Origin of the sequence: Polaromonas sp. CT11-55, assembly GCF_047303325.1 — a bacterium.
In the GTDB taxonomy this organism is placed as follows: domain Bacteria; phylum Pseudomonadota; class Gammaproteobacteria; order Burkholderiales; family Burkholderiaceae_C; genus Polaromonas.
Map to the genome: position 1 here is coordinate 57,429 of NZ_JBKBEX010000018.1, position 47,846 is coordinate 105,274.

General features: G+C 63.6%; 43 protein-coding genes and 2 riboswitches (1 of these 45 only partly in view). Of the genes, 14 read left to right on the forward strand and 29 right to left on the reverse strand.

All coding sequences use genetic code 11. The features are described 5' to 3' along the window. From ACEN8I_RS16420 to ACEN8I_RS16430, 3 genes are all read right to left on the reverse strand, one after another. Positions 1 to 255: the 5' portion of a tetratricopeptide repeat protein gene (locus ACEN8I_RS16420; RefSeq protein WP_413329585.1), read on the reverse strand. The gene continues 99 nt to the left of window position 1, outside the view; 255 of the gene's 354 nt are visible here — the first part of the coding sequence; its start codon is at positions 253 to 255; its stop codon lies beyond the left edge, outside the window. Between the two features lie 319 nt (positions 256 to 574). Then, positions 575 to 3,022, reverse strand: coding sequence for an Ig-like domain repeat protein (locus ACEN8I_RS16425; protein WP_413329633.1), 2,448 nt, complete (start codon positions 3,020 to 3,022; stop codon positions 575 to 577). Between the two features lie 74 nt (positions 3,023 to 3,096). Beyond that, positions 3,097 to 5,901 (reverse strand): LamG-like jellyroll fold domain-containing protein, encoded by a 2,805-nt coding sequence (locus ACEN8I_RS16430; protein ID WP_413329586.1) that lies wholly within the window; start codon positions 5,899 to 5,901, stop codon positions 3,097 to 3,099. Positions 5,902 to 6,928: 1,027 nt separating this feature from the next. Here ACEN8I_RS16430 and denD point away from each other — a divergent pair. The 10 genes from denD to ACEN8I_RS16480 all read left to right on the forward strand — a co-directional run bounded on the left by denD (position 6,929) and on the right by ACEN8I_RS16480 (position 20,122). Continuing rightward, a complete protein-coding gene (gene denD, locus ACEN8I_RS16435) occupies positions 6,929 to 7,951 on the forward strand; it encodes a D-erythronate dehydrogenase (protein WP_413329587.1) in 1,023 nt (340 codons plus the stop codon). A 71-nt stretch (positions 7,952 to 8,022) separates the two neighbouring features. Then, on the forward strand, positions 8,023 to 8,994 hold the full coding sequence (locus ACEN8I_RS16440; RefSeq protein ID WP_413329588.1) for a TRAP transporter substrate-binding protein: 972 nt from the start codon (positions 8,023 to 8,025) through the stop codon (positions 8,992 to 8,994). Between the two features lie 118 nt (positions 8,995 to 9,112). After that, a complete protein-coding gene (locus ACEN8I_RS16445) occupies positions 9,113 to 9,607 on the forward strand; it encodes a TRAP transporter small permease (RefSeq protein WP_413329590.1) in 495 nt (164 codons plus the stop codon). Positions 9,608 to 9,731: 124 nt separating this feature from the next. Then, positions 9,732 to 11,009 (forward strand): TRAP transporter large permease, encoded by a 1,278-nt coding sequence (locus ACEN8I_RS16450; RefSeq protein WP_413329591.1) that lies wholly within the window; start codon positions 9,732 to 9,734, stop codon positions 11,007 to 11,009. A 76-nt stretch (positions 11,010 to 11,085) separates the two neighbouring features. Further along, positions 11,086 to 11,640: a hypothetical protein gene (locus tag ACEN8I_RS16455; RefSeq protein ID WP_413329592.1), complete on the forward strand. Its 555-nt coding sequence runs from the start codon at positions 11,086 to 11,088 to the stop codon at positions 11,638 to 11,640. A 6-nt stretch (positions 11,641 to 11,646) separates the two neighbouring features. Beyond that, positions 11,647 to 11,761, forward strand: a riboswitch (glycine riboswitch). 21 nt (positions 11,762 to 11,782) lie between these two features. Continuing rightward, positions 11,783 to 11,884, forward strand: a riboswitch (glycine riboswitch). Positions 11,885 to 11,923: 39 nt separating this feature from the next. Continuing rightward, the gene (gene gcvT / locus ACEN8I_RS16460) at positions 11,924 to 13,084 is read left to right on the forward strand and encodes a glycine cleavage system aminomethyltransferase GcvT (protein ID WP_413329593.1); all 1,161 of its coding nucleotides are present in this window, start codon (positions 11,924 to 11,926) and stop codon (positions 13,082 to 13,084) included. A 62-nt stretch (positions 13,085 to 13,146) separates the two neighbouring features. Beyond that, complete coding sequence (gene gcvH / locus ACEN8I_RS16465) at positions 13,147 to 13,512, forward strand: glycine cleavage system protein GcvH (protein WP_413329594.1); 366 nt, start codon at positions 13,147 to 13,149, stop codon at positions 13,510 to 13,512. 56 nt (positions 13,513 to 13,568) lie between these two features. Next, positions 13,569 to 16,463 carry an aminomethyl-transferring glycine dehydrogenase gene (gcvP, locus tag ACEN8I_RS16470; protein ID WP_413329595.1) on the forward strand — a complete coding sequence of 965 codons (2,895 nt, stop codon included), beginning with the start codon at positions 13,569 to 13,571 and terminating at the stop codon, positions 16,461 to 16,463. A gap of 1 nt (position 16,464) precedes the next feature. Next, positions 16,465 to 17,205 (forward strand): sulfite exporter TauE/SafE family protein, encoded by a 741-nt coding sequence (locus ACEN8I_RS16475; protein WP_413329596.1) that lies wholly within the window; start codon positions 16,465 to 16,467, stop codon positions 17,203 to 17,205. Between the two features lie 1,015 nt (positions 17,206 to 18,220). Then, complete coding sequence (locus ACEN8I_RS16480) at positions 18,221 to 20,122, forward strand: hypothetical protein (RefSeq protein ID WP_413329597.1); 1,902 nt, start codon at positions 18,221 to 18,223, stop codon at positions 20,120 to 20,122. 233 nt (positions 20,123 to 20,355) lie between these two features. Here the strand turns inward: ACEN8I_RS16480 and ACEN8I_RS16485 are convergent, their stop codons facing one another. From ACEN8I_RS16485 to ACEN8I_RS16535, 11 genes are all read right to left on the reverse strand, one after another. Further along, positions 20,356 to 21,126 carry a transglutaminase-like domain-containing protein gene (locus ACEN8I_RS16485; protein WP_413329598.1) on the reverse strand — a complete coding sequence of 257 codons (771 nt, stop codon included), beginning with the start codon at positions 21,124 to 21,126 and terminating at the stop codon, positions 20,356 to 20,358. A 188-nt stretch (positions 21,127 to 21,314) separates the two neighbouring features. Next, positions 21,315 to 22,454 carry a mannitol dehydrogenase family protein gene (locus ACEN8I_RS16490; RefSeq protein ID WP_413329599.1) on the reverse strand — a complete coding sequence of 380 codons (1,140 nt, stop codon included), beginning with the start codon at positions 22,452 to 22,454 and terminating at the stop codon, positions 21,315 to 21,317. A gap of 13 nt (positions 22,455 to 22,467) precedes the next feature. Beyond that, positions 22,468 to 23,478, reverse strand: coding sequence for a zinc-binding alcohol dehydrogenase family protein (locus tag ACEN8I_RS16495; protein ID WP_413329600.1), 1,011 nt, complete (start codon positions 23,476 to 23,478; stop codon positions 22,468 to 22,470). 28 nt (positions 23,479 to 23,506) lie between these two features. Next, positions 23,507 to 23,836 (reverse strand): L-rhamnose mutarotase, encoded by a 330-nt coding sequence (locus ACEN8I_RS16500; protein ID WP_413329601.1) that lies wholly within the window; start codon positions 23,834 to 23,836, stop codon positions 23,507 to 23,509. Positions 23,837 to 23,854: 18 nt separating this feature from the next. Beyond that, complete coding sequence (locus ACEN8I_RS16505; protein WP_413329602.1) at positions 23,855 to 24,691, reverse strand: amidohydrolase family protein; 837 nt, start codon at positions 24,689 to 24,691, stop codon at positions 23,855 to 23,857. A 102-nt stretch (positions 24,692 to 24,793) separates the two neighbouring features. After that, complete coding sequence (locus tag ACEN8I_RS16510; protein ID WP_413329603.1) at positions 24,794 to 25,738, reverse strand: ABC transporter substrate-binding protein; 945 nt, start codon at positions 25,736 to 25,738, stop codon at positions 24,794 to 24,796. A gap of 65 nt (positions 25,739 to 25,803) precedes the next feature. Continuing rightward, positions 25,804 to 26,787, reverse strand: coding sequence for an ABC transporter permease (locus ACEN8I_RS16515; protein WP_413329605.1), 984 nt, complete (start codon positions 26,785 to 26,787; stop codon positions 25,804 to 25,806). Positions 26,788 to 26,826: 39 nt separating this feature from the next. Continuing rightward, positions 26,827 to 28,374 carry a sugar ABC transporter ATP-binding protein gene (locus ACEN8I_RS16520; RefSeq protein WP_413329607.1) on the reverse strand — a complete coding sequence of 516 codons (1,548 nt, stop codon included), beginning with the start codon at positions 28,372 to 28,374 and terminating at the stop codon, positions 26,827 to 26,829. A 237-nt stretch (positions 28,375 to 28,611) separates the two neighbouring features. After that, a complete protein-coding gene (locus ACEN8I_RS16525; RefSeq protein WP_413329608.1) occupies positions 28,612 to 29,319 on the reverse strand; it encodes a FadR/GntR family transcriptional regulator in 708 nt (235 codons plus the stop codon). Positions 29,320 to 29,458: 139 nt separating this feature from the next. Next, a complete protein-coding gene (locus tag ACEN8I_RS16530; RefSeq protein ID WP_413329610.1) occupies positions 29,459 to 30,112 on the reverse strand; it encodes a c-type cytochrome in 654 nt (217 codons plus the stop codon). Between the two features lie 9 nt (positions 30,113 to 30,121). After that, a complete protein-coding gene (locus tag ACEN8I_RS16535; protein WP_413329611.1) occupies positions 30,122 to 31,348 on the reverse strand; it encodes a molybdopterin-dependent oxidoreductase in 1,227 nt (408 codons plus the stop codon). 143 nt (positions 31,349 to 31,491) lie between these two features. Between ACEN8I_RS16535 and ACEN8I_RS16540 the strand changes: the two genes are divergently transcribed. Further along, complete coding sequence (locus ACEN8I_RS16540) at positions 31,492 to 31,902, forward strand: FKBP-type peptidyl-prolyl cis-trans isomerase (protein ID WP_036839335.1); 411 nt, start codon at positions 31,492 to 31,494, stop codon at positions 31,900 to 31,902. Here the strand turns inward: ACEN8I_RS16540 and ACEN8I_RS16545 are convergent, their stop codons facing one another. Then, positions 31,903 to 32,772, reverse strand: coding sequence for an alpha/beta fold hydrolase (locus ACEN8I_RS16545; protein WP_413329613.1), 870 nt, complete (start codon positions 32,770 to 32,772; stop codon positions 31,903 to 31,905). 93 nt (positions 32,773 to 32,865) lie between these two features. Here ACEN8I_RS16545 and ACEN8I_RS16550 point away from each other — a divergent pair, with 93 nt between their 5' ends. Continuing rightward, positions 32,866 to 33,855 (forward strand): LLM class flavin-dependent oxidoreductase, encoded by a 990-nt coding sequence (locus ACEN8I_RS16550; protein WP_413329614.1) that lies wholly within the window; start codon positions 32,866 to 32,868, stop codon positions 33,853 to 33,855. A gap of 210 nt (positions 33,856 to 34,065) precedes the next feature. Beyond that, positions 34,066 to 34,677 (forward strand): YitT family protein, encoded by a 612-nt coding sequence (locus ACEN8I_RS16555; RefSeq protein ID WP_413329615.1) that lies wholly within the window; start codon positions 34,066 to 34,068, stop codon positions 34,675 to 34,677. Between the two features lie 5 nt (positions 34,678 to 34,682). Here ACEN8I_RS16555 and arfB read toward each other — a convergent pair whose 3' ends face one another. The 14 genes from arfB to ACEN8I_RS16625 form a co-directional block, all read right to left on the reverse strand. Continuing rightward, positions 34,683 to 35,099 carry an alternative ribosome rescue aminoacyl-tRNA hydrolase ArfB gene (arfB, locus tag ACEN8I_RS16560; protein ID WP_413329617.1) on the reverse strand — a complete coding sequence of 139 codons (417 nt, stop codon included), beginning with the start codon at positions 35,097 to 35,099 and terminating at the stop codon, positions 34,683 to 34,685. Between the two features lie 22 nt (positions 35,100 to 35,121). After that, entirely contained in the window at positions 35,122 to 35,571 is a 450-nt protein-coding gene (gene aroQ, locus ACEN8I_RS16565) for a type II 3-dehydroquinate dehydratase (RefSeq protein WP_413329618.1), read from the reverse strand. 21 nt (positions 35,572 to 35,592) lie between these two features. Further along, a complete protein-coding gene (locus ACEN8I_RS16570) occupies positions 35,593 to 36,696 on the reverse strand; it encodes a Gfo/Idh/MocA family protein (RefSeq protein WP_413329619.1) in 1,104 nt (367 codons plus the stop codon). A gap of 1 nt (position 36,697) precedes the next feature. Continuing rightward, a complete protein-coding gene (locus ACEN8I_RS16575; protein ID WP_413329620.1) occupies positions 36,698 to 37,480 on the reverse strand; it encodes an alpha/beta fold hydrolase in 783 nt (260 codons plus the stop codon). Then, positions 37,477 to 37,890, reverse strand: coding sequence for a carboxymuconolactone decarboxylase family protein (locus tag ACEN8I_RS16580; protein WP_413329621.1), 414 nt, complete (start codon positions 37,888 to 37,890; stop codon positions 37,477 to 37,479). Before ACEN8I_RS16580 ends, ACEN8I_RS16575 begins: the two co-directional genes overlap by 4 nt. Next, positions 37,887 to 39,119: a 3-carboxy-cis,cis-muconate cycloisomerase gene (gene pcaB / locus ACEN8I_RS16585; RefSeq protein ID WP_413329622.1), complete on the reverse strand. Its 1,233-nt coding sequence runs from the start codon at positions 39,117 to 39,119 to the stop codon at positions 37,887 to 37,889. The genes ACEN8I_RS16580 and pcaB overlap by 4 nt, the downstream gene beginning before the upstream one ends. A gap of 61 nt (positions 39,120 to 39,180) precedes the next feature. Then, positions 39,181 to 40,074, reverse strand: coding sequence for a sugar phosphate isomerase/epimerase family protein (locus tag ACEN8I_RS16590; RefSeq protein WP_413329623.1), 894 nt, complete (start codon positions 40,072 to 40,074; stop codon positions 39,181 to 39,183). 16 nt (positions 40,075 to 40,090) lie between these two features. Then, complete coding sequence (locus ACEN8I_RS16595) at positions 40,091 to 40,990, reverse strand: 4-hydroxyphenylpyruvate dioxygenase (RefSeq protein ID WP_413329624.1); 900 nt, start codon at positions 40,988 to 40,990, stop codon at positions 40,091 to 40,093. 31 nt (positions 40,991 to 41,021) lie between these two features. Continuing rightward, a complete protein-coding gene (locus ACEN8I_RS16600) occupies positions 41,022 to 41,771 on the reverse strand; it encodes an ABC transporter ATP-binding protein (protein WP_413329625.1) in 750 nt (249 codons plus the stop codon). Between the two features lies 1 nt (position 41,772). Next, the gene (locus tag ACEN8I_RS16605) at positions 41,773 to 42,531 is read right to left on the reverse strand and encodes an ABC transporter ATP-binding protein (RefSeq protein WP_074575522.1); all 759 of its coding nucleotides are present in this window, start codon (positions 42,529 to 42,531) and stop codon (positions 41,773 to 41,775) included. Continuing rightward, the gene (locus tag ACEN8I_RS16610; protein ID WP_413329626.1) at positions 42,528 to 43,535 is read right to left on the reverse strand and encodes a branched-chain amino acid ABC transporter permease; all 1,008 of its coding nucleotides are present in this window, start codon (positions 43,533 to 43,535) and stop codon (positions 42,528 to 42,530) included. Before ACEN8I_RS16610 ends, ACEN8I_RS16605 begins: the two co-directional genes overlap by 4 nt. Further along, positions 43,532 to 44,407, reverse strand: a complete 876-nt coding sequence (locus ACEN8I_RS16615; RefSeq protein WP_074575524.1) for a branched-chain amino acid ABC transporter permease — start codon at positions 44,405 to 44,407, stop codon at positions 43,532 to 43,534. Before ACEN8I_RS16615 ends, ACEN8I_RS16610 begins: the two co-directional genes overlap by 4 nt. Before the next feature lie 113 nt (positions 44,408 to 44,520). Continuing rightward, positions 44,521 to 45,753 carry an ABC transporter substrate-binding protein gene (locus tag ACEN8I_RS16620; RefSeq protein ID WP_413329627.1) on the reverse strand — a complete coding sequence of 411 codons (1,233 nt, stop codon included), beginning with the start codon at positions 45,751 to 45,753 and terminating at the stop codon, positions 44,521 to 44,523. Positions 45,754 to 45,798: 45 nt separating this feature from the next. Next, positions 45,799 to 46,761 (reverse strand): shikimate dehydrogenase family protein, encoded by a 963-nt coding sequence (locus tag ACEN8I_RS16625; protein WP_413329628.1) that lies wholly within the window; start codon positions 46,759 to 46,761, stop codon positions 45,799 to 45,801. 167 nt (positions 46,762 to 46,928) lie between these two features. On the opposite strand from ACEN8I_RS16625, the gene ACEN8I_RS16630 reads away from it, so the two are divergent. Then, entirely contained in the window at positions 46,929 to 47,741 is an 813-nt protein-coding gene (locus ACEN8I_RS16630) for an IclR family transcriptional regulator C-terminal domain-containing protein (protein WP_413329629.1), read from the forward strand. Positions 47,742 to 47,846 lie beyond the last annotated feature (105 nt).

Here is a 47,846-nt window from a genome sequence, read left to right on the forward strand (position 1 = left end):
CGTGACGTCGCCGCCCTCGGCTGCTTTGAGCACCCAACGAACGCCTGCCTGCCGGGTTGATTCGTTCGTGTTCTCAACCAGTTGCATTCCTAAAAGACACTGCGCGTAAGAATTCCCCGCTTGAGCCGGAACTGACAAGAGATCGATTGCTTCTTGCGAGTTCTGCTTGACCTGATCGACATAGCCCGACAGCTTGAGCAACGCCATTGACACCATAGCAGTAAGATGACCCTTCGAGATAAGGTCTTCAAGCATGGCAATTCCCAATGGGACATCTCGATAATCCCCTTTCGCCGAGATTCTGTGCCCTGCAAGCGCGCACTGGGCGTCTAGATTCCCTGACGCGGCAGCAGCACTGCACCAGCGTATGGCTTCAGCTTCGTTGTGAGCGCCAGCGAAGCCGTACCGTAAGATGGTCGAGGCAACACATTGGGCCTCCACGGATCCCCCGCGAGCCTCGGCCAAACACCAATCCAGTGAACTTTGCGGATTCTCCCGCAAGCTGAATCCGTTGACTTGTAAGAATTGAGCCGCGTACTCAAGTGACATAAGGTCTAGCACACTACCACCTCCATTAGAGGGTTTTCGGACCAAGCGGCAGAGATTTCACCTGGAAACCGGGGCATCTGCTGTTGTGGGCCTCTACCTCTTTGTTAAATTCCAGAACACGGGCTCGATAGTCCGCGATATGCAGGTTCCCCACGAGCAACATTCCATAGATCAAGTAGCGCTTGTTCTCCAATGTATTCTGCGCCTTCCTGCACCCATCGTCTGGATCACAGAATTTCTTCCAAATTTCGACGACGTTGTTATAGAGAGCGTCGTTAGCAGCCCTGCCGCTAGGTGTCGTTGAATTTACCGTCAACACTGTCGCAGCGATTAGAAGTGCCCCGGCCACTCCAATGGCGATCGACTTTCCCTGCGGATCGCTGTAACTGAGTGGATTTCCCTCCACGTAGCCAAATGTATTTATACCACCCCGAAGCCCAATGGGGTCGGACTGAATATAGCGCCCAATACGCGGGTTGTACTCCCGATTCCAATTCTGGAATAGGCCACTTTCAGCATCAAACACTTGGCCAGGAAGGCGCTGGTTAAAGCTGAAGGTCCCCAGGCCGCTGGGGTTTGGATCCGGCGCCGTCGCACCAAAGGGTTCTGCCATATCCCAACGCCAGGCAATCGCTTCGTCGCTCTGGCGAGTAATGATGCGCGGCGCACCGAGCTGGTCGGTCGATACGTTGTACAAGCTGATAGCAATATTGCCGGCGCCCGCATTGCCCGTCTGCTTGACCACCCCAATCGGGACACCCATCAGGTAGATGGTTTCATAAAGAAGAGCACCGTTGACGTCGTATTCGCCAAGCAACTTACCTTCTTCGTCATAGACGTAATAAGTTGCCCCCATCGGTACCAGGGTCGTCGGACCCGTCTTGCCAACCCGCAGCTCCAAGGCGTTGTAGCTGTAGCTGACCGTGCCCCCCGCATTCGTCATCGTTGCCATCCGGCCCCGGTCACTATGAGTATAGGTATTGATCCCATCACTCGTGATATTGCCCGCCGCGTCATGCACCACGGTGGCCGTGCCACCCACATCCTGCGTCTGCGTCAGCTTGTTGCTGGTGGCCGAGATGGTGTTGGCATAACTGATTCCGCCAATCACCTTGGCCGTGCGGTTGCCGGTGGCGTCGTAGCTGTACTGGATGGCCGTACTGCCCAGCGTGGCGCTGATGAGGCGGTTCAGGTTGTCATAGCCAAAACTCTGGTCAAGTGCGGGAACGGAGGCTCCGTTGCTAACATGCGTGTAACCGGTGATGCGACCCGCACTATCGCGAAGAACAGTACGGCGAATGCCGGTTGTTGTCGGGTCACCCAGGTTGTAAGCGCTGATCTGGCCGTTGGCGTCGTAACTAATCGCCTGAGTCTTGGTGCTGGCCCAGGTCCAGCCGGTCAGCTTGCTTTCGGCGTTTTGGGTGATGCCCGAGAGCATCGGCAAGGTGGATGCCGTGTTGGTGCCCACACCATTGGCATTCGGCGGATTGACCGTGATACCGGAAACATCGCCATAGGCGTTGTAGCTGTAGTTGACACGGGTGCCACTCGGATAGGTGATGGCGGTCAGCTTGTCCAGCGCGCTGCCACTATCACCCCAGGTGTAGCCGACCATAAACGTCCTGGCGCCCGTGGTCTGGACCTTGGAGGTTTTGCGGCTCATGCTGTCGTAGGTGTAGACAGCCTGGCCGGATGCATCGGTGATCTTGGTGAGCTGGCCGATGGCGCCCGGGATCGGGGTGGTGCCGCCGTCATACTCAAAAACACTGTCGGTCCCTGTGGCGTACTGCACACGGGTCAGACGGTCCCCGTTGTCATAGGTGTACTGGGTCAGCTTGCCTCTGGCATCGGTCTTGGTGAGCAGGTTGCCGACAGCGTCATAGGTGTACTGGCTCGCACCCGTGTCCGGGCTGGTCTGCGCCGTGACGTCACCGAGGCCGTTGGGGCTGTAGGTGGTATTGAGGTTGCGCGGGTCGGTGACCTGGGTCAGACCGTCAGCGGCGTTGTAGGCAAAGCCGATGGTGGTCGGGCTGGTGCTGCCAATATTGGCCGGCTGCTGGGTCTGGATGGGACGACCCAAGCTGTCGTAATAGGTGTAGCTGGGCAAGCCGTTGGGATCCAGAACCGTGGTGGGCCTGCCCACGGCGTCGTAACCGTACTGCCAAGTCAGGGTGCCGGCATTGACGATGACGCTGATGCCACCAGAGATGGATGGATCGTTGTTCGCATCGCCTGCGTATTCGGCGCTTAGGCTATGGTTGCCCACGGCCAGCGAACTGATGGCTAGCGTGGCCACGCCGCTGCTCAAGGCGCTGCTACCTACGGTGGTGGCTCCGTCCTTGAAGGTGACAGTGCCCGTAGGGCTAGCGCCCGTGACGGCAGCGGTCAACGTGATGCTTTGCCCGACCGGAGCGATGCTGGCGCTGCTGCTCAGGCCTGTCGTGGTGAGGGTGGCTGCGTGAGCAGGCACCATGGGGGCTAGCAGCGACAGACTGCACAGCCATACGGTGAAGGTTTTGCCGATTCGGCTTGTTATTTGTTGTGTTTTCAATTGCTCGCTCCCGTGACTTGCTGCACTCGGCTTAGGGTGTCGTAGACGCGCGTGATATTTCTTTGCAGGGTGTTCGACGAGTCTTTCACCTGCTCGCCGACCTTGTTACCCATGTTGTCCAGGGTGTAGGTCACCGAGTTGCCTTTGGCATCGGTGACGCTGGTCAACCTGTGCGCGGCGTCATAACCATAGCTCAGCGTTGTGCCATCTGGCATGGTTGCAACTGCGAGCTGGCCTACATCGTCATAGGTATAGGTAGTCGTTCTGGCCGTACCACCTGGCGGAGTGGCCGCCACACTGTTCACCCAACCTCTTGGTGTGTAAGTCATGTTGGTCACAACGCCGTTGGGGTCGGTCATCTGGCGCACGCGCCCGGCCCTGTCATACAGCGTGAACTGCGTGACGTGGCCTGCCGCGTTGGTGATGCTTTGCAGATCGCCAGCCACGTGGCCTATGGCATTCGGGTCATTGACGGGCGCCGTGGGTGGCGTGAAGCTGGCCGTGTAACGGGCCACACCTTTGGTGATGCGGACATCGTCTATATAACCATGCCATGTCTGGCCGCTCGGGTAGGAGACGTAGGCTTGCGTGACGGAGGTGATGTTGCTGGTGTCCGCCCAGGAAGTCACCGGGCTGCCTCCGAAGTTGTTGTTGCGCACGGTCAGCAAATTGCCGTCCAGGAAAGCCCGGGCGACGCCGCTGTTGCGCGTGAGGGCCACATGGTGCCAGGCGCCGACAAGCGTCTCTTGCGAGTGGTCCGCGCTATACAGCGTGGGGAATGTCGAAGAATCGATCCCATACAAAAGCCTGCCGCCAAATCCGCCGTCCCCAAAGCGAATGGCCATGTTTGTCGATCCCCAGGGGATCACCAAAGCACTTCGGTAGCTTGAGCCCGCCGAAGCCAGGTAGAACCACGCTTCGATGGTGAAGTCGCCGGTGCCGAAGTTGAGGTTGTTGCCCGGGCTGGCCGGAACGGTCAGATAGTCCCCGTCACCCCCAAAAGTCATGGACGAGCCACCGGATTTTTTCTGCGCGGTGCTGATCTTGGCCCCGCCACCCACGGTGATCGTCTTGGGGGCGGAGGCAGTATCCAGTATGGTCGTTGAATTGTTGGCGCCCTCGCCACGCAACAGAACACTTACCGAAGAAAAGTACGGATCTGAATTGGCCTCTGAGTCAGAAAAACTCGATGCCGTGGGATAGTAAGCGCGGGTGGTCACACGATTCAACGGATCCGTGCTGGTGAGCACCCGGCCCATGGCGTCATAAGTAAAGCTGGAAGTACGCGACGGCACGCTGGTATCTATCGTGGCGGCAAGACCCTGGGCACCGTCGGCGTCCGTGGAGGCCTGCTCCACCCTCTTGCACACCACAGGTAGGGCTTTGCCGTCGGGCAGCGCTGCGGCCGTGGTGCAATAGGCCACGGTATTGCTGTTAAACGGATCAGGCTGGCCGTGGTAAACCGTACTGGTGATCAGCAAAGGCTGGCTTACCTTGATGGGCAGGCGCCAGTCGGCATGCCAGCTGGTCTCGGTCTTGCGGCTTCCGGCGGGCAGCGTTGAAGCACCGGGCAGGACGCTGGCACAGGCCACGGTGGTGGCCAGGCCCTCGACACGCACGGTCTCACGGTTGCTTGTGTCATAGGCATAGCAGCTGCGCTGGCCGCTGAAGTCGTCGGTGGACGTCAGGTTGCCGCTGGCGTCAAACGTTGAGGCATTGTTCGAAGCCCCATAGCCGGAGCCGGCCGGCTGCGAGAAGCCCGTCGGCAGCGGATAACCCAGCACGTTGCTGTTGCTGGCATTGGTGGTTTCCCCATTGGGCCGTGTCAGCTGCACGCCGACCGGGGCCTGCCACTCGTGCGTGCGGGTGGTGATCTGCGTGCTGGAGTCGTAAGTCTGCGTCATGGTGACCTGCGGCGGCGCCGTGTAGCTCACCGAGTGCCTGTCCACGCCACCGGCATGCTCGGTCGACAACGCACGCCCGGTGGCATCGTAGGAAAAAGTGGCGTACCGGACATTCTTTTCGTCGATCACACCTGTCAAGGCCCAAGGCAAGGAAGTGTTTTCATACACGAACTGGCGGGTCTTGGTGTCCGGCCAGGTCAGCTGCTTGAGGTTGCCGCCGGTATCAAAGCTGATGCCTATCGTGCGGCCCGTGGAGTCGCTGACACTGGTGATGACCCCATCGAGGGCGGCGATCCCGCCGGATGGCAAGGTGTAGACGAAGCTCAGGAAGCGGCCGTTGTTGTCGGTGACTTTCAGTAAATACCCGGCTTCCGGGGCAGCCCCTCCGGGCGCGCTGCTGTAGCTGAAGCTCAGCATGTTGCCGGCCGTATCGGCCCAGCTGATGAGTTGGCCTGCCATGTTGTACGTTTCGATGATGCGTGACTTCGCATCAACATAACGGTAGCCGCCGGAGATGGCCGCGAAAGTTCCGTTCACATCGGCATCGGCGATGTAGGCGGTTCCCGAGTATCGGAAGCTGACGGTATGGCCGTTGCCGCGGAACAAGGTGGCGCCAAAAGCGCCGGTTCCCATGACCAGGTTGCGGTGCAGGCTGCTTTCCCACAGGCCGCCCAGCGAGGGCATATTGCCGAAGGTCTTGGCGGTCTTGCCCGCAGCGATGGCTGCCGCCTGCTTGGCGCTGTCGTAGGTGAAGACCAGCGGCTGCCCGCCCACGCTCATGCCGGTGGCGACGGGCTCCACCTTGGCGCCAATCAAGGGGTAAATGGGATTGGCCTCGCACCATGGGCAGCTTGAAGCCTTGGTGGCGCGCAGGATGTCGACGGTCGTGCCGCCCACGCCTCCGGGAGAGCACCCATTCTTGGCGGAATTCTCTATATAGCCGGCGTTGCAGTTGCAGGTGGATCCGGACTGTGTTGAATTGATGGGGCAGCCGGCCGGTATGGTGCAAGAGAACGCACCGTAGAGGGCACTGCCTGCTTTCACAACGCCGCAAATGACATTCCCGTTCGGAACCGTGATATAGGGCTGCGGAACCATGGCCTCCCAATTGACAGTATCTTGCAGGATCATGAATGGGGCACCGCTTGACGACGATCCCTGCGCCTGACATGACGATGCCGCATCCGTGGAACACGGCCCATTGCCTGCGTATATGCCTTGGCGTGCTGCGGCAACCGGAAAAGCCTGGGCTGCGGAAGAAAGTAAAAAGCCCAGGAACAAAATTGCAATGAGCCGCCGCATAAATTCTTTCGACATAACCGCCTTTACAAGTTGCCGGACAAGCGCTTGAGCGGTTCCATCCGCTGCATGCGAGCACAGTGAAGCCACTCGCACCATGTCCGGTGCGGGTCGTTGAAAAGAACCCACGTGAATCCCTCTTTGATTTTTTCTTGTTGCGCTTCAAGCAAGCAAATGTGAAGGCAGTCTAGAGAGAGGGTCTGTGCTTGTCATCCTCCATCTGTGGTAACAAATCACATGTGTGCATATAGACAACGAAATCTTCGGATTCGAAATTCCGCCTTACCAATCTCATACGCTTCTGATAAAAGTCACCTGACAAAATCGAGCGAGATGTAATTCAAATAGCGTATTCATCAAGAGCCAACGACTTCTTTATGCTTCATTACCGTTGGCGCTAGCCCGGCCTGGCTGCATTCTTCGGCGCCAGCTGCCGCGTTTGGTGTCACGTGCTGTTACTACCGAGTTCGTTTTCGCAGTCCTGCCGTTTAACACGCGAAGCCAACAGCTTCGAACCAAGAAGTGGCTCAACACCAAGAAGAAACAAACCCTGGCCTAAACTGTGCGGTACGTTGGCCTACACGCCGCGGCAAACAAGAACAGAGAATATGGAGATACGAGACACATGAACATCGTCATCACCGGCGGCGCCGGCTTCCTGGGCGCAAGGCTGGCGCAGCAGCTGCTTAAACAGGGACGGCTTTCTCTTGCAGGCGGCGTACCGCAAACCATCCAGACCGTGACCCTGGTCGACCGGGTCGCCCCGCCGGCCGCGCTGGCAGCGGACCCGCGCGTGCGCGCCGTGGTCGGCGACCTGAACGAACTGCTAGCAAGCGGCACCGCCTCGCAGGTGGTGCGCGCCGAAGACGCGCTGGTGTTCCACCTGGCCGCGGCCGTCAGCGGCGAATGCGAAGCCGACTTCGACCTCGGCATGCGCAGCAATGTCGACGCGACACGCGCGCTGCTGCAGGCCTGCCGCAAGCTGGGAAGCTCGCCCACCGTGGTGTTCGCGAGCTCGCTCGCGGTGTTCGGCAATTCGCCGGCGCAGCCCCTGCCGCCGGTGATCGACGACAGGACGCTGCCCACGCCGCAGAACAGCTACGGCATCCAGAAATTCATCGGCGAGCAGTTGGTGGCCGACTACGCGCGCAAGGGTTTCATCCGCGGGCGCAACGTGCGGCTGATGACCGTCAGCGTGCGACCCGGCAAGCCCAACGGCGCGGCCTCCAGTTTTTTGAGCGGCATGATCCGCGAGCCGCTGGCGGGCCTGCGCGCGGCCTGCCCGGTGCCGCCCGAAACCGCCGTGGCCCTGTCGTCCCCCGCGCGAACCATTGAAGGGCTGGTGCGCGCCGCCGAAGCCGGCGATGCGGAATGGGGCGCGCGCACGGCGGTCAACCTGCCGGCGCTGAAAACCACCGTAGGCGAGATGGCCGCCGCGCTCGAACGCGTGGCCGGCAAAGAGGCCGCCAGCCTGATCGACTGGACGCCCGACCCGGCCGTCGCCAACATCGTGACGAACTGGCCGGCCACCATAGATGCGGCGCGGGCCAGAGGCCTGGGCCTCTTGCCCGACCAGGACTTTGACAGCATCATCGCCGCGCACTTAAGCGAAAACCCGCGCACCGCGCCCGAGGCGATGACGCAATAATAGGTGTGCATACGGCTGGCTGCACATCGCAGTCGCGGATTTTCCGAACACAACGATTATTTGGAGACACCATGAAAATTTCAAAACTGCTGGTCGGCATGGCTTTGGGCTTGGGATTCATCGCATCGGTGAGCGCGCAAAGCACCATGCGCATCAGCATTTCCACAGCCCAGAACTCGCACCAGGGTGTCGCCATCGACACCTTCGCAAGGGAAGTCGAGAAACGCACGGCCGGCCGCTACAAAATCCAGACCTTCTACAACGGCGCACTGGGCGGTGAACGTGAATCCATCGAGGCCGTGCAACTGGGCACCCAGGAGCTGGCCTTCTCTTCCACCGGCCCGGTGCCCAATTTTGTGCCCGAGACCAAAATCCTCGACGTGCCCTTCCTGTTTCGCGACAAGGCGCATGCGCGCGCCGTGCTGGACGGCCCCATAGGCCAGGACTTGCTGACCAAATTCGATGCCAAGGGCTTCAAGGCGCTGGCCTGGGCCGAGAACGGCTTTCGCCACATGACCAACAGCAAGCGCGACGTGAGGCTGCCGGAGGACCTGAAGGGGCTGAAGATGCGCACCATGGAAAACCCGGTGCACATCGCGGCCTACAAAGGCCTGGGCATCATCACCACCCCCATGGCCTTTCCTGAAGTGTTCACCGCGCTGCAGCAGGGCACCGTCGACGGCCAGGAGAATCCCCTGTCCGTGATCATGTCCGCCAAGTTCGACCAGGTGCAAAAGCACCTGTCACTGACCGGCCATGTGTATTCGCCCTGCATTTTCCTGATGAACAAGGCCTCCTTCGACAAGCTCAGCGCCGCCGACAAAACGGCCTTCATCGACGCGGCCAAGGAAGCGACCAAAGCCAACCGCGCCCGCGTCGACCAGGATGACGCCAACGGGGTGGCCGATCTGCGCGCCAAGGGCATGACCGTGATCGAGAACGTCGACAAGGCCAAGTTCGTGGCCACGCTGGCGCCCGTCAATGCCGAATTCGAAAAGCAATTCGGCAAGGCCAATATCGACGCGATCCGCAACTACAAGTAAGGGTGCGCAGGCTGGGGTTTTCGCCACGGTTTGCCGCATCCGGTGTCGCTGAATACGCCCGCAGGCATCGCACTGGCGGGCGTTTTCCATCCACCCTCCCCTCTCCATCGGCCCTCTCATGAAACAAGCTTTCCTCAAACTTGAGCGATGGACCACCGGCTTTTCCATGCTGGTGGCCTGCCTGATGCTCGTCATCGCGGCGATGCTCGGGATGTTCCAGATCGTCACGCGCTTCGTCCTGGAGCAGCCCGCCGAGTGGAGCGAAATCCTGATCCGCCTGAGCCTGATCTGGATGGTGTTCATGGGCATCCCCATGGCCTTCCGGCAAGGTGCCATGGTCAGCGTGGATGTGCTCTACCGCTGGAGCCCACCGCGCGTGCGGCGCGTGCTGGACTGGCTGGTCTGCCTGGCGGCTCTGGCGCTGATCGCGGTGATCGTCTGGTGGGGCTGGGACTACGCACTGCGCGGCCGCGTGCAGTCCATGGCGGGCCTGGAATCCGTCTCGATGTTCTGGGGCTATGTGGCCATGCCGGTCGGCGGCATGTTCTGCGTGATCGGCCTCATCGGCAACCTGATCGATCCACAGCGCAACGAACTGGAAACCGCACAATGAAAACACAAGTTGGATTTCACCCCATTCAAGCAGGGGCCGCGGAACCGGCTTTGCCGGGCCGCAGGCGCAGCGGCCCCCTCGGGGGGAAGCGCATTACACGAAGTGAACAGCGTGGGGGCCAAGTATGACCGCGGTAATGATTTCAACCATGGTGCTGTGCTTTGCGCTCACCGTTTCGGTGGCCGTCTCCATAGGCCTGGCGTCGATCTTCGGCATCCAGGCCTCCAACGCCAACATGCTGATCTCCGTCAAGGAGATGTTCTCTTCCATCAACAAGTTTCCCCTGGCAGCCATTCCCTTCTTCATCCTGGCCGGCAACCTGATGGAAACCGGCGGCATCTCGCGCCGGCTGGTCGAATTTGCCAAAAGCATCGTGGGCGGCATCCAGGGCGGCCTGCCCATGACCTGCGTGCTGACCTGCATGATTTTCGCGGCCGTGTCCGGCTCGTCGGTGGCCACCACCTTTGCCATAGGCGCCATCCTGATACCGGCGCTCATCAAGCACGGCTACCCCACTGCCTACGCCGCGGCCCTGCAGGCCACCAGTGCGGAACTGGGCGTGATCATTCCGCCGTCCATCCCCATGATTCTTTACGGCGTCAGTGCCGAGGTCTCCATCGGCGAGCTCTTTATCGCCGGCTTCGGCCCGGGCTTGCTGATCGGCTTCGCGCTGATGCTGTTCGTGCACCTGTACTGCCGCTGGAAGGGCTGGGGCAAACACGACGGCGACGGCAGGCTGAGCTTCGGCAAGGCGACCTGGCAGGCAGGCTGGGCGCTGCTGATGCCCGTGATCATCCTGGGCGGCATTTACGGCGGGATTTTCACGCCGACCGAGGCGTCCGCCGTTGCGGTGTTCTACGCACTGGTCGTCGGCGTCGTGATCTACCGTGAAATCAAGCCGACCGACCTCTACGCCATCCTGCGCAAGTCGGTGCTCTCCAGCGCCGTGATCATGTTCATCATCGCCAACGCCGGGTTGTTCGCCTTTTTGATCACCCGGGCGGGCGTGCCGGATGCCATCGGCCACTGGCTGGAAGCCGTGCTGCAGTCGCCCGCCCTCTTCCTGCTGGGCGTCAACGCGGCGCTGTTCGTCATCGGCATGTTCATAGAGACCAGCGCCGCCATCATCGTGCTGGCACCCATCCTGGCGCCGGTGGCGGTGCATTTCGGCATAGACCCGGTGCACTTCGGGCTGGTGATGGTGGTCAACCTCGCGCTGGGCATGATCACACCGCCTTTTGGCGTGAACCTCTTCGCGGCCTGCACCGTCGCCAGGATATCGCTGGACCGCATCGTTACCCACCTGGTTCCCTTTGTACTGGTCATCCTGGCCTGCCTGATGGTGATCACTTACGTACCGCAGCTGTCGCTGGGCCTGCGCGACCTGGTCTACGCCAAATAGCTTTTTTCAGGCGGGGGTTTCACGCCGCTGTCATCTGCGCAAGCCATGCTCGGGCTTTCATTTCAGGATGAAATCCATGCAGCTCCACAAAACCGACCGCGCCCGCGCCGAGCTCAGGCCCGGCGTGAGAACGCTTGGCCAGCGCGAGCGCACCCTGTTGCTGATGGCCGACGGCAGCAAATCCGCCCAGGATTTCCGCCCGCTGTTCGACGGCGACGGCGAAGCCATTGCCCTGCGCCTTTTGCGCGAGGGCTTTCTGGAGGCGCATCCGGGCAAAACGGTGGCAGCGCCCGCCCCCGCGCCGGCACCGACACCCGCGCAATTGCAGAACTTCCCCAGCCCCGAAACCACCCAGGCCATCCAGGTCTCGGCCGACCAGTTTGAAGGCAAGCGCTCACTGGCCACGACGCGCATGTTCCTCTTCGACATCTGCGAGCGCATGTTCGCGCGGCGCGACCCGGTCATGGCCGAACGCTTTCGCGAAGCGCTGCGCAACGCCAAGGACCGCGAGAGCATGCTCACGGCTTCGCGCGAAATGATCGAGGAAATCGAAAAAATCGCCGGCCACGAGCGCGCCGACTCCATCAGCGAGCGCATCGCCATGCTGCTGCCGCAGCACCAGGTAGCCTAAGTTACACTTCCGGGGTCAGGAGAGAGTTTTCCCCGAGAAAACCGCCGAAGGCGCACGTACACCCCAGGGGCAACCCTTTTTGGTGCACTGAACGCTCAGGCAAAAGGACTGGCAACCGCCCTGCGGCGCACCACGCGGCAAGGCGTTCCCTACTGGAGAGAGGCCGCCGCAAAGACGGCCCACCGAAGGAGCAAACCCGCATCGCCGGGCGAATCTCTCAGGTAAAGTGGACAGCAGGGGCAACCGATGGATTTAGAACCTGTTTGCCCCCCCGGAGAATGCCTTGTCCGATTCGTCCACCTCTTCCGCCGCACCCGAAACCCTGCTGAAAACGCCGCTGCACGCGCTGCACCTGGAGCTGGGCGCGCGCATGGTGCCTTTTGCGGGCTATTCCATGCCGGTGCAATACCCCGCGGGCCTGATGGCCGAGCACCACCACACACGCCAGGCCGCCGGCCTCTTCGATGTGTCCCACATGGGCCAACTGCGCCTGGTGGGCGCCGACGCCGCGGCGGCGCTAGAGTCGCTGATCCCCGTCGACGTGATCGACCTGCCCGCCGGCAAGCAGCGCTACGGCCTGCTGCTCAATGACGAAGGCGGCATCATCGACGACCTGATGTTTTTCAACCGCGACTACGCCCATGGCGGCGACCTGTTCGTCATCGTCAACGGCGCCTGCAAGGTGGGCGACATCGCGCACATCCAGGCAAAGATAGGCGCGCGCTGCGAAGTCATCCCCATGCCCGAGATGGCGCTGCTGGCGCTGCAGGGCCCGCAGGCTGTCACGGCGCTGGAGCGCCTGGCGCCCGGCGTCGAAAAGCTGGTGTTCATGACCGGCGGGCGCTTCACGGTGGCCGGCTGCGACTGTTTCCTCACGCGCAGCGGCTACACCGGCGAAGACGGTTTTGAAATTTCCGTCCACGGCTCGCAGGCCGAGACGCTGGCGCGCGCGCTGCTCGCCCAGCCCGAGGTCAAGCCCATAGGCCTGGGCGCGCGCAACTCGCTGCGTCTGGAAGCGGGCCTGTGCCTCTACGGCAATGACATCGACACCACCACGACGCCGGTGGAAGCCAGCCTCAACTGGGCCATGCAAAAAGTGCGGCGCACGGGCGGCGCGCGCGCGGGCGGTTTCCCCGGTGCGGACAAAATCCTGACCCAGCTGGCCGACCCCGCCACGCTGGCGCGCAAGCGCGTGGGCCTGGTAGCGCTGGAGCGCGTTCCCGTGCGCGACCACACGGAACTGCAAAGCACCGACGGCACGGTGATCGGCGAAGTCACCAGCGGCCTGCTGGGCCCGACCATCAACCAGCCGGTGGCCATGGGCTATGTGAAACCCGAATTCGCAGCCCTGGGCACACGCGTGAACGCCATCGTGCGCGGCAAGGCCGTGCCCATGGAAGTCGCGGCCATGCCTTTTGTCCCCAACCGCTACTTCCGTGGATAACCGTGGTTAACCGCGGCTAAAGCCTTCTTCTTTCCCCACCCCTCAACCCTCCGGAGATTCTCATGACCGTCAAATACACCGAAGACCACGAATGGCTCAAGATTGAAGGCGACACCGCCACCGTCGGCATCACCGTGCATGCGCAGGACGCGCTGGGCGACGTGGTGTTTGTGGACCTGCCCGCCGTGGGCACCACCTTCGCGCAAAAGGAAACCGCCGGCGTCGTCGAATCGGTGAAAGCCGCGGCCGACGTCTACATGCCCGTGAGCGGCGAAGTGACCGCCATCAACGAAGCGCTGAAGGACGACCCCTCCCTGGCCAACAGCGACCCCATGGGCGCCGGCTGGTTCTTCAAGATCAAGCTGTCCGATCCCTCGCAGCTCGACGCGCTGATGGACGAAACCCGCTACACCGCCTTCGCCGCCTGATTTCCCGGCCTTTACTTTTTTGACTTCCTGCTGCCAAGCCTGACACGGAACCCGACATGTTGATGCAAACCGCCAAGCCCCTGGGCGACCTCGAAAACCCTTCAGAATTCATCGCCCGCCACATCGGCATCGACGAAACCGACGAAGTCCACATGCTCGGCGTCGTGGGTTCGGCCTCGCGCCGCGAGCTGGTCGAGGGCATCGTTCCGCGCTCCATCGCGCGCAGCACGCCCATGGCCATCCCGGCCCCGGTCACGGAAGCCACCGCGCTCAAGCAGCTCAAGGCCATCGCGGCCAAGAACAAGGTGTTCAAGAACTTCATAGGCCAGGGCTACTACGGCACCTACACGCCGGGCGTGATCCTGCGCAACATCCTTGAGAACCCCGCCTGGTACACCGCCTACACGCCCTACCAGGCCGAGATCTCGCAGGGCCGCATGGAGGCGCTGATCAATTTCCAGACCATGGTCTGCGACCTGACCGGCATGCCGATTGCCAACGCCTCCATGCTCGACGAGGCCACGGCCGCCGCCGAAGCCATGACCCTGGCCAAGCGCAGCGTCAAAAGCAAGAGCAACGTCTTCATCGTGGCGGGCGACTGCCATCCGCAGACCATCGAAGTGATACAGACCCGCGCCAAACCGCTGGGCATCACGGTCAAGGTCAGCACGGCGGCCGTCACCGTGCCGCAGCTAATGGCCGAGGGCGACTACTTCGGCGTGCTGGCCCAGTACCCCGCCACCACCGGCAGCATCCATGACCTGCGCCCGCTCGCGGGCCAAGCCCACGTCGATGGCGCGGCGCTGTGCGTCGCGGCCGACCTGCTGGCGCTCACGCTGCTGACCCCGCCCGGCGAATGGGATGCCGACATCGTGCTGGGCAACACCCAGCGCTTCGGCATGCCCATGGGCAACGGCGGCCCGCACGCGGCCTACCTGGCCTGCCGCGACGAGTTCAAGCGCTCGCTGCCTGGCCGCCTGGTCGGCGTCAGCGTCGACAGCCACGGCAACCCGACCTACCGCCTGGCGCTGCAGACGCGCGAGCAGCACATACGCCGCGAAAAAGCCACCTCCAACATCTGCACCGCGCAGGTGCTGCCGGCCGTGATCGCCAGCATGTACGCCGTCTACCACGGCCCGCAGGGCCTCAAGCGCATCGCCGAGCGCGTGGCGGCCTACACCGCGGTTTTTGTGCGCGGCCTGCAGGAGCTGGGCTACGAGATCACCAACACCGGCGCCTTCGACTCCGTGACCGTGAAGACCGGCGACGCGACCACCGCGATTGCCGAGCGCGCGCGTCAGGCCGGCGCCAACCTGCGCTTTCGCCTGAACAATCATCTGGGCGTGTCGCTTGACGAAACCACCAGCCGCAAGGACATCGAACTGCTCTGGTCCTTCTTCGCCAAACCCGGCCAGTCCCTGCCTGTGGTCAGCGCCTTCGAAAAAGGCGTGGAATCGCTGATCCCCGCCGAGCTGCGCCGCGCCACGCCTTTCCTTGCGCACCCGGTGTTCAACACCCACCATTCCGAAACCGGCATGCTGCGCTACATCCGCATGCTCAGCGACAAGGACCTGGCGCTGGACCGCAGCATGATCCCGCTGGGCAGCTGCACCATGAAGCTCAACGCGACCAGCGAGATGATTCCCATCACCTGGCCCGAGTTCGCCAACATCCATCCCTTCGCGCCCGCCGACCAGTTGCAAGGTTATGCCGAGCTCGACAAGCAACTGCGCGACTGGCTGTGCCAGGCCACCGGCTATGCCGGCATCAGCCTGCAGCCCAACGCCGGCTCGCAGGGCGAGTACGCGGGCCTGCTGGCCATCAAGGCCTTCCACGAAGCCAAGGGCCAGGGCCACCGCAACATCTGCCTGATCCCTTCCTCGGCCCATGGCACCAACCCGGCCAGCGCGCAGATGGTTGGCATGAGCGTGGTCGTGACCGCCTGCGACGCGCGCGGCAACGTCGACATGGCCGACTTGAAGGCCAAATGCGAACAGCACAGCGACAAGCTGGCCTGCGTGATGATCACCTACCCGAGCACGCACGGCGTGTTTGAAACCCAGGTGAAAGAACTCTGCGCCATGGTGCACAGCCACGGCGGCCGCGTCTACGTGGACGGCGCCAACATGAACGCGCTGGTCGGCGTGGCCGCGCCCGGCGAGTTCGGCGGCGACGTGAGCCACCTGAACCTGCACAAGACCTTCTGCATCCCGCACGGCGGCGGCGGCCCGGGCGTGGGCCCGGTCTGCGTGGTGGCCGACCTGGTGCCCTACCTGCCCGGCCATGCGACGGCGGGCATTCCCGGCAACGGCGTGGGCGCTGTCTCGGCGGCGCCCCTGGGCAATGCCGCGGTGCTGCCCATCAGCTGGATGTACTGCCGCATGATGGGCCCCGAGGGCCTGACGCAGGCGACCGAGGTTGCCATCCTGAGCGCCAACTACATCAGCTCGCGCCTGAAGGATCACTACCCGACGCTGTACGCCAGCGAAAACGGCCACGTGGCCCACGAATGCATCCTGGACCTGCGCCCGCTCAAGGAAACCAGCGGCGTCAGCGCCGAGGACGTGGCCAAGCGCCTGATGGACTACGGCTTCCATGCGCCCACGCTGAGCTTTCCCGTGCCCGGCACGCTGATGGTGGAACCCACCGAAAGCGAAACCCTGGCCGAGCTTGACCGCTTCATCGACGCGATGATCGCGATACGCGACGAGATCCGCAAAGTGGAAGCCGGCCAATGGCCGCAGGACAACAACCCGCTCAAGCATGCGCCGCACACCGCGGCCAGCCTGCTGGGCGACGGCTGGGACAGGCCCTACTCGCGCGAGACCGGCGGCTTCCCGCTGGCTTCGCTCAAGCAGGCCAAGTACTGGCCGCCCGTGGGCCGGGTCGACAACGTCTACGGCGACCGCAACCTGTTCTGCAGCTGCGTGCCCGTGAGCGATTACGCCTGAGTTGGACAACCAAATCCTCCTGATCGTCGCGGGCGCGGCGGCGGCGGGCTTTGTCCAGGGCCTGTCGGGCTTCGGCTTCAGCCTGGTCGCCATGTCGTTCTGGGCCTGGGCCATAGACCCGAAGCTGGCGGCTGTCATGGCGGTGTTCGGCGGGCTGGTGGGCCAGCTCATGGCGGCCTTCACCGTCAGCCGCAACACCGACTGGAAGCGCCTGCTGCCGTTTCTGGCAGGCGGCCTGCTGGGGCTGCCGCTGGGTTTGCTGCTGTTGCCCCGGCTCGACGTCCAGCTGTTCAAGCTGTTTCTCGGCGTATTGCTGGCGGCATGGTGTCCGGCCATGCTTTTTTCGGGCAAGCTTCCGCGCATTCACCATGGAGGGCGCATTGCCGACGGCGCGGCAGGCGTCGCCGGCGGCTTCATGGGTGCTTTGGGCGGTTTCAGCGGCGTCATTCCGACGCTGTGGTGCACCCTGCGGGGCTACGAGAAAGCGGACCAGCGCGCCGTCATCCAGAACTTCAATCTGGCGGTGCTGACCGTCACCATGGCCAGCTACGGAGCGGCCGGCCTAGTCACCCGCGAGACGCTGCCCATGCTGGCCATCGTGGCGCCCGCGGCGCTCATTCCCGCCTGGCTGGGCGGACGGCTTTACACGGGTATCAGCGACCTGGCCTTTCGCAGGCTGGTGCTGAGCCTGCTGACCTGCTCCGGCCTGGCCATGCTGGCTTCGTCAGTTCGGAACTTTTAGGGCGGACAGGTTAAGCGCGATTGCCTTGTCATTGCGGGCTTGATTCGCAATTCATGCCGCGCGGGTTTGTACCGTGGTTATGCAGCATGGATCAGAACGGGTAAATCCCTTTCATTCGATAGACCGCACAGCAGTTCCATAGGTGCGCTGGCGCGTGCCGCCTCCTCCATACGGAGGAGGCGGCACGCGCGAACAGTTACTAGAATGAACTGGATGCAAATAACCATATGCAATTGGTTCGCCACGTGCGAATTGCTTGTCACTCCTGCATCCCGAAATGCAAGCGGAGAGTTTGTCAAACACGGCGGAAACGTCTCCCATAGCATTGAGGCGGGCAAAAGCCAGGAGGTGGATCTCGCAGCCGGCAATGGTCTGTTTCTTAGCTATTGGGAAACGTACAGAGACATGCGCAACTTGGGCGTAGTCGAAGTTCCAAGCCAGCCCGACCGAGGTATTTTGCACATCGCATGGTTTGCCTCTGGCGCAGTGTTCGCCCCGGCCACCACTCTGGTGTGGTGGCAAGGGTCAACATTTCTCAACCCAACAGGCGGATAGCGAGTCCATCCAATGCTCATAAACAACTGGCTAACACGCCAAATCACGGTCGAAATCCGAAAGAACGGGATGCCTGTTCACCAGCCCACCGGCGTAATTCGAATCGCCCCGCAGCGCCAACTTTCGCTGACTGGCGCGCACGATTGCGAGTATGTAATTTCTGCACGAGACGTGTCTTTGCCCGGTGTCTCCATACCCGAAACGATCAGTGCCGAAAGCGCGGTACTCGACGTTCTTTGGTTCGGTGCTGGCTCAGTATTCGCGAGCAACCTCGATCTCACCTGCTGGCGAGCATTAACCGTATCCGATGCCCGAGTGGGCTGATCTCGATAGGCAGTTGCATGCCAGAAGGCCGACACCCGACTGAATCTAACCTGACGCGACGGTACGGCCTTTTTGGGGCTTGGTGCTGTGCCTCCTTTGCTGCCATAGCCTGCAGCGGCCCCCGGAAGGAGCGACCGTGCCGAATCCCTCTGTTCCTGATCTGGTGCTGAAGAATGAAGAGTCGATCACCGAAGCTACGACAGCGGGCGACGGCAGCCTAACCTGGCTGACCGGCGTGATCGCCGTGACGCAAGGCGAGCAATCCTGCTTCGCCATGAACAATCGCAACGAGATCGTGATGGTCTTCGTCAAACCGGGAACGGACCGGATGTTCTATCGTGTTGGTCGTGCGGATTTCGCTGCCCGCACCATCCATTGGGGAGCCGACGAGGAGTACGAAGTCGGCTTTCATCCTTCCGTCACTATCAACGATAACGGCACCGTCTTGTCGGTTCAGGAGACCAACAACGCCTTCACTCGGCGTATGTTCTATCGACTGGGCCAATTGCAGCCCAACGGCTTCCTCGTCACCTGGGGCTCGGCACAGCCCCACTATGGCATGGGCTTTCGACCCAGCGTCAGCATGAACAATGCCGGCTCCATCGCGGAAGTACACCAGTCGGCGAACGTCCTGTGGCCTTGGAATCTCGACTGCTGGTACGGCGAGGCGGATGTAGGCAGCAAGACGGTGCGCTGGTCTGGAAATGATCAGTTCAGCACTGGATCCCAGCCGCAGGTATCGCTGAGCAACACCAGCTTGCTCATGGTGGTCCAGAAGACCCGCGGAGAGGGTTCGGGCCTCTGGTATCGCATAGGCCAATTAACGATTCCGAAGGGCGCCCTATCCTGGTTCTCGGAAAATCCTTCATTCGCCTCTGGTTATGGGGCTCGCGTATCCCTGAACGACGAGGGCACGTTTGTTCAGATCAACAGTACGGGCAACCGAACCGAGAGTCGAACGGGAACAGTCCAACGGTGGGACGGCAAGACCCGTTGGGGACCAGCGCAGGACTTTGGCCCCGATAGTCAAGGGATTTCGGTTGGCATTACGAAGGCCGGTTTCGTGACGGCCCTGGGGCAGTTCGGCAGAGACACGCGATTGGACGAGCGGCTGGGCATGGTCACGCCTTTTGGTGCCCGTTGGATGGATATGTTGGCGGAAGTATTGGGGCCGCTAACCTTGCGATCGGTCGTGTTTCCCGGAACACACGACAGCGGCACCTCGGACATCACTTCTGCTTCAAACTTCTCGCCAGACGGCAACCCATCGATTCGCCACTTCCCACGCGCATGGGTGGTTCCGTTTGCGAAGGCGCAGGGCCTGAGCATCGACCGACAGCTACATGCTGGCATCCGTTACTTCGATCTCCGGGTGGCGCCAGAAAACGGTCAACTGAAGACGATCCACGCGCTCTACTCGGGCGCCATCACAGACGCGATAGATCAGATCTCGTTCTTCCTGGGCTACTTCAAGCGCGAGATCGTCATCCTGGACTTCCAGGCATTTTGGGACGTAACCGACGATCAGCACGACCAACTGGCCAAGTACCTGAAAGACAGGTTGGGTCCGCTGTTGGCTGATCGCAGTCGGCCCGACCAGACGCGAATACAGGATCTGTGGGGCAAGAAGCGGCAGGTGATCTTGCTTTACAACCCCGGCGGTGGCGGAAAGCGAATCCTGGACAAGGAGCCCTTATTCTGGGACAGGAGCGTCTACCTGCATTCCCCGTGGGCAAACACCAATCAGATCGGAACATTGATGGCTTTTCTAGACAAGGAGGTCGGGCAGGCTTCGCGGGAAAAGCTATTCGTGATGCAGGGCGTTCTAACGCCGCAGACCCTTGACTACCCCGACCAAAAGTCGCTGGCGTACTACGCTAGCAAATACAATGAAACCATCATTGGCTGGGCGGAGGCTTGGCGTGCACGGGCCCCGAACATCGTCATGGTCGACTGGTGCCAATACGGCTTCCTTATGCCGGCGATCATTCGGATGAATCTTGCGCCGCCGACTGAAAAAGAAACGCAGCATGTATGAGCAGCGCGACGCACTTGAGAGGGGCCGCTCCCTACTCGCTTACAGGAAATCCTGTCGTGGCAGGCGACATAGGCGACTGTGGTCCGCGACCTTATTAGGCTCACGCTCCTGAAGCTACCTCGCCACCGGCATCACCATCACCATCACCATCACCATCACCATCACCGTCACCTTACTTCGCCAATCGGTGCCCGAGTTGTTGCGGCGAAGGGCTAGGGCCTGTTAACGTTATTTCAAGAAGAACGGGAGCTGGCCCGCAGCTCGCGAATGGCTTTGATCATGGTGGGCGCCAGCATATTCCAGTGCAAGGCCCGCAGCGACCGGCGGTAACGCAGCCCGCTGCCCCCCAGGGCGGCCGACACCAGTTCCAGGGGATCGCTCACCACGCACAGAAGCCGCTTGATCATGGGGTCCTGCTCGCTGGGCTTGCCGCCCAGGAAGGCGTCGTTCTTCCCGTCCCACAGAAGCTGGGCATTGACGTGAATGCCCCAGCCGCATTCCCAGCCGTTCGCTTTCATGTGTTCAAGGGCGGCAGCCACGTATTCGGCATCAAAAATATAGGTGTCGGTACGCACCCAACGGCCCAGCCAGATCTCCGCCAGCGGACGCGCCGCCGGCGTGGCCCTGGGGATCAGGCCGCGCAGCATTTCGCCGTTCATCTCCATGTAGCGCACCCGCGCCGGGATGCCGGCAGAGCGCATCAGCGCGATCAGCAGGGTCACCTTGTCGTCGCCGTCGCCTCCGCGCGTCTCGAGCACGTCGCGGGCCGTCGGGTATTGGAGCTTGACTCGCTTGGTATAAGGCAGGTGCTTGACGAAGCGATAGATGGCCAGCGCCTTGTCCCGATCAGTGCGGCACAGCTGGACCAGTGCGCGAGCCTTCAGGCGCAGCTTGGTGTCGTCCAGGTCCAGCAGCGGCGTCGTGCCGAGCCAGTCCTGCGGCCGGTCGCTGACTTTTTTATGCAACCGGCGCGGCGGATCGAATTGTGCGGCAAGTGCCACCATGGGATCACCACGGAGTGAATCGTTCACGCATAGTAACCCCGCAGATGCGATTGCGGCGAATTTCGGTTCCACGCCCGGCCTCTGGGGGTCCGGCTCCTTCTTCCTCGGGGAGAAGGCAGACATCAGGGCCCGCGGCGTGGGATGTTGCATCGCAGCATGCCATCAAAAGCGGGTGGCCAGCCGGCGCTTCAGGGAGTGCACAGGGTGCCTCCGGTGTCGGCCAAGGCATTGCGCAGCTGGGTCTGTGCGATGGGCAGTTGCAGGGCCACGGCGCGCTCTACCACGGGTGCCAGGCGGCGCAGCTTCTTCTGCGCGTGGTCTTTGGCGATGTCGGCCAGACGGTGTTCCAGAAACGGGTTGAGCAGACGGTCGCGCAATTCCACCAGGTAGGCGCGGGCCTCGGGGCCTGAGCCCTCGGCGTCAAATACCGGCAGCACCTCGTCGGCCCACACGGCCTCCAGCAGGGTGCGCAGCACCGGGGTGTGCATGGCCTGCACCACGGTCATGTCGGCGGCACCGCCCAGCAGTTGCCAGCGTTCGGCCAATACCGTGTGGCCCAGGTTCAGCAGCCAGAGCTTGCGTTGCTCGAAGGGGGCCAGTGCATCCGTCACCACCATGGCCGGGTGGCTGCAAGGAAGCACCATGCGCGGCTGGCGTTCAATGGCCCACAGCGCATAGGGCTCGGCGACCGCACCGGCGGGTTCCAGCGGAGACGACACGATGCGGTCCACCAGTGAATTGACCCACACGCAGTGCTCCCGCACATAGCGAAGGAAGGCGGGTGCAAGGCCCCAGCCCTGTGCCAGCGTGGATACCAGCTTGCGCAGTGTGTCACCGTTGCGGCTGACCAGTTCGCAGGGATACAGCGTCAGGGGAGCCTGCGGCTGCTGCTGCCAGCGGTGGTGCAAAAGCGCCACCAGCTTGGCGGGGTAGCTGCGCGGCGCCTCCGTGGGGCTGTGCAGCAGCGCCGCCGTGTCGGAGTCGTCCAGCGCATAGCCCATATCCGCGGTGTTGGAGATGACGACCTGCACGGTGGTGGCCATGGCATCGCGCAACTGTGCCCAGTCGCGGCGTGCATGCCAGACGGCCTGCACTGCGTTCACCTGCACGACCTCCTCGATACGTCGGCCTTGTTGCATGCCGCGCAATTCCACGCGATAGCCATGTGCCAATGCCGCGGCGCGCACACTGCTCTGCGGGCTGTCCGTGCTCTGCACGACGGTAATGCCGCCCAGTGCCTGGCCTTGCGCCAGGGCCTGGGACACAAACAGGTCCGCATGCGCCTGCAGAAAGCGCCCGGTGCCGAACTGGAGGATGGGAGTGCTCACGTGCAAGTTCCGCTTAGCATTCGATCAACGCCTTGACCACGCCCTGCGTGGGATCCAGCAGGGTGGCGAATTGGGCGGGTACATCGGCCAGGGCCATGCGATGGGTGTTGAGTGCCGCGGTGGGGATTTTGCCGCCCCGCATCGCCTCAAGCACCGTTTCGAAGTCTTCCATGGTGGCATTGCGGCTGCCCATCAGGGTGGCCTCGCGCTTGTGAAATTCCGGATCGGCGAAGGTGATGTTGTCCCGCACTATCGACACCAGCACATACTTGCCGCCATGGGCAATGAACTGGAAGCCGCGCTCCATGGCCTTTGCGTTGCCTGTGGCGTCAAAAACGACATCGTAAAAATCTCCGTCGGTCAGCGCGCGCAGCTCGTCCACGTCGTTGTCGGCGATCAAGACACCCGCATGCGCACCCAGGTGTTGTTTGCAGAAGTCCACCCGCTCCTTTCGCGTGTCCAGCGCCGTGACCTGGCCGCCACGCAGGCCGGCGAACAGCAGGACGGCCATGCCGATGGGCCCCGTCCCCACCACCAGCACGCGCTGACCGGGCTGCACGTCGGCGCGGCGCACGGCATGGGCACCAATGGCCAGAAATTCCAGCATGGCGGCCTGGTCCAGTGACACACCCTCCGCCTTGCGCACAAACTGCGCGGGTACGTTGAGATACTCGGTGAAGGCGCCGTCGCGGTGCACGCCCAGTACCTGGATGTGGACGCAGCAGTTGGTCTTGCCCTGGCGGCAGGCGACACATCGGCCGCACGACAGGTAAGGCATGACGAAGACCGTGTCGCCAGGCTGAAGGGAGCTGCCCGCCGGAGCCTCCTCCACGGTACCCGCGACTTCGTGGCCCATGACGCGTGGGTAGGCGAGGAAGGGTTGTGTGCCGGTGAAGATGTGCAGATCGGTGCCGCACACCCCCACGCGGCGGATGCGCAGCAGCACATCGCCTTCATTGCGGATGGGCATGGCGGCTTCGACCGTGCGCAGCACGCCGGGAGTTTCGCAAATGACTGTGAGCATAGATGTCCTTGGGTGGAAGTGGTGAGTGCTAGTCGATGTGGAAGACGGATTCCATGGCGGCCCAGTGCTCGCCCGGGCCGCGGGTTTCAAGGGGGCGCTGGCAGGGGCCGCACAGGGCCCACCAGCGCTGCGTTTCTGCGTCGGCGGCGATAGCCGCCATGTCCGCGTCAAAGTCCTGGCCGTGGTATTCCCAGTAGCCGAACAGCAGGTTTTCCGGCTCCCGCAAAAAAATGCTGTAGTTGCGCAGCTGCGACTGGCGAATGCGCTGCAGCACAGCGGGCCAGACGGCCGCGTGCAGCTGCTTGTATTCGGCGATGTGTTGGGGGTCAATACCAATGACCCATCCCATTCGTTGCATGCAATCTCCGTCTATAACTCAGTCAAGGTAGTACAGGCGGCGCGCGTTGCCGCCAAAGATGGCCGCCATGCCAGCGTCGTCCATGTCCGGGTGGGCGCGGCACAGGGCGCGGGCCATGGCCAGCCAGCCGGGGTAGTCGGCTGCGAGTTCCAGTACCGGCCAGTCACTGCCCCAAATCAATCGCCGCACCCCGAAGACCTTCAGGACATGGTCCACATACGGGCCCAGCGCCTGCGCGGTGGGGTGGGCGCCGGCCTCGGTCAGCAGCCCTGACAGCTTGCAGTACACCTGGGGCAGGTTTGCCAGCGCCGCCATATGGCCGCGCCAGGGCTCCAGCCGCCCCAGGGCGATTTCAGGCTTGGCTGCGTGGTCGATGACGACGGACAGCGAGGGATGCCGCTGGGCCATGGCCTGCAGCGCCGGCAGATGCCGGGGCAGCACCAGGGCATCGAACACCAGCCCCTGGGTCTGCATGGCCCGCAGGGCAGGCTCCAGCGCGGGATTGGTGATCCAATCGGTATCGGGTATGTCCTGCAGCATGGGGCGCAGTCCCTTGAGTTTGGGCTGCCGTGCCAGCGCTGCGATTTGTGCGGGGGCATCCGCGGCGAGCAGGTCCACCCATCCCACGACACCCCGCACGAAGGGGTTGCGCTGCGCTGTCTCCAGCAAGTAGATCGTGTCGGCGATGGTGGGCAGCGATTGGACCAGCACGGTACCGGTCACCTCGCATCGCGCCAGTTCAGGCAGCAGGTCGGCCGGGCCAAAGTCGCGGTGGATGGCGGCCAGGTCGGCCGGCGGCCAATGGCCGGTGCGGTCCGCCAGATTCCAGAAATGCTGGTGCGCATCGATCAGCATGGGGGTTTTCTCAGGCTGGGCGGGAAAGAAGTTTCAAATCCGTGGTGTGCATAGGCCCTCCTCCGGCAGCCGGTGCCGGAGGGGTTCCAGGGTTCGGGTGGTTCAGTAGAGAACGTTCTTGGCAGCGGGCGAGTCGATGTTTTTCTTGTTGACCATCAACACGCCGGTATCGCGGAAGGCCGGCACTTTCTTGCCTTCCACAATTTCCGCCACGGTCTTTACGCCCAGGTTGCCCATCTCAAAGGCGCTTTGCACGGCAATCGCCTCGATGGTGCCGTCTTTCACAAAGCCTTGCAGGTCGGAGTTGCCGTCAAAGCCAATGGCCACCACTTTGCCGGCTTTGCCCGCCTGAACCAGTGCGCGGCCCATGCCGATAGCGGTGGGTTCGTTGGCGCCGAAGATGCCCTTGAGGTCGGGATTGGCGGCCAGCACGTCGGTGGTCTGGTTCAGTGCGGTACCCATCTGCGAGTTGGAGTAGAAGGGGCCCACGATCTGCAGCTTGGAATGCTTCTTGATGTAGTCGGTGAAACCTCCCACGCGGCCGATTTCGGAGCCCGAGCCCGCGGTGTAGGACATGATGGCAATCTTGCCGGTGGTGCCGATCTTCTCGATCAACGTCTTGGCGCACATTTCCCCGGCAGTCTTGTTGTCGGTGGCCAGAAAGGACTGGTAGTAAGCCTTGCCGGAGTCCGCTGCGGCCGAGTCAATCAGCACAACAGGAATCTTGGCTTCCCAGGCCTTCTTGATGGCGGGGATCAGGGCATCCGGATCCGAAGGGGCCAGCACAATGCCGGCGACCTTGCGGTTCACGGCGTTTTCCACCAGGGATACCTGCCCGGCCAGGTCGGTGTCGGATGCCGCGCCCTGGAAGGTGGCGGTGTAGCCCTTGAGATTGCCGACGGCGGCGTTGGCGCCCTTCTTCACGTTTTGCCAGAAGTCCGAATTGGCGGTCTTCACGATGACGGCGATTTCCTTGTCGGCGGCCAGAGCCATCGACGACGCAGCCACCAGGGCGGCTGCGATCAGGGTGTGGATAAATTTTTTCATTTCTTTCCTCATGGGTGGTTGTAGAGGTTGTCTCTCGAAGTCCCGGTAAGCCCTGCCGGTAGGGATCACTTGCGATGGCGCATCTGGTCGATCCAGACGGCCAGGAGGATGACGACGCCAATCAGAATTTGCTGGGTGAACGCGGACACGCCGCTCATGTTCAAACCGTTGCGCAGGATGCCGATCACGAACGCGCCAATGACGGTGCCGGACACTGTGCCCACACCGCCCGTGAGTGAGGTGCCGCCTATCACCGCGGCGGCAATCGCATCAAGTTCATACATCAGGCCCTCACTGGGCTGGGCGGTGACCAGGCGTGACATCAGCACGCAGCCGGTCAGCCCGGCCAGCAGACCGGAAAGCACATAGGCAAACAGCGTCACGCCCTTGACGTTCACGCCCGAAAGCCGGGCGGCTTCCAGGTTGGAGCCGATGGCGTACAGATGGCGCCCCAGCGTGGCACGGTTCAGCAGGATGGAGACGGCCAGCGCCAGCACGACCATGAGCACCACGGGATAGGGAATGCCGACGAACACCACATCGGGGAAGCCGTCGGCACCGATATTGACGATGCGGAACAAGGCGCCATTGCCCAGTTCCGCAAAGCTCTCGCCCAGGCCGCTGATGGCGCGGGCGTCGGTCAGTTGCAAGGCCACGCCGCGTGCCACCAGCATCATTCCCAAGGTGGCAATAAAGGGCGGCAGTTTGAGCACCGTCACACACAGGCCGTTGATCAACCCGCACAGCCCACCGACCAGCAGGCCGGCAAACATGCCCAGCGGCACGGGCGCGCCCGCCTTGACCAGCATGGCTGCCACGACGCCGGCCAGCGCCAGGATGGCGCCTACCGAGAGGTCAATGCCACCAGTGATGATCACGCAGGTCGCCGCGATGCCAAGATAGGCAATGGACGTCACCTGGAGCGCCACGGTCATGCCGTTGCCCACGCTGAAGAAGGCGTTGCTGGTGAACGAGAAGATGGCGATGAGTCCCAGCAGGCTGGCCAGCGCGGCAAATTTTTGAAACAGGTCTTGTTGTTGTTCGGTCATGGTGGGGTCCGGGGAAAGGGTCCAGGAAGGCTCAGCGGGTCAGCTGGCAGAGGGCACGCTGCGGCCGGAGGCGTAGTGCATGACTTCCTCTTGATGCGTTTCGCGGGTGGGGAGGATAGTGACCAGGCGGCCTTCATGGAAGACCGCGACACGGTCGGTCATCCCCATGATTTCGGGCAGCTCGGAGCTGATCATCACGACGCCGATGCCCTGGCCCGCGAGCTGGTCCAGCAACTGGTAGATGGCGTACTTGGCGCCCACATCAATGCCGCGCGTGGGCTCGTCAAAGAACAGCACGCGTGATTCACGGAACAGCCATTTGCTGATCACGAGTTTCTGCTGGTTGCCACCCGAAAGCAGGCGCACGATCTGGCTGCTGCCGGGCGTGCGGATGTCGAGCGCGCCGATGTAGTGGCGTGCGGCATCCTGCTCTTTGTCAAACTGGATCATGCCCGCGCGGTTGGACACCGCATCCATGTGGGCCAGTGTGATGTTCTGGGCCACAGTCATCTTCAATGCCAGCCCGTCGTGCTTGCGATCCTCCGAGAGATAGGCCAGCCCCTGGCGCACCGCATCCCGTGGCGAGCGAATGGTCAGACGCTGCCCGTCCAGAAACACCTCGCCGGCGTCGACGGGATCCGCGCCAAAAATGGCGCGAGCCACCTCGGTGCGCCCCGCCCCCATGAGCCCGGCGAAGCCCAGGATTTCGCCGCGGCGCAGCTCAAAGCTCACGTCGTGAAACACACCCTGGCGGGTCAGGCCCTCAACGCGCAACAACACGTCGGTCGTGGGCACGGATGTTCTTTTGGGGAATACATCGTCCAGCGAGCGCCCCACCATCCTGGCCACGATCTCTTCCACGCTGGTGTCGGCCAGGCGTTCAGTGGACACGTAGCGCCCGTCGCGCAGGACAGTGACCCGGTCCACGATGAGCGCCAGCTCGTCGAGGCGGTGGGAAATGTAGACAATACCCACCCCCGTGCGCTTGAGCTCGTGGATGATGGCAAACAGCTTCTCGGTCTCAGACTCCGTGAGGGAGGAGGTGGGCTCGTCCATGATGAGCACCTGGGCGTTGAGCGACAGCGCCTTGGCAATTTCCACCATCTGCTGCTGGGCCACCGACAGGGTTTTGACCAGGGCGTCCGGTGCAATGTCCAGCCCCAGCCGGTCCAGGCATTGCTGTGCCTGGTGGCGCAATGCCGCCCGGTCAATCAGCCAGCCTTTTCGTGGCTCGCGGGCCAGGTAAATGTTTTCGGCCACCGTGAGGTGCGGAACCAGGTTCAGTTCCTGGTGAATGATGGCAATGCCGACAGCCTCGGATTCGGAGGTGGACTGGAACCGGCAAACCTCGCCGCGATAGTGCAAGGCCCCCGCATCGGGCTGGTACTGGCCGCTGATCACCTTCATCAGTGTCGATTTGCCTGCGCCGTTTTCGCCGCACACCGCGTGTACCTCGCCACTTCGCACGTCAAAGCTCACACCATCGAGTGCCAGCACCCCGGGGAAGCGCTTGGTAATCCCTTCCAGGCGCAACAGTACGCCAGCCTCGGCGGGGCTGGGCGCGTCGGGACGGACGGGATCGGACACGGATGACAGCAATGCGAGTTCCTCTTGGTGGGGGTCAGGGAGACCGGGATGGATAAATTTGCTGTTGCGCAAATTGGTAAGGCCACCTGACACAATTTGCCGTATTTGGCCTTACCAGGAAGTGCGTGTGTATTGGTGCTTACCCGTGGCCTGGGGTCACTGATGGACGTGAAAAGACGAAAAAAAGCCTGCGCAATTGCACAGGCCTGACCAGGCGAGAGGCTAACAAGCTCTAGATCATGACCATTCGCGGCGGCTCTCGACCCAGCGCTGTTCGGAGGCTTGCAGGTGCGCGCGCATGGCGGTCTGTGCGGCCAGCACGTCCCGGCTCTCCAGGGCGCGCAAGATGGCTTCGTGCTCCTGCAGCGCGATGGCCCAGGTCTGGCCGGATTCGGAATGCGCGCTCAGGCGCGCGGCAATCGGGCTGTGGCGTTCGTCAAATAGCTCACCCACCAGGCGCTCCAGCACGGAGTTGCCCGTCATGGCTGCAATCGTCTGGTGAAACTGCCGGTCAAAGGCCAGGGGCGAGCGGTTTTGCGCCACGGCAGACAGCATGTTGTCCAGAATCTGGCGCAGTGCCGACAGTGCTTCGGGCGTGGCCTTGGCGCAGGCTTGCAGCACGATGGTTCCCTCGATGGCGGCGCGCGCCTGCATCAGCTCGATCGGGCTTTCACCCATGGCGGCCAGGGCCTGCGGCTTGCGCTGGGCCGCACTGCAAACATACACGCCGGCGCCCATGCGCACTTCCACGCTACCCTCGATTTCCAGCGCAATCAGCGCCTCGCGCACCGAGGGGCGTGAGACGCCCAGCTGCTGGGCCAGATCGCGCTCCGGCGGCAGCCGCGCACCCGCGATGTAGTTGCCCTTGTCAATGAAGGTGCGAATCTGGTCGGCAATTTGTTGATAGAGCCGACGGTTGTCGACCTGTTTGAGTTGGTCCAGCATGGGTCCTCTGCGTGAAGTGCAGTTTATGCGACGGCGGTTTTGTCATGGGTGATGACCAGAAAGGTAAGGCCAATTCAACGCCAGGCCAACGCAGGCGCGTTGGCCTTACCAATTTTAGAGCTTTGGAGCGAAAGCAGGCCTATTGTTTCAACACAAAGGCCGCCAAGGCCTTGAGTTCCTGCGGGCTCAGATTGGAAAACGGCGGCATCACCACCGGCCCCCATTTGCCTGAACCGCCGGCCTTTATGCTGGCCTCCAGCCTGGCCTGCGCTTGCGGGTCGTTTTTGTACCGGGCCGCGACGTCGTGATAGGCCGGCCCGACGATTTTCTGCGCCACCGCATGGCAGCCCAGGCAGGCATTGGCCTTGAGCACGGCCTGCACATCGACGGCAGCAGCGGACGTGCCGGGAGCTGCGGCAGGAGCCGGCGTTGCCGCCGCCACCGGCCCCAGCGTGGGCTTGGCGCCCCCGTAGGTCACGGCCAGGTATTCGCCGATCTGCGCCACGTCGCCATCGCTGAGCGGCGCGGCATAGGCATGCTCCATCTTGCGCACCTCGGCGGTCCACTGCGCGGCCGTCATGGCCGGGGGCTGCTGGCTGATGTAGTCAGCCGAGTGGCAAATACCGCATTTCTGCAGCGCAACCTGGTAGCCGGGCAGCTTGGAGGGCTTGAGTCTGGCGGTCTCCAAAGGCAGGGTCACGCTCTGCACGGCTTGCGCCCATACGGCGCCGCAGCCCAAAACCAAAGCGGCTGCGGACAGAACACGCACGGCAGATAAATGGAGGATGTTCATGGCGATCTCCTAGACCGCCAGCAGGCGCGTGGTTTCAACGACGTTGCGCGCATAACCACCCGGGTTCCAGCTCGCAGCGGCGGGCTGCACATCGCCCTGCATATTCGTGGCCCGCACCATGAGTTTGAGTTCGCCCTTGCGCGGCGCTGCCATGCCGAAACTCCATTCGCGAAACGAGAAGCGCCCCAGGTCCTTGCCCAGCACGGCCTCGCGCCACTGCTGCCCGTCTTCGGATACCTCGACCTTGCGTATGCCGCTGCCGCCGTCAAAGGCAATGCCCTTGAGCTGCAGCGGCTTGCCCGCCGGCACGCGCGCGCCGCCCGCCACACTGGTGATAAAGGAGCGCACCGGCAGCGTGGTGATGGGCCGCGTTGCCGTGGGCGCCGTGCCGGCCGGCACGCACTGGCAGGCGTTGTCGGGCACGCGGTAGGCCGTGGACATGAAAAAACCGTCAAAGCCGTGGTCCATCACGACGATCTCGCTCAGGTGCTTGACCCAGTAGGTGCCGAAGTAACCGGGCACGATGAGCTTGATCGGATAGCCGTTGAGGAAAGGAATGTCGGCGCCGTTCATGGACCAGGCCACGATGGGCTCGGCACTGAGCGCCAGGTCTATGTTCAGGGCCTTGATGAAGTCCGGCGTCTTGGGCAGCACCGGCGTGTCCAGGCCGTTGAACGCCACCTCCTTGGCGCCGGGCAGCACGCCGGCTTTTTCGAGCACGGCCCGCAGCGGTACACCCACCCATCGCGCATTGCCCATGGAGCCGTTGCCCAGCTGGGCGCCGAAGACGCGCGGTTCAAAAAACCCCCGGCTGTTGCCCGAGCACTGGTTGACGGCCACCACCTCGACCGGCGCGGCCAGGGCCTTGAGTTCGGCCAGCGAAAGCGACAGCGACTGTTTGACATGGCCGCCCACGCGCAGCCGGTAAGCCGCGGCATCTATGCGTTTCGGGATGTTGGCCAGGTGGTAGCGCACGAAGAAGGCATTGTTGGGTGTGATCACCCCTTCGCCAAAGGCGCTGAAGGGCGTTTCCAGGTGCGGCGGCCGCGTGGTCACGCGCAGCAGCGGGCGCTTGCCCGGGTAGGTCACCAGCTCGCGTTCGCCATTGCCGAAGGGAAGCGTTTCATGCCCGGCCGCGAAAGCCTGGAGCGGAAAAGCACCCATGGCCGCGGCCCCCAGGCCGGCGCGCTGCAAAAAAACTCTCCTGCGGGCATCGTGATCATCGCGATGATTCATGGGCGTCCTCCTGGTGGGGATGAAGGTTTGCCGCGAGGCGGCTGCCGATGCTTGCATGATAGGCCAGCCGGCGCCGCGGCGATAATCCGCGCAGCTCTCCCCGCAGTCCCCTTATCCATGAAACCATGAAAGCCATGATTCCCATGAAAACATTGACCGCCGCACTGGCCTGCCTCGCCTCCTTCGCGGTGTCCACCGCCGCCCTCGCCGCCGCCCCGGCCGAGACACTGCCCAGCGGCGTCAAGGTCGTGCACACGGCCGACGGCACCGGCCCGCAGCCCAAGGCGACTGACACCGTCAAGGTGCACTACCGCGGCACGCTGGCCGACGGCAAGGAATTCGACAGCTCCTACAAACGCGGCGCGCCCGCCAGCTTTCCGCTGAACCGTGTCGTGCCTTGCTGGACCGAAGGCGTGCAAAAAATCAAGGTCGGCGGCAAGGCCACGCTGACCTGCCCACCCGCCACGGCTTATGGCGAGCGCGGCGCCGGCGGCGTGGTACCGCCCAATGCCACGCTGACCTTCGACATCGAGCTGCTTGCGATCGAGAAGTAATCAGGCATCCAGCGCGGCCAGCAGTGCTTTGTCGAAAGCAGCGGCCCGCTCAAATTGCAGCCAGTGGCCGGCGTCCTCCACGAGCGCCAGGCCCCTGAAATCCGCGGCCCGCGCCAAAGCCTCCCGCAGCGCATCGAGCTTGCCGCGGTACAGCGCATCCTCGCGTCCGTAAATCGCCCACACCGGGCAGCGCAGCCGCGCCAGCGACTGCGCCAGCGCATCGGTGCGCGCCAGGCTGCGGCCCTTCATGCGGTCGCGCAGCACATTGGCAATGTGCAGGCGCAGGGCCAGTTCATCAATGGTTTCTTCGTGATGCAGCATCAGCGCCGCGAGGTTGTGCCGGTGTATCGCGTCGCGCTCGGCCGCATCGGCCAGGTGCCGCCAGGCGCGCAGGCGTATGGCTTTTTCGGGCGCCACACCAAGGCCGGGCGCGCCCACCAGCACCACACGCGCGGCCCGGGCCGCAAAGCGCTCCGCCATGAAGCCGGCCACCATGCCGCCAAACGAAAACCCCACCAGGTCGCAGGCCGCATCGCCCACCAGCATGGCCAGCCCCTGCTCCACCGGCTCGGGCAGCACGTCGGCATCGGTACCGCGCGGCGGCGCCGCTGAATCGCCAAAGCCGGGCAAGTCGGGCACCAGCAGCCAGCGGCCCGACGCGGCCAGCGTGCTGATATTGCGCAGCCAGTGCATCCAGCTGCCGCTGCCACCGTGCAGCAGCACCAGCGGCGCAAGCCCGGGCCGGCGCGTGGCCTGGCCCCAGCTGTGCCAGACCATGGCACCGTCGCCGCAAGGGGTTTCAAAACGGCTGGCCGTGCGCAGCAGCGCGTGCGCCTCGGGAGGCAGTTGGATGTCCGGGAGATCGCTCATGCAGGGTTTATACCCTGCCACCCGTGCGGCCATAGGGAAGCTCCTAAACTGGCCCGTCGCGCTTCACTCACGAGGCGCCCCCCCCGGATTTCCATGATTCCTTTTTCAGTCCTTGACCTGTCCCCCATCGTCAAAGGCGCCACCGCCGCCGACGCTTTTCGCAACACCCTCGCCCTGGCCCGGCATGCCGAGCAGCTGGGCTTCAAGCGTTTCTGGCTGGCCGAGCACCACAACAACCCCGGTATCGCAAGCGCGGCCACCGCTGTGGTGATAGGCCATGTGGCCGGCGGCACAAGCACCATTCGTGTGGGGTCGGGCGGCGTGATGCTGCCCAACCACTCGCCGCTGGTGATTGCCGAGCAGTTCGGCACACTGGCCTCGCTGTATCCCGGCCGCATTGATCTGGGCTTGGGCCGCGCGCCCGGCACCGACCAGCTGACCGCCCGCGCGCTGCGCCGCGACAACCAGAACAATGCCGATACTTTCCCGCAGGACGTGCAGGAGCTGCGTTACTACTTTGACGACATAGAGCCCGGCCAGAGAATCCGCGCCGTGCCGGGCGCTGGCCTCAAGGTGCCGCTGTGGATACTCGGCTCCAGCCTCTTCGGTGCCCAGCTGGCCGCCGCGCTGGGCCTGCCCTTTGCCTTTGCCTCGCATTTCGCGCCCGACATGCTGATGCAGGCCCTGGAGATTTACCGCAGCCGTTTCGAACCTTCGGCGCAACTCGACAAGCCCTACGCCATGGTCGCCGCCAACGTGGTGGCCGCCGACACCGACGAGGCGGCCCGCTACCAGCTCACGTCCGTCCAGCAGGCCATGACCAACCTGCTGCGCGGAACCCCCGGCCCCATGCCGCCACCGATAGACGACATCGACGCCTACTGGTCGCCGGCCGAGCGGGTGGGTGCGCAGCGGATGTTGAAGTATGCGGTGGCGGGGTCTCCCGCCTCCGTCCGGGAGGGTTTGCGTTCTTTTATCGCCGAGACCCGGGCGGATGAGTTGATGGTGACCACGCATATTTTTGATCCGGCTATTGCCCGGAGGTCGCTGGAGATCACCGCACAGGTGCGTGACAGCCTATAGGCCGTCACGCCTGCCGCAGTGCCAAGCAAAGCAAATCGCTATTGTTTTTATAGCTACTTGCGCCCAATTTCATTGGGCTGAGCCCCTGTAACGCCCTTGGCCAGCATCCGGCGGCCGGACGGGCCTGGCGGGCCTGGCGGGCGGGCGCCATTTGGCATGGATCATGCTGAGCCTGAAGTGCCGTTCGCCGGCGCTATCCCAGTTTTCGATATGGCTCAATCCTCAGTCCCCGAACGCCACACCCTTTTTGACGATGCGCAGGGCATCTTCACGGGTACCTTGTTTGTGTCGCTGGCGATGGTGATCTTCAACCAGGCAGGGCTGCTGACGGGCGGCACGGCCGGCATGGCCTTTGTGCTGCACTACGCCACCGGCATCAGTTTCGGCAAGCTGTTCTTTCTGGTCAACCTGCCCTTTTACTGGTTCTCATGGACCCGCATGGGGCGCGAGTTCACCATCAAGACATTCCTGTCGATTGGCTTGCTGTCGCTGCTGGCGGACTGGTCGCCCAGGGTGCTTGATATTGCGGGCATTCATCCGCTGTATGCCGCGCTGGTGGGCGGCCTGCTGCTCGGAAGCGGCTGCCTCTTCCTGGCCCGGCACCGGGCCAGCCTGGGCGGCGCCACCATCGTGACGCTCTATCTGCAGGAAAAGCACGGCTGGCGCGCAGGCAAGGTGCAGATGGTCATTGACGCCACCGTGGTGCTGCTGGCCTTGCTGGTGGTGCCGCCCGAACGGGTCAGCTATTCCGTGATGGCCGCCGTGCTGATGAGCCTGTTCCTGTGGGTCAATCACAAGCCCGGCCGCTATACGGTGACCTGAGCGGCTCAATCGCCTCCGCCCACCTTGCCCCGTGAAGACTTGATGTCCGAGCGCCGGCTTTTGCCTGCGAGCCGCCGTTGCTTCGAGCCATAAGTCGGCTTGGTCGCCCGCCGCGCCTTGGGCGGTGTGGAAACCCCATCGACCACCTCCTGCAGGCGCGCAAAAGCATCGGCGCGGTTCATCTCCTGGGTGCGGTGCTGCTGGGCCTTGAGCACCAGCACGCCTTCCTGCGTGATGCGGCTGTCGCTGCTGGCCAGCAAGCGCTCCTTGACGGCATCGGGCAAAGAAGATGCGGCGATGTCAAAGCGCAAATGAATGGCGCTGGAAACCTTGTTGACGTTTTGCCCGCCCGCGCCCTGGGCGCGTATGGCGCTGAACTCGACCTCGCGTTCGTCAACCGGGAATTTCGGCGGCGCGGCCATGCCAGTCGTCGCCCGGGCCGCTTCAGCCGGCCAGTTCGGCCAGGCCGGCGATGGCCAAGGCATAGCCCTTGACGCCGAAGCCGGCCATGACGGCCTTGGCGGCCGGAGAGATATAGGAATGGTGGCGGAAGGCTTCGCGCGCATGCACATTGCTGATGTGCAGCTCGATCAGCGTCACGCCCGCGCCCTTGATGGCGTCGTGCAGGGCCACGCTGGTATGGGTGTAAGCGCCCGCATTGAGCACCACGCCGGCCAGGGTGCCGGCGGCCTGCGCGCGGCCGGCCTCATGGATCGCGTCTATCAGCGCACCTTCATGGTTGCTTTGCCGGAAGTCCAGCTTGAAACCGTGGGCCTTGCAGGCCTGGACGCACAGCGCCTCGACGTCGGCCAAAGTCTGCGAGCCATACACGGCCGGTTCGCGCGTGCCCAGCAGGTTGAGGTTGGGGCCGTTGAGGACCAGGGCTGTTTTCATGAAGCAAGTCTTTCCAGGGGTTCAGGGTTGACGAGGATTGGCTGCGAGGTCCCGCAGCGCGACGGTTTCGCCGGTGGCGATCGAGCGCCGCACGGCCTCCACAGCCAGCAGGCTTTGCAAGGCATCCGCGACCGTGATTATCGGCTCTGCCCTGCCGTCTATCAAATCGCAGAAATGGTCCAGCTGCGCCTCGAGCGGATCCATCGCCTCCAGGGCCAGGGTTTGTTCGGTAAAAGGCGTCATCCAGCCGGGCTCACCGCGGCTGTCGGGGCTATGGGTCCAGGCCTGCAGGGTGGGCACGGCCAGCGAGCCCTGCGTGCCGGCGATGAAGTAGCAGTCTTGCGAGGCATAGCGCGCATAGGCGGTGTTCTCACCCGAGGTTTGCTCCCAGCTGCGCGGCGAGGCCACGGTGTCCGAGAGCGTGAAGGTGCCCAGCACGCCGCTGGCGAATTTCAGCGTCATCACGGCCGTGTCTTCCACTGCGAACTGCCGCACCGCGTTGGATGCGAGGGCGTGGACCGACTCCAGCTCGCCGCACAGGTAGCGCAGGTTGTCCATCTCGTGGATCAGGTTGATCAGGATGGGGCCGCCGCCGGCCTGCGCGCGCCAGGCGCCCTGCGCAAAATAACTGGCTGGCTTGTAGAACTGCGCGCTGCCCGCCACCGTGACCACGCGGCCCAGCAGACCAGCCTGGATGGCGCGCCGTGCCGCCTGCAGAGTGCCGCTGTGCCGCCTGTGGTGGCCCACCAGCATGGGTGTGCTTTGCTTGGCCAGCGCATCGGCCAGCCGCAGGCCGGCCTCCAGCGAATCAGCCACGGGTTTTTCAATCAGCGCCGGCACGCCCTGGCGCGCGCAGGCCAGCGCACCGGGTACATGCAAATGATTGGGCGTGGCCAGGATCACGCCCTGGGGCCGGGCCTCGCCAGGCGTGGCGAACAGGGTCTCCAGGCTGTCGAAATGCGGCACGCCCAGGCTGGCGGCGAAGTCCCGCGAAGCCGGTTGCGGATCCACCACGGCGCACAAGCGGGTACGCGGGCTGGCCTGGATGAGCTCGATATGCCGCCGGCCTATGACGCCGGCGCCCGCGACGGCAATGTCCAGCACAGCCGCGGCTGGCTGCGCCATCTCAGCCCTGGCTTTCGAAAAAGCGCTCCAGCAATGCGGCAAAGGCAGCCGGTTGCTCGACCGCGCTCAGGTGCGCGGCCGGCAAGGTTTGAAGCTGGGCGCCCGGAATGCTCTTGCAGATCGCCTCGGACATGGCCACAGGCGTGGCCTCGTCGCGCGTGCCGGCGATCACCAGCGCGGGGCACTGGATGCCGCCGTTGCCGGCGCGAAAGTCTATGCCGGCCACCGCCTTGCAGCTCGCGGCATAAGCCACCGCGTCGGTGCCCACCAGCCGCTCGCGCAAGGCGGCCACACGCTGCTTGCCGCCGCCCGCTTCATCGACGCGGAACTCCGGCGTGAACCAGCGCTGCAGCGCGCCGTCGGCAATCGCCTCCATGCCTTGGGCCAGCACCGTCTGCACACGCGCCGCCCACATGGCGCGCGCCGCTTCGTCGTAATACATCGCGGCATTGGCGATCGTGATGCTTTTGACCAGCTGAGGATATTCCGCGGCCAGCGCCTGCGCGGTCATGCCGCCCATGCTCAGGCCCACAAAATGCACGGGACCGCCGCCCTGCGCCGTGATAAAGCCCGCCGCGTCATCGGCCAGCATCGCCATGCTGTAGGGGCCGGGCACGGCTTCCGAGCGGCCGTGGCCGCGGTGGTCGTAGCGCAGCACGGTGTAGCGCGACTTGAGCGCGGCGGCCACGCCGTCCCACATGCCGAGTTCGCAGCCCAGGGCGTGGCTGAGCACCACCGCCGGGCCGCTGCCCTCCCGGGCCCAGTGCAGATAAGGTTTTTTCATGCCTGGCCCTCCGGCAGCAGACCTTTTTCACGCAGGATCTCGCCGGCCAGCGCGAAGGCATGGTTGGCGGCGGGCACGCCGCAGTAAATCGCGGCCTGCAAAATGACTTCCTTGATCTCGTCGGGCGTAAGCCGCGATTCGGGCGGACCGTCCAGCGCGGCGCGCACATGCATCACGAATTCCTCATAGGCCTTGAGCGCGATCATGGTCGACAGCACCATGAGGCGGCGCGTCTTGTCGCCCAGCGCCGGCCGGCCCCAGATCTCGTTCCAGGCATAGCGCGTGATCAGGTCCTGGAACTCGCCGTTGAAGGCATTGCTTTTGGCGATGGACTTGTCCACCCAGGCGTCGCCGAGGACACGGCGGCGGTTGACCATGCCTTTTTCGTTGTCACTTTTCGCGTTGCTCATGAACTCACCTTGCTGCGTTTGTTGTCGTCGGGTTGCGAAACCAGGGCCTGCAGCGCATCGGCCTGGGCATGTGCCTGGGCCGCGGCCTGCTTGGCCAGTTCGGGGTTAAACCATTCCTCGGCAGCGTCCGGCGACAGCTCGGCGCGCAATGCATCGAGGTTGGCGCGCATGCGCTGGGTGTCCACCTGCAGGCCGGGCAGCGCATGGGCCATGGCGCGCACCGAGCCGTGCGCCGACATCAGCAGGCCCGGCCATTCGGCCAGCTCGGCCTGCCAGTTGCCCAGCGCGCGCTCGTGCTCCTGCGGCATGGCGGCCAGCAAGGCCGCCACGCGCTGCGGCGCACGCACGCTGGCGGCCAGCGCCACCATGCAGGCCACCGGGTTGCGCTTGTGCGGCATGGCCGAGGAACCGCCGCGCCCGGGCTCGGTGGGCTCGGCCAGTTCGCCGATCTCGTACTGGCCCATCAGCGAAATATCCTTGGCGATCTTGCCCAGGCTGCCCACCAGCAGGCCCAGCTCGCAGCCCAGCGCCACCCATTCGTCGCGCTGGGTGTGCCAGGGGAAGGCGCTGGCCTTGAGCTTCAAGTCGGCGGCCATGTGGGCGGTGATTTGCGGGCCCTTGCCCTGCATCTGCGCCAGTGTGCCCACCGCGCCGCCCAGTTGCACGGCCAGCGCGTTGTCGGCGGCGACCCGCAGGCGCAGCAGGCTGCGCGCCAGCGGTGCGGCCCAGCCCGCGCATTTAAAACCAAAACTCGTGACCGAGGCCGGCTGCATCAGGGTACGCGCCATCACCGGGTCGGCTGCGTGGCGGCGCGCCAGCACCAGCAGGGCCGCCACCGCCTTGCGGATGTCGGCCTCGACCAGGTTCAGCGCATTGCGGGTCACCAGCGCCAGCGCGGTGTCTATGACGTCCTGCGAGGTGGAGCCGAAATGCACATAAGCGGCGGCCTCCTTGTTGAAGAGCGCCACGGTTTCCTTGAGGCTTTTGACCAGCGGGATCGCGATGCTGCCGGCGCGCCCGCTTTCGCGCACGATCTTGGCAACGTCGAAGAGCTCGACCTTGCAGGTGCCGACGATGGACTGGGCGGCCGCCTCGGGAATCAGGCCGGCGCCGGCCTGGGCGCGCGCCAGCGAAGCCTCAAAGCGCAGCATCGCATCAATAAAGTTGCGCTCGCTGAACGCATCCAGGACTTCGGGCGTGGAGAGAAAACCTTCAAAGATACTGCTCATTCCATGCGACTCTCAAAATTATCAAACCCGGCATAAGGCCTCACCGCTTATCGTTTATCGTTTACCGCTTTAAACGCATCTGGTTGGGCAAGGGGACGGAACGGCGCAGCACGTCCTCGCCCAGCCACAGGGCCGAGCGCCAGCCGCGCTCCGCCACCGAGGGCAAGGGCATCTGCTGGTAGTCGTCGTTGAACACCTCAAAGCTGTAGTCGCCGCGGTAGCCCAGGCCGTGCAGCCGGGTCACCAGCGTGGCCAGCGCCTCGCTGTGCACGCCCTCACCCGGGAATACGCGGAAATGCCGGGCCGTGGCGATGCGCTCCTCAACCGACTTGATCTCGGTCCACATGAAGTCAGCCAGCTGCACCAGGAAAATCTTGTCCGGATCCAGGATGTCGAGCTCCTCCAGCGAAGTGTTCGTGGCGAACATATGGTAGGAATCAAAGCCCAGGCCCAGGTTGGGCATGTCGGCCTGGCAGATGATCTCCCAGGCCTGCGGAAATTCGTTGACCACGCGGCCCCAGGACAGGGCCTCGTAGGCGATCTTGATGTTCATCGGGATCGCCAGCATGGCCAGCTTGCGCAGGTCCTTGACCAGCGCCGCGGTCTCGCCCGTGGCATGCACCGAGGTCGAGGAGCAGACCAGCAGCAGCCGGCAGTCCAGCGCATGGCACATGTCCAGCATGGACTTGGCGATGTCCATCTTGTAGTCGTGCAGATGGCCCGAGAGCCCCTCGAAGTCGCGCAGCACCTGAAAGCCCGTGACGCGCAGGCCGCTGGCGCGCACCGCCGCGACGGCGGCCTGCATGCCTTCGGGGTGGCCGACGATGTCCCTGGCCGCCAGCATGATCTGCGTGAAGCCGGCTTCGCGCACGGCCCTGAGCTTGGCCTCCAGCGGCCCCGCAAGCGAGATAGTGTCCATCCCGAAGTCGTCAATGTTTCCGCTGTAGTGGCTCATGATGATTGCCGCTTGTTCAGCGCTCGTTGTGGACCAGCTCGAAGCTCACGCTGCCCATCCAGGTGCGGGTGAGCGCGCCGCGGTCCTCGGTGTGCACGCCGCGCGATTCGACGAACTCCACGCCGCGCTTGGTGAGTTCGGCCACCGAGGCCAGCACGTCGGGGCTGCCCAGTCCCACGCGCTGCAGGGCTTCATCGCCCTCCACGTCCAGCACGCTGGCTTCGGGCTCTATCAGCTGCAGGTAAAAACGCGAGGCCGCTGGGCAGGGGCTGCGCAGGATGCGGCCTTTGGGCAATATGCCGAAGCGCTGGTCGTCGGGCAGGTCGGTGAAGCCAAAAAGCTCGCGGTAGAACTCGGCCCAGTCCTCGGTGCGGTCGTTGCCGATGTACTGCACGACGCCGAAAAAATGCAGGCCGGCCACGGCCGGCGGGTGCGGGTCCACGGTCGGGATGGGCACGAAGTCCACGTCGTAGATCGAGAAGGTGTCGTAGCGGTCGACAAAATAAATGCGGCTCTTGCCCACGCCGTGGATGGCCGGGATGTTGAGCTCCATCACCTCGACACGCGAAGGCACGGCCCAGGCGCCGCGCTCCAGGGCGCGGCGATAGGCCTCGGCCGCGTCGCGCACGCGCAGCGCGACGGCGGCGATCACCGGCTTGTCGGTGGGCGCGGCACCATCGGGCATGGCGGGAATGTGGGCATTGACGATGACGTTCATGCCGCCCTGGCGGTACAGCATGACTTCGCGAGAACGGTGCCGGGCCACCGGCCTGAAGCCCATCATCTCCAGCACCTGGCCCAGGGCCTGCGGCTTGGAGGTGGTGTATTCGATGAACTCAATCCCGTCCATGCCCAGCGGGTTGGCGACTTCGGGGATGGCTTCACGGTCGGTGGGGGCTTGGATGGCGGTGCTCATGGTGTTCTCCCGGTCAGGTGTTCCAGACAGATCAGGCGGCCTTCACGGTCGCGCCCGGCACATGGCCGCCGCCCAGGAACAGGCGCTCGATGTTGGGGTCGGCCAGCAGTTCGGAGGCTTTTTTGTGCAGCACCAGCTGGCCTGATTCCAGCGCGATGGCGTCGTCCGATATTTTGAGCGCGCTCTTGACGTTCTGCTCGACCATGAGCACGGTCGTGCCCTGGGCCGCCAGCTTTTGCAGCAGCTTGAACACGTCCTGCACCACCATGGGCGACAGGCCTATGGAAGGCTCGTCGATCAGCAGCACCTTGGGGCGCAGCAGCAGCGCGCGGCCGATCTCGAGCTGCTTTTGCTCACCGCCCGACAGCGCCGAGGCCTGCGAATGCAGGCGCTCCTTGACGCGCGGGAAAAACTCCAGCACCTCGGGAATGCGCTCGTGCGTGGTCTTGGTGCCCAGGGTGATGCCGCCCAGCTCCAGGTTCTGGAACACGGTCAGTTGCCCAAACAGGTTGCGGCCCTGCGGCACAAAGGCAATCCCCTTGGCCAGCAGCTCTTTCTGGCTGGCGCCCGAGATATCCTCGCCGTCCAGCAGGATGTGGCCCTGGCGCGGCTTGAGCAGGCCGAACAGCGTTTTGAGCACTGTTGATTTGCCCGCGCCGTTGGGGCCCAGCAGCAAGGTGATGGAGCCGCGCCTGACCTTGAAGGACAGGTTGTTCAGGATCATGAAATCCTTGTAACCCGCCACCACGTCGTCGAATTCAATGCAGATGTCGTTTGCCATGTCAGTTTCCGAGGTAAGCGTCGAGCACTTCTTTATTAGCGCGGATCTCGGCCGGTGTGCCGATGGCCATGACTTTGCCTTCCACCATCACCATGATGCGATGGCACAGGTCCATCACAAAATCCATGTTGTGCTCGATCACGACAAAAGAGCTCTTGCGGCCGAACTTGGGGTTCTGGTTGAGTTCCTTGAGCAGCGAGGAGATGCCGCCCACCAGGCTGGGGTTCACGCCGGCGCAGGGCTCGTCGAGCAGCACCAGGTCGGGCTCGGCCATAAAGGCCATGGCGATGTCCACCAGCTTCTGCTGGCCGTAGCTCAGGGTGCCGGCCAGCTTGTCGGCCACGTGGCGTATGCGGAACTGGTCGATCAGCGCGTCGGCCTTGTCGCCCAGGCCCGAATCGCCGGGCGCGAACATGCGGCTGAACATGCTGCCCTTGTGCTCCTGTGCGGCCACGATGAGGTTGTCACGCACCGTCATCTTGCCGAAGACCTGCAGGGTCTGGAAGGTGCGGCCCACGCCGCGGCGGCTCAGCTCCAGCGGCGACAGGCCGGTGATGTTCTGGCCGTTGAGTTCGATCGATCCCTCGTTGGGCGTGATCTGGCCCAGCACGCTGTTGAACATGGTGGTCTTGCCCGAACCATTGGGGCCTATGACGCCAAAGATCTCGCCCGGCATGACTTCGAAGGACACACCGCCCACCGCCTGGATGGCGCCGTAAGCCTTTTTGAGCCCGGTGACTTTTAACAATGCATTGCTCATGACGTCGCTCCAATCCGGCCGGCGGCCGCCGCACGCGCCTGGGAAGCCTCGCGCGCCGCGCGCTTGCTGCGTATGCGGTCGGGAATGCTGAGCAATCCGTCGGGCAGCCAGACCATCAGGATCACCACCGCGGCGCCAAACATCGGCAAATACCAGTTGGACACCAGGGGCACGTCGCGCAGCCATTCCGGCAGCACCACACCCACGGCGGCGCCAACGACAGGCCCGAGGAAATACCCGGCACCGCCGACCACCACCATCAAATACAGCATGATGGACGCCGCCACGGCGAAAGGCCCGGGCTCGATGAACTGCACCAGCGAAGCAAACAGCGCGCCCGCAATGCCCGCATAGACCGCGCCTATGGCAAAGCTCAGCAGCGTGTAGTTGCGGATGTTCACGCCCAGGCTTTCGGCGCGTATCGGGTTGTCGCGCAGCGCCGTGAAGGCCTTGCCCCAGGGCGAGCGCAGCAGGCCCCACAGCAGGCCGGCCAGCAGCAGTGTCACCGCGAGCACGAAGTAGTAGTAGGCCAGGTTGCCTTCGAGCGAGTAGCCGAACAGCGAGGGCCGCGCGATGTTGTTGATGCCGAAGGTGCCGCCCGTGAGCCACTCCTCATTGCGCATCACCAGCCAGATCGCGGTGTTAAAGCCCAGTGTGGCGAACGCCAGGTAAATCGCCTGCACGCGCAGCGCCGGAAAACCCAGGATCAGGCCGACGGCAAAGCAGATCAGCGCGGCGGCCGGCAGACCCAGCCAGAAACTGAAGCCGGCTTTCATCAGGATGGCCACGGTGTACGCGCCTATGCCGAAGAAGGCCGCGTGACCCAGCGACTTCTGGCCCGCATAGCCGACCGTGAGGTTCAGGCCCATGGTGGCGACGATGAAGACCAGCCAGTAGGTCAGCAGGTAGATGCCGTAGTTCTTGAGGAACTGCGGCACCACCAGCACCAGCAAGGCGGCCAGGACCGTCAGCACCAGGGCGAATTTGTTGTTGGCGAGCTTCATACCTTGCGCTCCTCTTTTTTACCCAGCAGGCCTTGTGGCTTGAAGAGAATCACCACCATAAAAATCACCAGCGCCACCGCGTCCTTGTAGGCGGGCGAGATGTAGGCCGAGGCGAGGTTTTCAGCTACCCCCACGATCAGGCCTCCCAGCAGCGCGCCGCGCGAATTGTTGAACCCGCCGATGATGGCGGCGAAAAATGCCTTGGTGCCCAGGCCCTCGCCCATATCGAACTTGGCGAGGTAGGTGGGTGTGACCAGCAAGGCGGCCACCACCGCCAGCACGGCGTTGATGGCGAAGGTGTAGAAAATCATGCGCGGCACATTGATACCGAGCACCGAGGCGCTCTCGGTATTTTGCGCGACGGCCTGCATGGCCCGGCCCGTCACGGTTTTGGCCAGGAAGGCCTGCGTCGCCATCACCACCACCAGCGCCAGCGCGAAGGTGCCCACGTCCTGCAGGGTGATCGTGACCCCTGCGATGTTGAACAGCTTGTCGGCGAACAGGCTGGGGAAAGGATGGGCTTCGGCGCTGTAGCCGGCGCGCACGCCGTTGCGCAGCGCGATCGAAAGGCCTATGGTCGCCACGACGATGGGCATCATGCCGTATTTGAAGAGCGGGTCCACCACGCCGCGCTTGAAGACCCAGCCCAGCAGCAGCACGGCCAGCAGCGTCGCCATCACAAAGCTCACCAGCATGGGTGCGCCCAGCGAGATGAAGGCCAGCATCATGAAGGCCGGCAACATGACAAATTCGCCCTGGGCGAAGTTGATCGTTCCCGAGGCCTGCCACAGCAGGGTGAAGCCCAGTGCCGCCAGCGCATAAATGCTGCCGGTGGCCAGGCCCGAAAAAAAGAGTTGGAGAAAGTCCGTCATGGAGAAGTCCGATGGTGGAGAAAGCCGGTTGTCGTCAGCGGAGGTTCCGCAGGGACGGAGCTTGCGCCCTGCCCCTCCGGCGGCCGGCCCCGCTTGGCCGGCCTGGGTTTACGTCACTTCTTGGCGGCCGGCTTGGAGGCAGCCGGTTTGGGGGCGGGCGCGGCGGACGCCAGCGGCATGGCCTTGCTCACGTCGCGGGTGGCCAGGCCCAGGGGCGGCACCATGTCGATGACTTCCTGCTTGCCGTTTTTGACTTCCACCATGAAGCTCATGCGGTCCAGGTCGCCCTTGTTGTCGAACTCGGTGTACATCAGCGCGCCGGGGTATTTGTCGGTGTTCACTTTCAAGCCCTTCATGGCTTCGGCCACGGCCTTGCGGTCCAGCTTGCCGGCTCTTTCAATCGCGGCCTTGAGCACGTAGACACCGGAGTAGCCCTTCATGCCGTTATGGTCGGAGATGTATTTGTACTCTTTCTCGAACTTGGCCTTGAAGGCGCGGATGGCGGGCACCGGGGCGTCCACCGTCAGACCCACGTGGGCGATCGCGCCGTTGGCGGCATCGCCGGCCAGCTCGATGACTTTCTGGCCGGTCAGCGTGGTCTCGCCGATGATGGGCTTGGTCCAGCCCTGCTTGCGCAGCTCGCGCAGCAGGCGCGCCGACTCTTCCTCATTGGAATAGGCAAACACGCCGTCCGCATTGCTTTGTTTGGCGCGCAGCACCGCGGCCGAGAAGTCGACCTGGCCGGGTTCAGTGGAGATTTCAGCCAGGATCTTGGTCGGCGTATTGGCCAGGGCCTTGCGAATAGCATCCATGCCGCCCTTGCCGAAGTCGTTGTTCACGTAGATGACGGCAATGCTCTTGAGCTTGGCCTGGTCGCTGATGTAGCGCGCCACTTTGGGCATGGCGGTGGCCTGCGTGAAGCTGGTGCGGAACACATAAGGATTGCCCTGCTCGGTGATGCTGGCCGCTTCGCCGCCGGTGAAGTTGGGCACTTCAGCGCGCCGCGACTCGGCCATGCTGACCATGATGGAGCCGGAGAACACCGGACCGAAGATGGCGAACACATTGTCGTCAATCGCTTTTTGCGTCAGGCCCTTGGCCACGCCGGGGTTGCTTTGCGTGTCGGTGGCGGTGGTCTGGATTTTTTTGCCCAGGATGCCGCCGTTGGCGTTGATTTCCTTGACGGCGAGTTCCACGCCGTTCTTGAAATTGGTACCCGCCGTGGCGCCGCCGCCGGACAGTTCCACGATGTTGGCGATCTTGATCACATCTTGCGCGAAGCCGGCCGTGCTGCCCATGGCCAGCGCGCAAGCCGCGATCAGTTGAAGGGCGAATCGTTTTTGCATGCTTGTCTCCTCTGGTTAAAAATCAATGCGGTCCAAAAAAAGCCATCAAAGGGCGGCCAACGGCGCACTGGCGTGCGCCCCGGAAACCGTCGCCCGGCCGCCCGCCGGGATACGCCGGATTTCACCCGCCAGCGCGGCCGGGTACAAATGCTCGCGGATAAAAGTCGCGTCGCGCCGCACCGCCTCGGCGGCCTCGGCATAGCCGAAAAACTCCAGGTAGTCCGGCGCCTGCTGGATCAACATTTCAAAGCCGGGCTGGGCCACCAGCCCGCGGCCGCGCACCGCACGCACCAGCGGTGTCGGCTGGTTCTTCATGAGGATGTCGACCACGGCCGCATGCGGCGCCAGGCGCGATACATCGCAGGGCAGCGGGTCGGCGGCCTGCAGGCCCAGGGGCGAGGCATTGACGACCAGGTCGTAGCCCGAGGGATCGCCGCTGCCGGCGGCCAGCACACGCGTGCCCGCGGCTTGCGGCGCCGAGGCGATGTGGGCGGCGATAGCCTGGGCCTTGCCCGGCACCGGGTCGTAGAGCGCAATTTCGGCCGGGGCGCGGCTGCCGGCAATCGCCAGTGAGGCCGCAATCGCCGAAGCGCCGCCGCCGGCGCCCAGCACCAGCACGCGCTTGCCGGTGTAGGCCAGGCCGAAGTAGTCGAGCGAAGACACAAAGCCCTTGCCGTCGAACAGCCCGCCTTCGAGCTTCCCGTCCGGGTTGCGGCGTATGCCGTTGACGGCGCCGGCCACCCGGCCATAGTCATTGCAATGCGACAGCAGGCCCATCACCAGCGACTTGTGGGGAATGGCCAGAAACATGCCCTTGATGTTCTTTGCCAGAAAGGCCGTACGCACAAAGGCTTCGATGTCGCCGGCCGCCACATGCACGGGCACCAGCACGGCATTGATGCCCAGGGTTCTGAAGATCAGGTTGAAAACATCCGGCGCCCGGACCTGCTCCACCGGATCGCCGGGAATCAGGTAGACGTCGGTATTGCCCTGCACGGTTGGAAGCATGTCGAAGTTCGCCTTGTAATTCGCTAATCTGTTCGATGATCGATTAATCAGCGCTTGATGGCCTGAACTTTATAGGCCGATAAGGCTACTTCAAAGGAATATCCTTGATATCTGAGCGATTATCGATCAATAATGATCGATAATCGACCGAAACAAGGGTTAGACCTATGAACACCTCCAGCGCTTCCCATGAGCCCGACGCCCTGCAGGCGCCCAGCCCGCCCGCGCTCGACAAGCGCGACTGGATCGCCGGCCTCGAAAAAGGCCTGGGCATCATTGAATGTTTTGACGACGCCAACCCGCGCCTGACAGCAAGCCAGGCCGGCGTGCGCTGCGGCATGACACGCACCGCGGCGCGCCGCTATCTGCTGACATTGGAACATCTGGGTTATGTGGCCAGCGACGGCAAGCTGTTCTGGCTCACGCCCCGCGTGCTCAGGCTGGGCCAGTCCTATCTCGAATCGGCCCGGCTACCGCGCATCGTCCAGCCCTTTTTGCAGCGCGTGACCGCCGGCACCCAGGAAAGCGCATATGTCAGCGTGATGGACGGCGACGACATCGTCTACATCGCGCGCAACGGCTCCAGCCGCGCGATGAACACAGGCTACGTGCTGGGCTCGCGCGTGCAGGCCCAGGTTACCGCCGCGGGTTTGCTGATGCTGTCCATGCGCGAGCCCGCCTGGCTGGATAAATGGCTGGCCAACCACGAACTCAAGGCCTACACCTCCTACACCATCGCCAGCAAAGACCGCCTGCGCATAGAGCTGGCCCGCGTGCGCGCCCAGGGCTGGGCGATTTCCGAGCAGCAGCTGGAGTTGAATTACCGGGGTATCGCGGTACCCCTGCGCGACCGGCATGGTGACGTGGCGGGGGCGCTCAGTGTGACCATGCCCATGGGGCATGAGTCGAGTGAAGAGGCGGTTGGGAGGGTTTTGTCTGTTTTGCGCGAGACGGCGCAGGCAATGAGGAACTTGATTTGACCTTGCCGGTCGGGCTGGGGCCGGTTCTTGTTCCGGCCTTTGCACTCTTTGCTGAGGGCGGCTGGCCGGGCAACCCCCGGCCAGCCGCTCTCAGCAGAGGAAAGA

What these genes read in the sequence shown, in the direction of transcription:
- ACEN8I_RS16425 (WP_413329633.1), bottom strand. Translation starts at nt 3,022, where the DNA reads ATGGTGCCTGCTCACGCAGCCACCCTCACCACGACAGGCCTGAGCAGC.
- denD (WP_413329587.1), top strand. Translation starts at nt 6,929, where the DNA reads ATGAACATCGTCATCACCGGCGGCGCCGGCTTCCTGGGCGCAAGGCTG.
- ACEN8I_RS16440 (WP_413329588.1), top strand. Translation starts at nt 8,023, where the DNA reads ATGAAAATTTCAAAACTGCTGGTCGGCATGGCTTTGGGCTTGGGATTC.
- ACEN8I_RS16445 (WP_413329590.1), top strand. Translation starts at nt 9,113, where the DNA reads ATGAAACAAGCTTTCCTCAAACTTGAGCGATGGACCACCGGCTTTTCC.
- ACEN8I_RS16450 (WP_413329591.1), top strand. Translation starts at nt 9,732, where the DNA reads ATGACCGCGGTAATGATTTCAACCATGGTGCTGTGCTTTGCGCTCACC.
- ACEN8I_RS16455 (WP_413329592.1), top strand. Translation starts at nt 11,086, where the DNA reads ATGCAGCTCCACAAAACCGACCGCGCCCGCGCCGAGCTCAGGCCCGGC.
- gcvH (WP_413329594.1), top strand. Translation starts at nt 13,147, where the DNA reads ATGACCGTCAAATACACCGAAGACCACGAATGGCTCAAGATTGAAGGC.
- gcvP (WP_413329595.1), top strand. Translation starts at nt 13,569, where the DNA reads ATGTTGATGCAAACCGCCAAGCCCCTGGGCGACCTCGAAAACCCTTCA.
- ACEN8I_RS16485 (WP_413329598.1), bottom strand. Translation starts at nt 21,126, where the DNA reads ATGGTGGCACTTGCCGCACAATTCGATCCGCCGCGCCGGTTGCATAAA.
- ACEN8I_RS16495 (WP_413329600.1), bottom strand. Translation starts at nt 23,478, where the DNA reads ATGCTCACAGTCATTTGCGAAACTCCCGGCGTGCTGCGCACGGTCGAA.
- ACEN8I_RS16500 (WP_413329601.1), bottom strand. Translation starts at nt 23,836, where the DNA reads ATGCAACGAATGGGATGGGTCATTGGTATTGACCCCCAACACATCGCC.
- ACEN8I_RS16505 (WP_413329602.1), bottom strand. Translation starts at nt 24,691, where the DNA reads ATGCTGATCGATGCGCACCAGCATTTCTGGAATCTGGCGGACCGCACC.
- ACEN8I_RS16510 (WP_413329603.1), bottom strand. Translation starts at nt 25,738, where the DNA reads ATGAAAAAATTTATCCACACCCTGATCGCAGCCGCCCTGGTGGCTGCG.
- ACEN8I_RS16515 (WP_413329605.1), bottom strand. Translation starts at nt 26,787, where the DNA reads ATGACCGAACAACAACAAGACCTGTTTCAAAAATTTGCCGCGCTGGCC.
- ACEN8I_RS16525 (WP_413329608.1), bottom strand. Translation starts at nt 29,319, where the DNA reads ATGCTGGACCAACTCAAACAGGTCGACAACCGTCGGCTCTATCAACAA.
- ACEN8I_RS16530 (WP_413329610.1), bottom strand. Translation starts at nt 30,112, where the DNA reads ATGAACATCCTCCATTTATCTGCCGTGCGTGTTCTGTCCGCAGCCGCT.
- ACEN8I_RS16535 (WP_413329611.1), bottom strand. Translation starts at nt 31,348, where the DNA reads ATGAATCATCGCGATGATCACGATGCCCGCAGGAGAGTTTTTTTGCAG.
- ACEN8I_RS16540 (WP_036839335.1), top strand. Translation starts at nt 31,492, where the DNA reads ATGAAAACATTGACCGCCGCACTGGCCTGCCTCGCCTCCTTCGCGGTG.
- ACEN8I_RS16545 (WP_413329613.1), bottom strand. Translation starts at nt 32,772, where the DNA reads ATGAGCGATCTCCCGGACATCCAACTGCCTCCCGAGGCGCACGCGCTG.
- ACEN8I_RS16550 (WP_413329614.1), top strand. Translation starts at nt 32,866, where the DNA reads ATGATTCCTTTTTCAGTCCTTGACCTGTCCCCCATCGTCAAAGGCGCC.
- ACEN8I_RS16555 (WP_413329615.1), top strand. Translation starts at nt 34,066, where the DNA reads ATGGCTCAATCCTCAGTCCCCGAACGCCACACCCTTTTTGACGATGCG.
- arfB (WP_413329617.1), bottom strand. Translation starts at nt 35,099, where the DNA reads ATGGCCGCGCCGCCGAAATTCCCGGTTGACGAACGCGAGGTCGAGTTC.
- aroQ (WP_413329618.1), bottom strand. Translation starts at nt 35,571, where the DNA reads ATGAAAACAGCCCTGGTCCTCAACGGCCCCAACCTCAACCTGCTGGGC.
- ACEN8I_RS16570 (WP_413329619.1), bottom strand. Translation starts at nt 36,696, where the DNA reads ATGGCGCAGCCAGCCGCGGCTGTGCTGGACATTGCCGTCGCGGGCGCC.
- ACEN8I_RS16575 (WP_413329620.1), bottom strand. Translation starts at nt 37,480, where the DNA reads ATGAAAAAACCTTATCTGCACTGGGCCCGGGAGGGCAGCGGCCCGGCG.
- ACEN8I_RS16580 (WP_413329621.1), bottom strand. Translation starts at nt 37,890, where the DNA reads ATGAGCAACGCGAAAAGTGACAACGAAAAAGGCATGGTCAACCGCCGC.
- pcaB (WP_413329622.1), bottom strand. Translation starts at nt 39,119, where the DNA reads ATGAGCAGTATCTTTGAAGGTTTTCTCTCCACGCCCGAAGTCCTGGAT.
- ACEN8I_RS16590 (WP_413329623.1), bottom strand. Translation starts at nt 40,074, where the DNA reads ATGAGCCACTACAGCGGAAACATTGACGACTTCGGGATGGACACTATC.
- ACEN8I_RS16595 (WP_413329624.1), bottom strand. Translation starts at nt 40,990, where the DNA reads ATGAGCACCGCCATCCAAGCCCCCACCGACCGTGAAGCCATCCCCGAA.
- ACEN8I_RS16600 (WP_413329625.1), bottom strand. Translation starts at nt 41,771, where the DNA reads ATGGCAAACGACATCTGCATTGAATTCGACGACGTGGTGGCGGGTTAC.
- ACEN8I_RS16605 (WP_074575522.1), bottom strand. Translation starts at nt 42,531, where the DNA reads ATGAGCAATGCATTGTTAAAAGTCACCGGGCTCAAAAAGGCTTACGGC.
- ACEN8I_RS16610 (WP_413329626.1), bottom strand. Translation starts at nt 43,535, where the DNA reads ATGAAGCTCGCCAACAACAAATTCGCCCTGGTGCTGACGGTCCTGGCC.
- ACEN8I_RS16615 (WP_074575524.1), bottom strand. Translation starts at nt 44,407, where the DNA reads ATGACGGACTTTCTCCAACTCTTTTTTTCGGGCCTGGCCACCGGCAGC.
- ACEN8I_RS16620 (WP_413329627.1), bottom strand. Translation starts at nt 45,753, where the DNA reads ATGCAAAAACGATTCGCCCTTCAACTGATCGCGGCTTGCGCGCTGGCC.
- ACEN8I_RS16625 (WP_413329628.1), bottom strand. Translation starts at nt 46,761, where the DNA reads ATGCTTCCAACCGTGCAGGGCAATACCGACGTCTACCTGATTCCCGGC.
- ACEN8I_RS16630 (WP_413329629.1), top strand. Translation starts at nt 46,929, where the DNA reads ATGAACACCTCCAGCGCTTCCCATGAGCCCGACGCCCTGCAGGCGCCC.